Source organism: Streptomyces sp. MK37H (assembly GCF_018035285.1).
Lineage (GTDB): Bacteria > Actinomycetota > Actinomycetes > Streptomycetales > Streptomycetaceae > Streptomyces > Streptomyces endocoffeicus.
Genome location: NZ_JAAAYH010000016.1, coordinates 1 through 52,205, shown reverse-complemented (window position 1 = coordinate 52,205; position 52,205 = coordinate 1). Strand labels below are relative to the sequence as shown.

Annotated in this window: 46 protein-coding genes; 15 read left to right on the top strand and 31 right to left on the bottom strand. The window is 70.9% G+C overall.

Going from position 1 to position 52,205, the window contains the following annotated elements; genetic code table 11:
• From GWI24_RS04540 to GWI24_RS04530, 3 genes are all read left to right on the top strand, one after another.
• Positions 1-548: TerD family protein (locus GWI24_RS04540; protein WP_210944600.1), on the top strand; the 548-nt coding region annotated here is incomplete at its 5' end.
• Between the two features lie 69 nt (positions 549-617).
• The gene (locus GWI24_RS04535) at positions 618-908 is read left to right on the top strand and encodes a hypothetical protein (protein WP_210944599.1); all 291 of its coding nucleotides are present in this window, start codon (positions 618-620) and stop codon (positions 906-908) included.
• Positions 890-1,303 (top strand): PIN domain-containing protein, encoded by a 414-nt coding sequence (locus GWI24_RS04530; RefSeq protein WP_210944598.1) that lies wholly within the window; start codon positions 890-892, stop codon positions 1,301-1,303. The genes GWI24_RS04535 and GWI24_RS04530 overlap by 19 nt, the downstream gene beginning before the upstream one ends.
• A gap of 128 nt (positions 1,304-1,431) precedes the next feature.
• On the opposite strand, the gene GWI24_RS04525 is transcribed toward GWI24_RS04530, so the two are convergent.
• From GWI24_RS04525 to GWI24_RS04515, 3 genes are all read right to left on the bottom strand, one after another.
• The gene (locus GWI24_RS04525; RefSeq protein WP_308343457.1) at positions 1,432-2,562 is read right to left on the bottom strand and encodes an LLM class flavin-dependent oxidoreductase; all 1,131 of its coding nucleotides are present in this window, start codon (positions 2,560-2,562) and stop codon (positions 1,432-1,434) included.
• Positions 2,563-2,613: 51 nt separating this feature from the next.
• On the bottom strand, positions 2,614-4,062 hold the full coding sequence (locus tag GWI24_RS04520; protein WP_210944597.1) for an alkaline phosphatase PhoX: 1,449 nt from the start codon (positions 4,060-4,062) through the stop codon (positions 2,614-2,616).
• A 373-nt stretch (positions 4,063-4,435) separates the two neighbouring features.
• The gene (locus GWI24_RS04515; RefSeq protein ID WP_210944596.1) at positions 4,436-5,953 is read right to left on the bottom strand and encodes a hypothetical protein; all 1,518 of its coding nucleotides are present in this window, start codon (positions 5,951-5,953) and stop codon (positions 4,436-4,438) included.
• Between the two features lie 396 nt (positions 5,954-6,349).
• Between GWI24_RS04515 and GWI24_RS04510 the strand changes: the two genes are divergently transcribed.
• Positions 6,350-8,176, top strand: coding sequence for an endonuclease/exonuclease/phosphatase family protein (locus tag GWI24_RS04510; RefSeq protein WP_210944595.1), 1,827 nt, complete (start codon positions 6,350-6,352; stop codon positions 8,174-8,176).
• Positions 8,177-8,282: 106 nt separating this feature from the next.
• Here the strand turns inward: GWI24_RS04510 and dapD are convergent, their stop codons facing one another.
• From dapD to GWI24_RS04455, 11 genes are all read right to left on the bottom strand, one after another.
• Positions 8,283-9,272 (bottom strand): 2,3,4,5-tetrahydropyridine-2,6-dicarboxylate N-succinyltransferase, encoded by a 990-nt coding sequence (gene dapD / locus GWI24_RS04505; protein WP_210944594.1) that lies wholly within the window; start codon positions 9,270-9,272, stop codon positions 8,283-8,285.
• A gap of 156 nt (positions 9,273-9,428) precedes the next feature.
• Positions 9,429-9,998 (bottom strand): TetR/AcrR family transcriptional regulator, encoded by a 570-nt coding sequence (locus GWI24_RS04500; RefSeq protein ID WP_210944593.1) that lies wholly within the window; start codon positions 9,996-9,998, stop codon positions 9,429-9,431.
• The gene (locus tag GWI24_RS04495; RefSeq protein ID WP_210944592.1) at positions 9,998-10,318 is read right to left on the bottom strand and encodes a multidrug efflux SMR transporter; all 321 of its coding nucleotides are present in this window, start codon (positions 10,316-10,318) and stop codon (positions 9,998-10,000) included. Before GWI24_RS04495 ends, GWI24_RS04500 begins: the two co-directional genes overlap by 1 nt.
• 150 nt (positions 10,319-10,468) lie before the next feature.
• A complete protein-coding gene (locus tag GWI24_RS04490; protein WP_020872231.1) occupies positions 10,469-10,804 on the bottom strand; it encodes a metal-sulfur cluster assembly factor in 336 nt (111 codons plus the stop codon).
• A complete protein-coding gene (sufU, locus tag GWI24_RS04485) occupies positions 10,801-11,265 on the bottom strand; it encodes a Fe-S cluster assembly sulfur transfer protein SufU (RefSeq protein ID WP_210944591.1) in 465 nt (154 codons plus the stop codon). The genes GWI24_RS04490 and sufU overlap by 4 nt, the downstream gene beginning before the upstream one ends.
• Before the next feature lie 11 nt (positions 11,266-11,276).
• Positions 11,277-12,533 (bottom strand): cysteine desulfurase, encoded by a 1,257-nt coding sequence (locus tag GWI24_RS04480; RefSeq protein WP_137977454.1) that lies wholly within the window; start codon positions 12,531-12,533, stop codon positions 11,277-11,279.
• Positions 12,530-13,294 (bottom strand): Fe-S cluster assembly ATPase SufC, encoded by a 765-nt coding sequence (sufC, locus tag GWI24_RS04475; RefSeq protein WP_210944590.1) that lies wholly within the window; start codon positions 13,292-13,294, stop codon positions 12,530-12,532. Before sufC ends, GWI24_RS04480 begins: the two co-directional genes overlap by 4 nt.
• Before the next feature lie 7 nt (positions 13,295-13,301).
• Positions 13,302-13,625 carry a non-heme iron oxygenase ferredoxin subunit gene (locus GWI24_RS04470; protein WP_210944589.1) on the bottom strand — a complete coding sequence of 108 codons (324 nt, stop codon included), beginning with the start codon at positions 13,623-13,625 and terminating at the stop codon, positions 13,302-13,304.
• Positions 13,622-14,791, bottom strand: coding sequence for a Fe-S cluster assembly protein SufD (gene sufD, locus GWI24_RS04465; RefSeq protein ID WP_210944588.1), 1,170 nt, complete (start codon positions 14,789-14,791; stop codon positions 13,622-13,624). Before sufD ends, GWI24_RS04470 begins: the two co-directional genes overlap by 4 nt.
• A 91-nt stretch (positions 14,792-14,882) precedes the next feature.
• The gene (gene sufB, locus GWI24_RS04460) at positions 14,883-16,304 is read right to left on the bottom strand and encodes a Fe-S cluster assembly protein SufB (RefSeq protein ID WP_210944587.1); all 1,422 of its coding nucleotides are present in this window, start codon (positions 16,302-16,304) and stop codon (positions 14,883-14,885) included.
• Positions 16,301-17,101, bottom strand: a complete 801-nt coding sequence (locus GWI24_RS04455; protein WP_210944586.1) for a metalloregulator ArsR/SmtB family transcription factor — start codon at positions 17,099-17,101, stop codon at positions 16,301-16,303. The genes sufB and GWI24_RS04455 overlap by 4 nt, the downstream gene beginning before the upstream one ends.
• A gap of 195 nt (positions 17,102-17,296) precedes the next feature.
• Between GWI24_RS04455 and GWI24_RS04450 the strand changes: the two genes are divergently transcribed.
• The 3 genes from GWI24_RS04450 to GWI24_RS04440 all read left to right on the top strand — a co-directional run bounded on the left by GWI24_RS04450 (position 17,297) and on the right by GWI24_RS04440 (position 20,092).
• Positions 17,297-18,223 (top strand): ABC transporter ATP-binding protein, encoded by a 927-nt coding sequence (locus tag GWI24_RS04450; protein ID WP_210944585.1) that lies wholly within the window; start codon positions 17,297-17,299, stop codon positions 18,221-18,223.
• Positions 18,220-18,993: an ABC transporter permease gene (locus tag GWI24_RS04445; protein ID WP_210944584.1), complete on the top strand. Its 774-nt coding sequence runs from the start codon at positions 18,220-18,222 to the stop codon at positions 18,991-18,993. The genes GWI24_RS04450 and GWI24_RS04445 overlap by 4 nt, the downstream gene beginning before the upstream one ends.
• Before the next feature lie 106 nt (positions 18,994-19,099).
• Entirely contained in the window at positions 19,100-20,092 is a 993-nt protein-coding gene (locus GWI24_RS04440; protein WP_210944583.1) for a heme A synthase, read from the top strand.
• Here GWI24_RS04440 and GWI24_RS04435 read toward each other — a convergent pair.
• The 3 genes from GWI24_RS04435 to GWI24_RS04425 form a co-directional block, all read right to left on the bottom strand.
• Positions 20,062-21,198, bottom strand: coding sequence for an amidohydrolase (locus tag GWI24_RS04435; protein ID WP_247615869.1), 1,137 nt, complete (start codon positions 21,196-21,198; stop codon positions 20,062-20,064). The two genes, GWI24_RS04440 and GWI24_RS04435, sit on opposite strands and share 31 nt — an antisense overlap.
• A gap of 86 nt (positions 21,199-21,284) precedes the next feature.
• The gene (locus tag GWI24_RS04430; protein ID WP_210944582.1) at positions 21,285-21,701 is read right to left on the bottom strand and encodes a hypothetical protein; all 417 of its coding nucleotides are present in this window, start codon (positions 21,699-21,701) and stop codon (positions 21,285-21,287) included.
• A gap of 24 nt (positions 21,702-21,725) precedes the next feature.
• Positions 21,726-22,676, bottom strand: a complete 951-nt coding sequence (locus tag GWI24_RS04425) for a heme o synthase (protein WP_210944581.1) — start codon at positions 22,674-22,676, stop codon at positions 21,726-21,728.
• A gap of 383 nt (positions 22,677-23,059) precedes the next feature.
• Here GWI24_RS04425 and tkt point away from each other — a divergent pair, with 383 nt between their 5' ends.
• Genes tkt through pgl form a run of 5 tightly spaced genes read left to right on the top strand, consistent with a single transcriptional unit; the run spans position 23,060 to position 29,756 of the window.
• Entirely contained in the window at positions 23,060-25,138 is a 2,079-nt protein-coding gene (gene tkt / locus GWI24_RS04420; RefSeq protein ID WP_210944580.1) for a transketolase, read from the top strand.
• 44 nt (positions 25,139-25,182) lie between these two features.
• Positions 25,183-26,301 (top strand): transaldolase, encoded by a 1,119-nt coding sequence (tal, locus tag GWI24_RS04415; protein WP_210944579.1) that lies wholly within the window; start codon positions 25,183-25,185, stop codon positions 26,299-26,301.
• 4 nt (positions 26,302-26,305) lie between these two features.
• Complete coding sequence (zwf, locus tag GWI24_RS04410) at positions 26,306-27,829, top strand: glucose-6-phosphate dehydrogenase (RefSeq protein WP_210944578.1); 1,524 nt, start codon at positions 26,306-26,308, stop codon at positions 27,827-27,829.
• Positions 27,826-28,977 carry a glucose-6-phosphate dehydrogenase assembly protein OpcA gene (gene opcA / locus GWI24_RS04405; protein ID WP_210944577.1) on the top strand — a complete coding sequence of 384 codons (1,152 nt, stop codon included), beginning with the start codon at positions 27,826-27,828 and terminating at the stop codon, positions 28,975-28,977. Before zwf ends, opcA begins: the two co-directional genes overlap by 4 nt.
• Positions 28,974-29,756 carry a 6-phosphogluconolactonase gene (pgl, locus tag GWI24_RS04400; protein ID WP_198276421.1) on the top strand — a complete coding sequence of 261 codons (783 nt, stop codon included), beginning with the start codon at positions 28,974-28,976 and terminating at the stop codon, positions 29,754-29,756. Before opcA ends, pgl begins: the two co-directional genes overlap by 4 nt.
• 75 nt (positions 29,757-29,831) lie before the next feature.
• On the opposite strand, the gene pgi is transcribed toward pgl, so the two are convergent.
• The 13 genes from pgi to GWI24_RS04335 form a co-directional block, all read right to left on the bottom strand.
• Positions 29,832-31,484, bottom strand: a complete 1,653-nt coding sequence (gene pgi / locus GWI24_RS04395) for a glucose-6-phosphate isomerase (protein WP_210944601.1) — start codon at positions 31,482-31,484, stop codon at positions 29,832-29,834.
• A gap of 51 nt (positions 31,485-31,535) precedes the next feature.
• Entirely contained in the window at positions 31,536-32,774 is a 1,239-nt protein-coding gene (locus GWI24_RS04390; RefSeq protein WP_210944576.1) for an MFS transporter, read from the bottom strand.
• A 158-nt stretch (positions 32,775-32,932) separates the two neighbouring features.
• On the bottom strand, positions 32,933-33,268 hold the full coding sequence (locus GWI24_RS04385) for an RNA polymerase-binding protein RbpA (protein WP_009718803.1): 336 nt from the start codon (positions 33,266-33,268) through the stop codon (positions 32,933-32,935).
• Between the two features lie 219 nt (positions 33,269-33,487).
• A complete protein-coding gene (secG, locus tag GWI24_RS04380; protein ID WP_014059875.1) occupies positions 33,488-33,715 on the bottom strand; it encodes a preprotein translocase subunit SecG in 228 nt (75 codons plus the stop codon).
• Between the two features lie 113 nt (positions 33,716-33,828).
• Positions 33,829-34,605 carry a triose-phosphate isomerase gene (gene tpiA, locus GWI24_RS04375; RefSeq protein ID WP_210944575.1) on the bottom strand — a complete coding sequence of 259 codons (777 nt, stop codon included), beginning with the start codon at positions 34,603-34,605 and terminating at the stop codon, positions 33,829-33,831.
• Between the two features lie 5 nt (positions 34,606-34,610).
• Complete coding sequence (pgk, locus tag GWI24_RS04370; RefSeq protein WP_210944574.1) at positions 34,611-35,813, bottom strand: phosphoglycerate kinase; 1,203 nt, start codon at positions 35,811-35,813, stop codon at positions 34,611-34,613.
• 83 nt (positions 35,814-35,896) lie between these two features.
• Positions 35,897-36,901 (bottom strand): type I glyceraldehyde-3-phosphate dehydrogenase, encoded by a 1,005-nt coding sequence (gap, locus tag GWI24_RS04365; RefSeq protein ID WP_198267364.1) that lies wholly within the window; start codon positions 36,899-36,901, stop codon positions 35,897-35,899.
• Between the two features lie 176 nt (positions 36,902-37,077).
• Positions 37,078-40,026: a M14 family metallopeptidase gene (locus GWI24_RS04360; protein WP_247615867.1), complete on the bottom strand. Its 2,949-nt coding sequence runs from the start codon at positions 40,024-40,026 to the stop codon at positions 37,078-37,080.
• A gap of 289 nt (positions 40,027-40,315) precedes the next feature.
• On the bottom strand, positions 40,316-41,305 hold the full coding sequence (gene whiA, locus GWI24_RS04355; protein WP_046085668.1) for a DNA-binding protein WhiA: 990 nt from the start codon (positions 41,303-41,305) through the stop codon (positions 40,316-40,318).
• Positions 41,296-42,315 (bottom strand): uridine diphosphate-N-acetylglucosamine-binding protein YvcK, encoded by a 1,020-nt coding sequence (gene yvcK / locus GWI24_RS04350; protein ID WP_210944572.1) that lies wholly within the window; start codon positions 42,313-42,315, stop codon positions 41,296-41,298. Before yvcK ends, whiA begins: the two co-directional genes overlap by 10 nt.
• A complete protein-coding gene (gene rapZ / locus GWI24_RS04345; protein ID WP_020872202.1) occupies positions 42,312-43,247 on the bottom strand; it encodes an RNase adapter RapZ in 936 nt (311 codons plus the stop codon). The genes yvcK and rapZ overlap by 4 nt, the downstream gene beginning before the upstream one ends.
• Positions 43,244-45,430: an excinuclease ABC subunit UvrC gene (gene uvrC / locus GWI24_RS04340; RefSeq protein ID WP_210944571.1), complete on the bottom strand. Its 2,187-nt coding sequence runs from the start codon at positions 45,428-45,430 to the stop codon at positions 43,244-43,246. The genes rapZ and uvrC overlap by 4 nt, the downstream gene beginning before the upstream one ends.
• Positions 45,431-45,638: 208 nt before the next feature.
• Positions 45,639-46,061 (bottom strand): Rieske (2Fe-2S) protein, encoded by a 423-nt coding sequence (locus GWI24_RS04335; RefSeq protein WP_210944570.1) that lies wholly within the window; start codon positions 46,059-46,061, stop codon positions 45,639-45,641.
• Between the two features lie 251 nt (positions 46,062-46,312).
• Here GWI24_RS04335 and GWI24_RS04330 point away from each other — a divergent pair, with 251 nt between their 5' ends.
• Positions 46,313-47,371: a LacI family DNA-binding transcriptional regulator gene (locus GWI24_RS04330; protein ID WP_210944569.1), complete on the top strand. Its 1,059-nt coding sequence runs from the start codon at positions 46,313-46,315 to the stop codon at positions 47,369-47,371.
• Entirely contained in the window at positions 47,368-48,324 is a 957-nt protein-coding gene (locus tag GWI24_RS04325) for a carbohydrate kinase (protein WP_210944568.1), read from the top strand. The genes GWI24_RS04330 and GWI24_RS04325 overlap by 4 nt, the downstream gene beginning before the upstream one ends.
• Before the next feature lie 72 nt (positions 48,325-48,396).
• On the opposite strand, the gene uvrA is transcribed toward GWI24_RS04325, so the two are convergent.
• Entirely contained in the window at positions 48,397-51,414 is a 3,018-nt protein-coding gene (gene uvrA, locus GWI24_RS04320; protein WP_210944567.1) for an excinuclease ABC subunit UvrA, read from the bottom strand.
• A gap of 229 nt (positions 51,415-51,643) precedes the next feature.
• Here uvrA and GWI24_RS04315 point away from each other — a divergent pair.
• A partial coding sequence (locus tag GWI24_RS04315; RefSeq protein WP_247615866.1) for a maleylpyruvate isomerase N-terminal domain-containing protein occupies positions 51,644-52,205 on the top strand: 562 nt, incomplete at its 3' end.

Below are 52,205 nucleotides of genomic sequence, written 5' to 3'. Positions count from 1 at the left end.
GCCTGCAGAAGAACCAGACGGTGTCCCTGGTCAAGGGCGGCCGCCCGCTGCTCAGCTCGGTGAAGATGGGCCTGGGCTGGGAGCCCGCGTTCCGCGGCAAGGACATCGACCTGGACGCGTCCGTGATCGCCTTCGGTGTCGACCGTAAGAAGATCGACGCCTGCTTCTTCGGCAAGCTGGCCATCCTCAACGGCGCCATCCAGCACTCCGGCGACAACCTCACCGGTGAGGGCGGAGGCGACGACGAGTCCATCACCGTCCACCTCGGCGGCCTCCCGCCCGAGGTCACCGGCCTGGTCTTCACGGTCAACTCGTTCTCCGGCCAGAAGTTCACCGATGTGGCCAAGGCGTACTGCCGCCTGCTCGACGCCCAGACCGGCGAGGAGCTGGTCCGCTTCGACCTCACCCACGCCGAGCCGCGCACGGGCGTGATGATGGCGAAGCTGATCAAGCAGTTCTCGGGTGAGTGGGAGATGACCGCGATGGGCGAGTACGTGGACTCGCGCACCGTCCGAGGCATGGCCAAGCCCGCCGGCAAGGCTCTGTGAACCAATTCGCCCGCCATGCGTCGGGCGTTTCCGGATACGGATTATTAAACCGATTGCTAAACTGGTCGCATGCATAAGGACGCAGTGGAGCCAGGGATCGGGGAGGGACCCGCGAAGGCGCTCAGCGTGTCCCTTCCCGAGGGCACGGTACGGGCATTGCGGGACCGGGCGGGCAACCGCGGCGTCTCCGCCTTGGTCGCCGCGGCCATCGAGGAGCACCTGCGCAACCAGGCCACTCGCGAGAATCTCGCCGAGTTCGAGAAGGAGCACGGTCCCTTCACGGCCGAGGAGCGCCAAGCGGCCGCGGACGTCTGGTCCGCGGCCGAAGGCCGGGAGTCCCGGTGGCGCGAGGCCGGCTGACCGGAGGCGGCAGCTTGGTGCTGGACAGCCAAGGATTGTCGCTCTACCTCGAAGAGGACCGGGCCGTGATGAACATGGTGCGGTCCGCGCTGGACCGCGGCGCCGACCGAGTGGTCAGCGGAGCCACCCTCATCGAAGCCCAGCACAACGGCATCAAACGCACCCGCTGGAACTATGTGCTGTCGCAGCTGCGCGTCGAACCGCTCAGCGTCGACTGGTCCAAGGAAGCCGCCCTGCTCCTGCGGGATACCGGCCTGCACGGGCACAAATACGCCATCGACGCCATGGTGGCCGTCACCGCGCTCCACCAGCCGGGGCCTGTGGTCATGCTCACCTCGGACACGGACGACATGGCAAAGCTGTGTGGCGAGAGGATCACGCTTGTCGCCGTCTGAGATGAGGCCGTACGAACTGACGGACACCGATTGCCACCAGACCGCGCGGCGGCAGATCGAGCGGGACCGCCTTGCCGAGCTGACCGCCCAGTACGAGGCCGAGCACGGGCCGCTGAGCCGAGCGGAGGTCAGCGCGGCGCGGGCGCTTCTGCGCCACTGCGGATGCCGAACTCATGCCCACGGCTCAGCGTGCGCGAACCCGGTGACGTAGCGGCCGGCACAGAACCGGAGGCACGGCCGGAGCCGGAGTCACCGGACAGCCCCGCCACGCGGGCCAGGCGGCGGTAGGAGTCCAGGAGGGCCTCGCGGTCATAGGTGCTCGTCGTGACCAGCACCTCGTCGGCACCGCTGCGCTCGATGAGCTCGTCGAGCGCGGCGGCGACCTCGTCCTCCGTGCCGTACAGCTGGCCGCGCAGGCCGCGCTCGTAGAAGCCGCGCTCCTTCTCGGTCATCTCCCGGGCCTCGATCTCCGGGACCGGGGCCAGCGGCGGGAAGACGCCGTGGGTGCGGGAGTGGGCCATCGACCATGCCTCGGGGAGCAGCAGTCGGCGGGCCTCCTCCGTGGTGTCGGCGACCGCGACATTGCCCGAGACGACGACGTACGGGGCGGAGGACCACGCCGAGGGGCGGAAGCCCGTGCGGTAGCGGTCGATCGCGCGCAGCATCTCGTCCCGGCCGCGCGGATCGCCGATCACCAGGGACAGTCCGGCCCGCGCCGCCAGGTCCGCGCCGGCGCCGGTGGCCAGGACGAAGACGGGCAGCCGCAGCCCCTCGGCCGGGTGGGCGTGGACCTGGGGGTGGGCGTCCTGCTCACCGGTGAACCAGCCGAGCAGCTCGTCCAGTTGGGCGCCGAAGTCCCGCGCGGCGTCCTTCTCGGCGCCCAGGGCGCGGCGGATGCCGTCGGTGAAGCCGACGGAGCGGCCCAGGCCCATGTCGATCCGGCCCGGGAAGAGGGATTCGAGCACCCCGAACTGCTCGGCCACGACCAGCGGGCGGTGGTTCGGGAGCATCACACCGCCCGTGCCCACGCGGATGCGGACCGTCGCCGCCGCGACGGCGGACGCCAGCACCGTGGGCGCCGAACCGGCGACGCCGGGCACGCTGTGGTGCTCGGAGACCCAGAAGCGGTGGTAGCCGAGCGCCTCGGCCTGCTGCGCGAACCGCACTGTGTCGCGCAGCGCCTGCGACCGCTCCCGCCCCTGGCGGGTGCGGGAGCGGTCCAGGATGGAGAAGGGGGTGGTGCGCAGGCGTGAGGTCACACCCGCGTCAACGCGTTCCCCGGCCGGGACGATTCCCCCGGGCCATTGGCCTCAGCGCTGGCGGCGCCAGGGGCCGGTGATCGCGAGCATGATGCCCGGCACCTGGATGTTGGCGTACAGCGTCGATCCGTCGGGCGAGAAGACCACACCGGTGAACTCGCTGAACTCCGGCTCCTCCGCGCTGCCGATGTTCAGGTCGTTGCGCGCGATCGGATACGTCCGGCCGTCCTCGGTGGCGCCGAAGAGGTGCTGGATGCCCTCGCCGTCCTCGGCGATCACCAGACCGCCGTACGGCGAGACGGTGATGTTGTCCGGGCCGTCGAAGGCGCCGTCCTTCGACGGGTCGGGGTTGACGCCCAGCAGCACCTTGAGGGTGAGGGTGCGGCGCTTGGGGTCGTAGAACCAGACCTGGCCGTCGTGCTGGACCGGGCTCTCCTCACGGGCGTACGAGGAGACGATGTACGCGCCGCCGTCCGCCCACCACATGCCCTCCAGCTTGCGGGCCCGGGTGATCTCGCCGTCCTTGAACTGCTTGCGCACCGACACCGACTTCGCGTCGCGGTCCGGCACCGGCTCCCAGTCCACGCCGTAGACCGTGCCGGTCTTGGTGGCGCGGGACAGGTCGTCCACGAAGTTGCCGCCCGAGTCGTAGCACTTGGGCGCCTGGAGCACGCCCGCGTCGTCCTTGAGCGTGCCGAGCTTGCCGCGGCCGTGCTCGAAGCCGTGCGGCGGGACCCACCGGTAGAGGAGGCCGTTCGGGCCGGAGGCGTCCTCGGTGAGGTAGAGGTGGCCGCGCCCCGGGTCCACGACGACGGCCTCGTGGGCGTACCGGCCCAGGGCCTTGATCGGCTTCGGGTCGCGGTTGGCCTTGCGGTCGTGCGGGTCGACCTCGAAGACGTAGCCGTGGTCCTTGGTCATGCCGTTCTGGCCGGCCTTGTCCTCGGTCTCCTCGCAGGTGAGCCAGGTGCCCCAGGGGGTACGGCCACCGGCGCAGTTGGTGGCGGTGCCCGCGATGCCCACCCACTCGGTGACGTGGTCGCCGTGCTTGGAGACCTCGACGACGGTGCAGCCGCCGGAGGCCGCCGGGTCGTAGACCAGGCCCTCGGTCAGCGGGACCGGGTGCGGCCACTTGCTGCGGGGGCCGCCCAGCTCGTGGTTGTTGACCAGCAGCGTCGCACCGCGCGAGCCCTCGAAGGTGGCGGTGCCGTCGTGGTTGGACGGGGTGGACTCGCCGGACTCCAGCTTCGTCTCACCGGTACGGGTGATGATCTTGTAGCTGAAGTCCTTGGGGAGGGCCAGGATGCCCTTGGGGTCCGCGATGAGCGGACCGTAGCCGAGCGACGAGCCGCCGTGGCCCTCGACCCCCGCGACGCCCTCCTCGGTCGCCTCAGCGGCGAGCGCGCCGGGTGCGGTGGCGAGCACCCCCGCACTTCCGACCAGGGCGAACCCGGCCCCGGTGTACGCGGAACGCCTCGCGAAGTCTCTTCGGCTGAGCGGCATGTCTTCTCCCGAACGCAGGGTTGTGTCCTCCGGACTGCGGCCATACGTTCCCGTCTCAGGCCGAACATCAGTTGAACGGCGCGCGACATCAACGGACGAATGACCGCCGATCCCTTATACGGCGGGCGAAGCGTTACGGTTCTACGCGGCGACGACCACTCCCCGCTCGCGGGCGTCACGCCCCGCCTCCCGCGAGCGCACCGCGGGTCACCGGAGGCACCGGCCGCGCACGCTCCGCGCGCGAGCAGGGCCCCGCGCGGATGGCGACGCGAGGCGCCGGGTCGGCGCCCCCGCGCCGGTCCGCACCGCGGCACGCGGGCACGCGGGCACGCGGAAGGCGACACGGGCGGGACTCGGTGGACCCGCGGAGCGGCTACGCCCGGGAGCGGGCCTTGAAGGCGGCCTTGCGGGCCTCCTTGGCGGCCTTCTTGTCCGGGTGCAGGCGGCCCATCGCCTCCAGGACGTCCGCCGTCGCCGGGTGGTCCACCCGCCAGGCCGAGTCGAAGAAGCTGCCGGACTGGTCGACCAGGCCCCGCACCAGATCGCGCAGCTCCGCCGAGTCGCCCTCGGAGGCGAGCTGGGCCGCGAGGGTGTCCACGGTGAGCCAGAAGACCATCTCCTCCGACGGCTCCGGGACACCCACCACCCCGTGCTCGGCCAGCCAGACCCGGGCCAGCCCGCCCAGGTGGCGGTCGTCGAGCACCTCACGCAGGGCGGGCTCGGCCTCGGTCCCGGCCAGCGAGAGGGTCTGCTGGCAGGTGAGGCGGCGCAGCGGCGCGTCCTCGTCGTCGCCACGGGCGGCGGCCAGCAGCTCGCGGGCGGCCTCTTCGGGCGTACGACGGGCCAGCCACTGCTCGGCCTCGGCCCGCGCGGCGGGCTCGGGGTGGCCGGGGAGGGCGTCCAGCAGGATGTCGGCGCCCTGGTCGGCCAGGTCGCCGACGGCCGGGGCGTCGATGCCCGCCTCGAGCATCCGGGCCCGTACGGCGTAGACGCCGAGCGGGGTGAGCCGCACCATGCCGTAGCGGGAGACGTCCTCGTCCTCGAACTCCTGGGCCGTCTCGGGCTCCTGGATCCGGCCCTCGCCGTCGACCTCCTGGATCAGCGCCTCGTCCACCGGCTGGTACTCGACGAGGCCGGTCGGGGCGAGCAGCCGGAACTGGTCGTCCAGCCGCACCATCGCCTCGGAGACCTCTTCGAGGATGTCGTCGGTGGGCTCGTCCATGTCCTCGGGGACGATCATGGAGGCGGCCAGCGCGGGCAGCGGTACGGGGGCCGTGGCGGCCTCCTCGTCCAGGGCGGTCAGCAGATAGAGGTTGCCCAGCACCCCGTCGAGGAACTCGGCCTCCTCCTCCGGGTTCCAGTCGAGCGCGTCGAGGTCGAGCTCGCCGCTCTCGCTGATCTGGGCGGCGATGTCGCTCAGGTCGGGGGCGGCGGCGTCGGCCAGCACCGTCTCGAAACCGTCGAGCCAGATGTCCAGGATGTCGCGCGGGCCGCCCTCGGTGATCAGCCGCAGCTCCTCGCCGCTGGTCGCGACGGCGGAGAACTCGTCCTCGGCCGTCGCCTCACCGTCCGCGCGTTCGCCGCCGTCGTCGCTTTCGCCGTCGCCCCCCGTCGGCTCCCCGATCTCGACCAGCCCGGTGTCCACCGCCAGCTGCCACGCCTGCGCCGCGTACAGCGGCCCGTCCTCGTCCCCCGCGAGTTCCAGCAGCTCGGTCGCCTCCCGCAGCTCGCCCTCCGGCAGCGCCCCGCCCGACGCCGCCGGCTTCCCCTGCTCGGCCCAGCGGGCGAGCCGGACCGCGCGGGCGAGCAGCGGCGCGGCGAGTGCGTCCCGCGCGAGTTCCGCGTCGGTGCGAAGCCGCACGGGCGGCATGGTGGGGCGCTCTTCTGGCATGGGCGGACGTCACTCCTCGAGGGCACGGAAGTCGCGGGCGCGGAGGTCGCGGGCGCGAATGCGGGGCTGTGCGGCTATGCGGCTGTGGGGCCATGGGTCCACGGGACCGTGGAGCCATGGAGGTACGGCGATGCGGGGTGTACCGGCGCGGGTGCGCGGATACGGCCCGGACCCCAGCGTAGACGGAACGGGACGGCACTTTCGTCCCGATGTGGTCTGCGCCCCGTCCCGCGCCCCCTCCCGCACCACATCCCGCGGCCCTCGTTCATGTTTCGATCCCGCTTCCGCCATGCCCGGGCCACCCGTCCTCCCTTGACAACTTCCGTGGCGAGGAAAGAGATTGACGCGCGTAGAGGCACATTCCTCGCCGTTCACTCCTTTCCGGAGGCCACCACCATGTCCCTTCGCGCCCCGCGCGGACCCGTCGCCCTCACCGCCGTCGCCGCCTCCGCCCTCGCGGCCGGGCTGCTCGCCATGCCTTCGTCGGCCTCCGCCGCCGAGCTCCGCATCCATGACATCCAGGGCAGCACCCGGATATCCCCGCTCGCCGGACAGCAGGTGAGCGACGTCCCCGGCACGGTCACGGCGATACGCGCCTTCGGCTCCTCGCGCGGCTTCTGGATCCAGGACACCCGGCCCGACAAGGACGCGGCCACCAGCGAGGCGATCTTCGTCTTCACCGGGTCGACCACGCCCTCGGTCGCCGTGGGCGACTCGGTGCTGGTCTCCGGGACGGTGTCCGAGTACTACCCGGGCGGCAAGGACGCCGGTGGGCAGTCGCTCACCGAGCTCTCCAAGGCGACCTGGTCGGTCCAGTCCTCCGGCAACGCGCTGCCCGCCGCCTACCGGCTCAACCCCTCCACGATCCCCGACCGCTACACCCCGGACGCCGGTGGCGACTCCATCGAGGGGCTGACGCTGCGGCCGCGCTCGTACGCCCTGGACCGCTACGAGTCGCTGGAGGGCATGCGGGTCTCGGTCGAGAACGCCCCCGTGGTCGGCGCGACCAACACCTACAAGGAGCTGTGGGTCACCGCCGAACCCCGCCACCAGCGCACCGCACGCGGCGGCGCCCTCTACAACTCGTACCGCGACCCGAACGCGGGCCGGGTGAAGGTGGTGTCGCTCCTGCCCTACGCCCAGCACCCCTTCCCCGTGGCGGACGTCGGCGACGCGCTGACCGGCACCACGGCCGGGCCGATGGACTACGACAACTTCGGCGGCTACACGATCGCGGCCACCGCGATGGGCGAGCCGGCCGACCACGGCCCGCAGCGGGAGACCACCCGCAAGCAGCAGGCGGACGAACTCTCCATCGCCACCTACAACGTGGAGAACCTCTCCCCCAAGACCGCCCAGTCGAAGTTCGAACGGCTGGCCACCGGTCTTGTGGAGCACCTCGCCTCGCCGGACATCGTCGCCCTGGAGGAGGTCCAGGACGACAACGGCGCGACGAACGACTCCGTGGTCGGCGCCGACGCCACGCTGAAGAAGCTCACCGACGCGATCAAGGCGGCGGGCGGTCCCGCGTACGAGTGGCGGCAGATCAACCCGGTGGACGACCAGGACGGCGGCGAGCCGGGCGGCAACATCCGCGTGGCGTTCCTCTACAACCCCGAGCGGGTCTCCTTCACCGACATCCCGGGCGGCGACTCCACCACCCCCGTGAAGGTCGAGAAGACGGGCGGCAAGGCCACGCTGTCGGCCTCCCCCGGCCGTATCGACCCGGCGAACGGCGTCTGGAAGGCCAGCCGCAAGCCGCTGGTCGGTCAGTTCTCCTTCCGGGGCCGCCCGGTGTTCGTGGTCGCGAACCACTTCAACTCCAAGGGCGGCGACCAGGGCCTGGACAGCCGCTTCCAGCCCCCGGCCCGCTCCTCGGAGACCCAGCGCACCGGGCAGGCCACGGCGGTCAACACCTTCGTCAAGGCGCTGTTGAACGCCGATCCGAAGGCGTCGGTGGTCGTCGCGGGCGACCTCAACGACTACCAGTTCTCGCCCGCGCTGGCCGACCTCACCAAGGGCGGTGTGCTGACGGACCTGGTGACCCGGCTGCCGAAGGACGAGCGCTACGGCTATGTCTACAACGGCAATTCGCAGGTGCTGGACCACATCCTGACCAGCCGCGCGCTGCGCCGTGCCGACTACGACATCGTGCACATCAACGCCGAGTTCTCGGACCAGTCCAGCGACCACGACCCGCAGGTGGTGCGAGTGCGCCCCTGAGTGGAGGTTGTGGGCAATCGTCACGCGGGGCGGGACGGGTGGGCACAACGCCACCCACCGGCCCGCACCCGGCGACGAAACCCAAGGGGGGCGAACCCCGGCCAACTCAGTTGTGGCTGTGCAGCGCCTCGTTCAGACCGCCCCAGGAGCCGGTGCGGGGCAGCGCCTCGACCGTGCCGGTGATGGAGTTGCGGCGGAAGAGGAGGTTGTTGACGCCGGAGAGCTCCAGGGCCTTGGCGATCTTGCCGTCCGGGAGCGTGATGCGAGTGCCCGCCGTCACATACAGCCCCGCCTCGACGATGCAGTCGTCGCCGAGCGAGATGCCCAGACCCGCCTCGGCGCCGAGCAGGCAGCGCTCGCCGATGGTGATCGTCTGCTTGCCGCCGCCGGAGAGGGTGCCCATGATCGAAGCGCCACCGCCGATGTCGGAGCCGTCGCCGACCACGACGCCCGCGCTGATCCGGCCCTCGACCATGGAGGTGCCGAGCGTGCCGGCGTTGAAGTTGACGAAGCCCTCGTGCATGACCGTGGTCCCGGGGGCGAGGTGGGCGCCGAGCCGGACCCGGTCGGCGTCGCCGATGCGGACGCCGGCGGGGACGACGTAGTCGGTCATCCGGGGGAACTTGTCGACACTGGTCACCGACAGCTGCAGCCCCTCGGCGCGGGCGGCGAGCCGGGCCCGCTCCACCTGGTCGGCGGGGACCGGGCCGAGCGAGGTCCAGGCGACGTTGGCCAGCAGGCCGAACTGGCCGTCCAGGCTCAGGCCGTGCGGCTTGACCAGCCGGTGGCTGAGCAGATGCAGCCGCAGATAGACGTCGTGCGCGTCCCTGGGCTTCTCGTCGAGCGAGGCGATGACCGTGCGGACGGCGACGACCTCGACGCCGCGCCGGGGGTCCGGTCCGACCGCCTTGAGGGCGGCCTCGCCCAGCAGCCGCGTGGTGCGCTCCGCGTCGAGCCGCTCGGTCCCGGCCGGGCCGGGCTCGGCGGTCAGCTCGGGGGCCGGGAACCAGGTGTCCAGGACGGTGCCGTCCTCGGTGAGGGTGGCGAGACCGGCGGCGACGGCGCCGGTGGGGGCGGTGGTGGGTGCATCGGTCATGGTCAGAACGCTAACCGGAGCCGGGCCCGGGAGGCGAACCGGTCTCAGCGAGCGGTCCCGGGCAGTCCGTCGTGCGGTCTCGTCGAGCGGTCCGTCGCGCGGTCTCAGCGCGCGGTCGGCCCGTGCGGTCTCAGCGAGCGGGCGGCCCCTGCGGTCTCAGCGCGCGGTCGGCCCGTCGTCGCCGTCCCCGCCCATGATCCGCGCCAGCGCCGCGCGGGTGCCCTCCCGGTCGTACGGGCGGTCCGCCAGCAGCACCTGCAGGGTCAGCCCGTCGATGAGGGCCACCACCGCGCGCGCCGTGGCCGCGTCGGGCACCAGTCGCGTGAGCATCCGGGCCATCTCGTCCAGGCACTCGGCGGCGAGCGGCCGCAGCCCCTCGTGGCGCAGCGCGGCGAAGTACAGCTCGTACTCCAGCTCCATCCGCGCCCGGTCGCCCGTGAGCTGCTCCCCCAGCCACCGGGCCAGCTCGTCCGCGGGCGGTGCGGCCGGATCGACGCCCTCGACCCAGTGCCTCACCTCCGCCAGCCACTCCGCGTTGATCTGGCGGAGCGCCGCGACCAGCAGGTCGTCGAGGGTCGCGAAGTGGTAGGTCGTCGAGCCCAGCGGCACATCGGCCGCGGCGGCCACGGCCCGGTGGCCGAGCCCCGCGATGCCGCGCTCGCGGACCACGGCGGCCGCGGCGTCGATGATCCGCTGCCGCCGCTCGGGGTCGTAGCGGCGGCCCATCAGTGGGCACCGTTCAGATTGAGCACCACCACCCCGGCGATGACCAGCAGCACGCCGAGCACCTTGGCGGCGGTCATCGCCTCCCCCAGGAAGAGCATGCCGATCGCGGCGATCACCGCGGTCCCGGCCCCGGACCATATGGCGTAGGCGGTGCTCACGGAGATGGACTTGAGCGTGTGGGCGAGCAGCACGAAGGACAGCAGATAGCCCACGCCGGTGGCCAATGAGGGCCAGAGTCTGCTGAAGCCTTCGCTGTACTTCATCGAGGTGGTCGCCAGGATCTCGGTCAGGATGGCCCCGGAGAGCGTCACATATGCCATGCGTACGAGCGTACACAACGATGCGTACGGGCGTACACAACTAACCCGCCCCGGGGTTACGAACACGCGAACGGCCCCCGTGCCGAAGCACGGGGGCCGCTCACGAAGCGCAGGAGGCCGTCAGACGTTCGGGCGCCCAGACGTTCGGACTCAGACGTTGAAGCCGAGCGCGCGCAGCTGCTCACGCCCATCGTCGGTGATCTTGTCCGGGCCCCACGGCGGCATCCAGACCCAGTTGATCCGCAGCTCGTTCACGATGCCGTCGGTCGCGGACTTGGCCTGGTCCTCGATGACATCGGTCAGCGGACAGGCCGCCGAGGTGAGCGTCATGTCGATGGTGGCGATATTGCCGTCGTCGACATGGATGCCGTAGACCAGACCGAGGTTGACCACGTCGATGCCCAGCTCGGGGTCCACGACGTCGTACAGGGCCTCGCGGACCTCTTCCTCGCTGGCGGGCTTGGTGGTGGTGGCGTTCTCGGTCATGCGGTCTTCCCTCCGGCGGTCTCGCCCAGTGCCTGCGACGTGGCGTCCTTCCACGCCATCCAGCTCAGCAGGGCGCATTTCACCCGGGCCGGGTACTTGGAGACACCGGCGAACGCGATCGCGTCCTCCAGCACCTCCTCCATGGCGTCGTCCGGCTCGGCCTTGCCCTTGGACTGCATCAGCTCCAGGAAGGTCTCCTGGATCCTGCGCGCCTCGGCCAGCTCCTTGCCCACCAGCAGCTCATTGAGCACCGAGGCGCTGGCCTGGCTGATGGAACAGCCCTGGCCCTCGTAGCTCACGTCCTTGATGGTGTCGCCGTCAAGCCGCACCCGGAGCGTGATCTCGTCACCGCAGGTGGGATTGACGTGGTGTACCTCTGCGTCGCCGTTCCTCAGCCCCCGGCCATGGGGGTTCTTGTAGTGGTCCAGGATCACGTCCTGGTACATCGAATCCAGCTTCACGCGGCACGCCCCTACCCGAAGAAGTTCCGTACGTGCTCCAGGCCCTCCACCAAGGCGTCGACCTCGGCCGGCGTGGAGTACAGATAGAACGACGCTCGGGTGGTCGCCGGAATTCCGTAGCGCAGGCATACGGGGCGGGCGCAGTGGTGACCGACCCGGACCGCGATCCCCTGCTCGTCCAGCACCTGGCCCACATCGTGGGGGTGGATGTCGCCGAGCGTGAAGGAGATCGTGGCACCGCGCTCCTCGGCCGTGGTGGGGCCGATGATGCGCAGGTCCGGCACCTCCAGGAGCCTGCCGACCGCGTAGTGCGTGAGGGCGTGCTCATGGCGGGTGATGTTGTCCATGCCGATCGAGGTGAGGTAGTCCACGGCCGCGCCGAGGCCGACGGCCTGGGCGATCGGGGGCGTACCGGCCTCGAACTTGTGCGGCGCCGGGGCGTAGGTGGACGAGTGCATCGAGACGGTCTCGATCATCTCGCCGCCGCCGAGGAACGGAGGCAGGTCCTCCAGCAGCTCCTGGCGGCCCCACAGCACCCCGATACCGGTCGGACCGCACATCTTGTGGCCGGTGAAGGCCACGAAATCGGCCTGGAGCGCCTGCACGTCCAGCAGCATGTGCGGGGCGGCCTGGGAGGCGTCGATCACCACGAGGGCGCCGACGTCCTGGGCGCGGCGGACGATCGCCTCGACCGGGTTGACCGTGCCGAGGATGTTGGAGACCAGCACGAACGAGACGACCTTGGTCTTCTCGGTGATGATCTGCTCTATCTCCGACAGGTCGAGGCGGCCGTCCTCGGTGAGGCCGAACCACTTCAGCTTCGCGCCGGTGCGCTGCGAGAGCAGCTGCCACGGAACGATGTTGGAGTGGTGCTCCATCTCGGTGATGACGATCTCGGTGTCCTGGTCCACCCGGTAGGGCTCATCGGCCCAGCCGAGCATGTTGGCCACCAGGTTCAGCGACTCCGACGCGTTCTTGGTGAAGATCACCTCGTCGCGGCTGGGAGCGTTGATGAAGGCGGCGACCTTGTCGCGGGCGCCCTCGTACAGCGCCGTGGCCTCCTCGGCGAGCACATGGACGCCCCGGTGCACATTGGCATTGGAGCGCTCGTAGTAGTCGTTCAGCACGTCCAGCACCTGGCGCGGCTTCTGCGAGGTCGCCGCGTTGTCCAGGTAGACGAGCCGCTGGCCGTCGTGGACGACCCGGTCCAGGATCGGGAAGTCCTTACGGATCGCCTCGGTGTCGAGGAGGCCCGGCAACTGTGTCACTCGGACGCGCCTCCCTTCACGTACTCCTCGTAGCCCTCTTCCTCCAGCTTGTCGGCGAGCTCGGGACCGCCGGACTCGGCGATCCGGCCCGCCGCGAAGACGTGGACGTGGTCGGGCTTGATGTACCGCAGGATGCGGGTGTAGTGGGTGATCAGCAGGGTGCCCACCTGGCCGGACTCGCGGACCCGGTTGACGCCCTCGGAGACCACCCGCAGCGCGTCCACGTCGAGCCCGGAGTCGGTCTCGTCGAGGATCGCGATGGCCGGCTTCAGCAGCTCCAGCTGGAGGATCTCGTGGCGCTTCTTCTCACCGCCGGAGAAGCCCTCGTTCACATTCCGCTCGGCGAAGGAGGGGTCGATGTGGAGGCGCTCCATGGCCTCCTTGACCTCCTTCACCCAGGTGCGCAGCTTGGGCGCCTCGCCGCGGATCGCGGTCGCGGAGGTACGCAGGAAGTTGGAGACCGAGACGCCGGGGACCTCGACCGGGTACTGCATGGCGAGGAAGACACCGGCGCGGGCGCGCTCGTCGACGGACATCGCGAGCACGTCCTCGCCGTCCAGCGTCACGGTGCCGCTGGTGACCGTGTACTTCGGGTGTCCGGCGAGCGAGTAGGCGAGGGTGGACTTGCCGGAGCCGTTGGGGCCCATGATGGCGTGCGTCTCGCCCTGCTTCACGGTCAGGTCGACACCGCGCAGGATCTCGCGGGGACCGCCCTCGGCGTCGACGGAAACGTGCAGGTCGTGGATCTCAAGCGTGGCCATGGGTGCCTCAGGACTCCTGGGTGACGGAGACGAGCACATCGTCCCCTTCGATCTTTACGGGGTACACGGGGATCGGGCGCGTCGCGGGGAGGCCGGACGGCTTGCCGGTGCGCAGGTCGAAGCTGGAGCCGTGCAGCCAGCACTCGATCTGGCAGTCCTCCACCTCGCCCTCGGACAGCGAGACGTTCGCATGCGAGCAGATGTCGTTGACCGCGAACACCTCGCCCTCGGTGCGCACCAGTGCGACGGGCACGCCCTCGAGCTCGACCCGCTTGGGGGTGTCGTCCTCGAGTTCGTCCAGGGCACAGGCGCGTACGAAGGTGTTGGTCATCCTACGGACGCCTCCAGCTCGGCCTCGATCTTGGCGATGAGCCGCTCCTCCAGGTCGGGGATCCCGATCTGCTGGACGAGCTCGGCGAAGAAGCCGCGGACCACCAGACGGCGGGCCTCGTCGGCCGGGATGCCGCGCGCCATCAGGTAGAACAGCTGCTCGTCCTCGAAGCGGCCGGTCGCGCTCGCGTGACCGGCGCCGACGATCTCACCGGTCTCGATCTCCAGGTTCGGCACCGAGTCGACGCGGGCGCCGTCGGTGAGGACCAGGTTGCGGTTGAGCTCGTAGGTGTCGGTGCCCTCCGCGGCGGCCCGGATCAGCACATCGCCGATCCACACCGCGTGCGCCTCCGCGCCCTGCAGCGCGCCCTTGTAGGCCACGTTGCTGCGGCAGTGCGGGGTGTCGTGGTCGATGAAGAGCCGGTGCTCCTGGTGCTGGCCGTTGTCGGTGAAGTACAGGCCGTAGAGCTCGGCCTCACCGCCCGGGGCGCCGTAGACGACCCGCGGGTGGAGCCGCACCAGGTCGCCGCCGAAGGTGACGACCACGGACTTGAAGGTGGCGTCCCGGCCGACCAGCGCGGTGTGCTGACCGGCGTGGACCGCGGTGTCGTCCCAGTCCTGGACCGAGACCACGGTGAGCTTGGCGCCGTCGCCGATCAGGTACTCCACATTGGCGGCGACCGTGGCGTCACCGGTGTGGTCGATGACCACGACCGCCTCGGCGAAGGCGCCGATCTCGATCACCTGGTGACCGAAGGCGGTGCCGCCCTCGCCGTGCACGGCGATCCGCACCGGCTCGGTGAGCACCGTCTCCTTGGGCACCGAGACGACCGACGCCTTCTCGAAGGAGCTGTACGCCTGCGCCGCCACCCGGTCCACCGGCTTGCCGGCCTTCCCCAGGCGCGCGTCGTCACGGCCCACGGTCTCGACCGTGACGCCCTCGGGGGCGGTCACCTCGACCTTGACGCCGCCGTCGGCGACGGCCGTGCCGTCGTGGAGACCGCGCAGCCGCTCCAGCGGGGTGAACCGCCAATCCTCCTCGCGGCCATGGGGCACCGGGAAGTCGGCCACGTCGTACGACGCGGGCGCGCTCACCCGGGCATCGGTGGGCTGGCCCACCTGGATGACGCCGTCCGTGGTGGATCCGGCCGGGATGGTTTCAGCCATGGCTGTCGTACTGCTCACTTTCTGCCTGATGGGCCTGAATGGGGTGCCCGGACGGGGACGGTGCCCCGCCGGGGCCGGAAGGGTGGTGGCGTCAGCCGACCGCGCCCTCCATCTGCAGCTCGATCAGCCGGTTGAGCTCCAGCGCGTACTCCATGGGCAGCTCGCGCGCGATCGGCTCGACGAAGCCGCGCACGATCATCGCCATGGCCTCGTCCTCGGACAGACCGCGGCTCATCAGGTAGAAGAGCTGGTCATCGCTGACCTTGGAGACGGTCGCCTCATGGCCCATGGACACGTCGTCCTCGCGGACGTCCACATACGGATAGGTGTCCGAGCGGGAGATCGTGTCGACGAGCAGGGCGTCGCACAGCACATTGGACTTGGAGCCCTCGGCGCCCTCGCCGATCTCGATCAGACCGCGGTAGGAGGTGCGGCCACCGCCGCGCGCCACCGACTTGGAGACGATGTTCGACGAGGTGTGGGGGGCCATGTGGACCATCTTGGCGCCGGCGTCCTGGTGCTGGCCCTCGCCCGCGAAGGCGATGGACAGGGTCTCACCCTTGGCGTGCTCACCCATCAGGTAGACGGCGGGGTACTTCATGGTCACCTTGGAGCCGATGTTGCCGTCGACCCACTCCATGGTCGCGCCCTCGTAGGCCACGGCGCGCTTGGTGACCAGGTTGTAGACGTTGTTCGACCAGTTCTGGATGGTCGTGTAGCGGCAGCGGGCGCCCTTCTTGACGATGATCTCGACGACCGCGGAGTGCAGCGAGTCCGACTTGTAGATCGGCGCGGTGCAGCCCTCGACGTAGTGGACGTAGGCGTCCTCGTCGACGATGATCAGCGTCCGCTCGAACTGGCCCATGTTCTCGGTGTTGATGCGGAAGTACGCCTGCAGCGGGATCTCCACGTGCACGCCCTTCGGCACGTAGATGAACGAGCCGCCGGACCAGACCGCCGTGTTCAGCGAGGCGAACTTGTTGTCGCCCGCCGGGATCACCGAGCCGAAGTACTCCTTGAAGAGCTCGGGGTGCTCCCGCAGACCGGTGTCGGTGTCGAGGAAGATGACGCCCTGCTCCTCGAGGTCCTCACGGATCTTGTGGTAGACGACCTCGGACTCGTACTGGGCGGCGACACCGGCGACCAGGCGCTGCTTCTCGGCCTCCGGGATGCCCAGCTTGTCGTAGGTGTTCTTGATGTCCTCGGGCAGCTCCTCCCAGGAGGCGGCCTGCTGCTCGGTGGAGCGGACGAAGTACTTGATGTTGTCGAAGTCGATACCCGACAGGTCCGAGCCCCAGGTGGGCATGGGCTTCTTACCGAAGAGCCGCAGGCCCTTCAGACGGAGCTTGAGCATCCACTCCGGCTCGGACTTCTTCGCCGAGATGTCGCGTACGACCTCCTCGGAGAGGCCGCGCTTGGCCGAGGCGCCGGCCACGTCGGAGTCGGCCCAGCCGTACTCGTAGTTGCCCAGACCCTCAAGCTCGGGGTGAGCGGTCTCCGTGGGGAGAGTCATTCGGGGTTCCTCCCGGCCGTGCTGGCAGATGCGGTGGTGGTCTTGGTGGTGCTGGTGTCGGTCTTCTCGACCTTGCCGGTCTTCGGAACGAACGTCGTGCACACCCCGTCGCCATGGGCGATGGTGGCCAGACGCTGCACATGGGTTCCGAGCAGCTGGGAGAAGACCTCGGTCTCCGCCTCACACAGCTGCGGATATCGCTCGGCTGCGTGGGCGACCGGGCAGTGGTGCTGGCAGAGCTGTTCGCCGACCGGCGCGCTGCGCGCCGTAGCAGCGTACCCGTCCGCGGAGAGTGCTCCGGCGAGCGCTTCGGTGCGGCCGCCGGGGGCGGCGGCCTCGACGGCGCCGCGGTACTCCTCCGCCTGGGCGGCGAGCCTGGCGCGGGCGAACGCAGCGACCGCGGCACGCCCCGCCTCGCCGCCTCCGGCGCTCTGCTCGATCCAGCGGAGAGCGTCGACGGCGAGCTTGTCGTAGGCCTGGTCGAAGGCGTCGCGACCGCAGTCGGTGAGCGCGAAGACCTTGGCCGGGCGGCCGCGCCCCCGCGCCCCGTACACCCTCTTCTCTCGGGGCTCGACGACGCCGTCGGCGACGAGGGTGTCCAGGTGGCGGCGGACGGCCGCCTGGGTCAGCTCCAGCCGCAGGGCGAGTTCCGCCGCGGTGGAGGGACCGTGGTCGAGGATGGAGCGCGCCACCCGGTTGCGGGTGCCGTGCTGCTCTTCCGGCGCGGACGCGGGCGTGCCGGACCGCGCGGCCGCTTCGGCCGCGCGTTCGTTCGGAGCCTCGCTCGCGTATTTCACAACGCCATTGTTGCGTAATTCTCCGGCGATCCACAAGCGGGGAGTTCGCCGGTTCCGGTGGGGTACGTCACTTAGGTCTGCCTAAGTCCGGGACCGGGGCCCAGCTGCGGCGACGCGTCCGGGCCCGCATGGCGGGCGCCGCGGCTTTCGGCCCTGCCGCCCACGGACGGCCCCGGGATTCGTAGACTGCCGGACATGCGAGAAGAGCCCGCGGTCGACATCGTCGGCCTGGTCAAGCGGTACGGCCCGAAGACCGCGGTCGACGGGCTCGATCTGTCCGTCGGCCGGGGCACCGTGACCGCCGTTCTGGGCCCCAACGGAGCCGGTAAGACCACCACCGTCGAGACCTGCGAGGGGTACCGCCGCCCCGACGCCGGGACGGTCCGGATATTCGGGCTCGACCCGGTCGCGGACTCCTCCGCGCTGCGCCCCCGGGTCGGGGTGATGCTCCAGTCCGGAGGCGTTTATTCCGGCGCGCGCGCAGAAGAGATGCTGCGCCACACCGCCTCCCTCCACGCGCATCCGGTGGAGGTGAATCTGCTGATCGAGCGGCTCGGTCTCGGCTCCTGCGGCCGGACCACCTACCGGCGGCTCTCCGGGGGCCAGCAGCAGCGGCTCGCGCTCGCCATGGCCGTCGTCGGCCGCCCCGAGCTGGTCTTCCTCGACGAGCCGACCGCCGGACTCGACCCACAGGCCCGCCGCGCCACCTGGGACCTCATCCGCGATCTGCGGGACGACGGGGTCACCGTGATGCTGACGACCCACTACATGGACGAGGCCGAGCAGCTCGCCGACGATGTGGCGATCATCGACGGCGGCAAGGTGATCGCCCGGGGCACCCCGGAGGAGCTGTGCCGGGGCGGCGCCGAGAACACCCTGCGCTTCATCGGCCGCCCCGCGCTCGACCTGGCCTCGCTGCTCAAGGCGCTGCCCGCCGACTCCACGGCCGCCGAGCTGACGCCCGGCTCGTACCGCGTCACCGGCAAGGTCAACCCCCAGATGCTGGCCACCGTCACCTCCTGGTGCGCACAGAACGGTGTGATGCCGGACCGGATCTCGGTCGAGCGGCACACCCTCGAGGACGTCTTCCTGGAGCTCACCGGTAAGGAGCTGCGAACGTGACCGCCACGGGCACTTTTCTCCCCAAGCCGGGGGCGGCCCCGCTGCCGCGGATGATCCGGGCGCAGGCCGCGCTGGAGACCCGGATGCTGCTGCGCAACGGCGAGCAGCTGCTGCTGACCGTCGTCATCCCGTCCCTGGTGCTGGTGCTCTTCAGCACCGTCGACATCGTCGACACCGCCGCCGACGGCAGCACCGTGGACTTCCTGGCGCCCGGTGTACTGGCGCTCGCCGTGCTGTCCACGGCGTTCACCGGACAGGCCATCGCCACCGGCTTCGAACGGCGCTACGGCGTGCTCAAGCGGCTCGCCGTCTCACCGCTGCCGCGGTGGGGGCTGATGGCCGCCAAGACCTGCGCGGTGCTGGTCACCGAGTTGCTGCAGATCGTGCTGCTGACCGCGATCGCGCTGGCCCTCGGCTGGTCGCCGCACGGCGACCCGCTCTCCGTGGCGCTGCTGCTGATCCTGGGCACCGCGACGTTCTCCGGCCTCGGGCTGCTGATGGCGGGCACCCTGAAGGCCGAGGCGACCCTGGCCGCCGCCAATCTGGTCTTCCTGCTGCTGCTCGTGGCCGGCGGCGTCATCGTGTCGCTGGACAAGTTCCCGGGCGCCGTACGGAGCGCGCTGGAGCTGCTGCCGATCTCGGCGCTCTCGGGCGGGCTGCGGGACGTCCTCCAGGACGGGGCCGGGATGCCGTGGCGGGATCTGGGAATTCTGGCGGTCTGGGCGGTGCTGGGGCTGGGCGCGGCGGCCCGCTTCTTCCGCTGGGAGTAGCCCGGGTCCCGCTGGGAGTAGCCCGAGACGGCCCTTACAGCCTGCGGCTTTACCGGAACACAGCCCCTCGTGAAAAGCTGCACAAGCGGCCGCCTACGATGGGCGGGTGCCGAATTCGCTGAATCCCTTCGAGCTGATCGCCCGGCGCTGGCAGCCCTCCGCGCGCTTCGTGGAGCGGGCCGCGCTGGCCACCGTGGTGATGGCCGTGGTCATCGTGGTGACCGGGGGCGCGGTCCGGCTCACCCAGTCCGGCCTGGGCTGTGACACCTGGCCCAAGTGCACCCCGTCCAGCCTGACGCCCACCGCCGACATGGGCATCAACGGCGTCATCGAGTTCACCAACCGCATGCTGACGTACGTCCTGTGCGTCTTCGTCGGTGTGCTGATCATCGCCGCCCGGGCCCGCACGCCGGTGCGCCGCTCCCTCACCCGGCTGGGCTGGACCCAGTTCTGGATCGTGATGGGCAACGCCGTCGTCGGCGGCATCGTGGTCCTCACCGGACTCAACCCGTACATCGTCAGCTCGCACTTCCTGCTGTCCTCCGCGCTCCTCACGGTCGCGATGGTGGTCTGGCAGCGGGCTCGCGAGGGTGACGGCGAGCCACGCGACCTCATCGCCCGCCCGGTGCGCCAGCTGACCTGGCTGTTGGTCGGCGCGACCCTCGCGCTGATCCTGATCGGCACGGTGGTCACCGGCGCGGGCCCGCACGCCGGTGACGCCCGTAAGGTGCACCGCATCCCGCTGAACTGGCAGGAGATCACCCAGCTGCACGTGGACTTCGTCTACATCGTGCTGGGCCTCACCGTCGCCCTGTGGTTCACGCTGCGGGCCGTGAAGGCCCCCGCCGCCCAGCGCCGTACGGTCCTGGAGCTCCTCGTCGTGCTGCTCGCGCAGGGTGTGATCGGGTACGTGCAGTACTTCACCCATCTGCCCGAGGTCGTCGTCGGTATCCACATGCTCGGCTCCTGCCTGGTGTGGATCGCGGTGCTGCGGGTGCTGCTCGCCCAGCGCGAGCGCGCCGCGCTCCCGGCGGCCGTGCCCGCCCCCACCGGCGACCACGAGGCCGTTCAGCCCGAGCCTGCCGCGTCCAGCCGGTAGACCCGGCGCGCGGTCCCGGCCGCGACCAGCCCGGCGATCCGCTGGGCCTCGGCCCGGGTGCAGATCCCCTCGCCGACCCACTCCTCCGCCAGCCGGGCCATGGCCTGGCCGAACAGCCGGGACGCGGTCACATACAGCTCGGGCAGCGCCCGCGCGCCCGTCGAGAACAGCAGCTTGCCGAACGGCGCCTCGCCCAGGGTCTCCCCGGGGCGCGGCCCGGCGTCCGCGTAGACGTGCGGGAAGGCGGCGGCGAGCTGGGCCGCCCGCCGGTGGTGCGGCCGGTCGGGCAGCAGCACCAGATCGGTGCCGAAGCCCGCCGTGGCGCGCAGGAAGCCGATGAGCGACTGCGGATCGGCACAGTGCAGCTGCACCGGAAGACCGGTCGCCACGGCGCTCCACAGCAGATGCTGGGCGAGCGCGGGGTCGGGGGCACGGCCTGGGGCCGGGCGGACGGTGAGCGCGAGCCAGCGGGCGGCGGCGCGCCGCACCTCGCGCGGATCGGGCGGGATCTCGTCGCAGAAGGCGATCCCCATGGCGAAGGCGGTCGCGTGCTGGGCCGCCGCGTACAGCGCCTCGGCGGTGTTGCCGATGAAGGCGTCGACCGTGCCGGAGGTGTCGGCGACCTGCTCGGCCAGCGGCTCCAGGCGGACCACCTCGAGGACCGTGCGGTCGGCGGCCGCGGCCAGTTCGTCGGGCGCGCTGAGGTCGTCCCGGGCACCGGACTCCAGCAGGAAGGTGCCGATGCCGGCGCCGCGCAGCAGCAGCCGCGCGGCACGGTAGGCGCCCAGCTCACGGCGGCGGGCGAGATAGCTGACGGGCGCGCAGTGGGGCTCCATGCCCAGCAGCGGGGGGCACCAGCGGCGCACCGCGAGGCCGGTCCAGCTGTCGAAGAAGGTGGTGCCGGCCGGGGCCGCGCCGGACCCGGCGGCGGCCGCCAGATGGGTCTCGAACGAGCCGACTCCGAGCTCGCCGTCGACCGTGCCGTGGCTGTGCTGGTCGACCAGCGGCGGCAGGGTGATCGGCCCCGCCGCCGGACCCGGCCCGTCGCGGGGGACCGGGCCGGTCGGCGGGCCCACGGTGTCCGGGGAGTCCGTCGCCTCGTGCATCGCCGCCCGCCTCCTCGCCCTCCGGCATCGATGGGCTTAACGGACGGAAGGGGCGCGAGGTGTCGCCGGACCCGTTCTCAGGCGTTCTACGAGGCGGCTGCCGGAGGGTTGCCGGGTCCGCCGAGCTGGATGCCCGCCATGCGCGTCCACTCGTACGGACCGGTGCGGACCTTGGCGGCGAGCTCACCGTCGAAGTCCTCCCTGAGGGTCAGCCCGGCGATCTCCGCGGCGCGCCGCGCGCTGTCCCGGGAGGGGGCCACGAGGACGCCCCATTCGCCGTCGGCACCGACGAGGGCGATCCGGACGGCGCCGCGCCCGATGTGCGCGATCTGCCCCTCGGCGCCGCCGTGGCTCCCGGCGAAGGCCGTGATCTGGCGGGCGAGCCGCTCGGCCCGCTTCTCGTCCTTGGACGGCTTGGGCGGCTTGGCCGGTGCTTCCGGCGCGGAGGGCTGGGCGGCCGACTCGCCGCTCTCGGGTGTCTCCGGCTGGGTGGTGTCTGCCATACAGGCGATGCTACCCGCCGGTAATCACCGCAGGAAAGGGTCCACGGCCACGGCGACGAACAGCAGCGACACATAGGTGATCGACCAGTGGAACAGCCGCATCTCCTTGAGCTTCGCGCCCGTGATCCCGGCCCTGGCGCGCGCCTGGAGACCGTGCGCCTCCTTGAGCCAGAACCCGCCGAGCACAGCCGCGACGGCCGGGTAGAACCAGCCGGTGTAGCCCAGCGGCCACAGCAGCAGCGAGACGCCGACCATGGCCCAGCTGTAGAGGACGATCTGGCGCGCGACCGCCTTGTTGCCCGCGATCACCGGCAGCATCGGCACGCTGGCCCGCTCGTAGTCGTCCTTGACCTTCATCGACAGCGGCCAGTAGTGCGGCGGCGTCCAGAAGAAGATGACGAGGAAGAGGATGACGGCGGCCCAGGAGACCTCGTTGGTCACCGAGGACCAGCCGATGAGAACGGGCATACAGCCGGCGATGCCGCCCCAGACGATGTTCTGCGAGGTACGGCGCTTGAGCCACATCGTGTAGACGACGACGTAGAAGGCCAGCGCACCGAGCGATAGCATCGCGGACAGCGGGTTGACCAGCGCCCAGAACCAGGCCGTCGACCCCGCCGCGAGCGCGAAGGCGAAGACGAGGCATTCGCGCGGCGAGACCATGCCGGTCACGAGCGGGCGCTGCGCGGTCCGCTCCATGAGCGCGTCGATGTCCCGGTCGTAATACATGTTGAACGCGGCGGCGCCGCCGGCCGACAGATAGCCGCCGACGCAGGTGGCGACCACCAGCCACAGGTCCGGGACGCCCTGGGCGGCCAGGAACATGACCGGCACCGTCGTCATCAGCAGCAGTTCGATGACGCGCGGCTTCGTCAGCGCCACGAACGCCTTGACACGGGCCCCGAACGGCCGGTGACCGGAGCTCGTTTCGCTCGTCTCGAGCACCCCCGCAGGACGGGATTCGACGGCCGTCACGCACACCCCTGGTGGAAGCAAGAACAAGCAAGCACCGGACATGAAGAGCCGGTAAAGACTTGCGCGTACCACGCCACTCTAGACGTAGCGGATGCGCCGCCCGCCGCCGGGGTCCCTCGTGTTGTAGGGGCACGGCAAGGCGCCCGTGAGGCGGCCACGCCCGGGGGCAGGAGGGCCCCCGCGGGGCCCTGAACGCCGCCTTCCGTAGGGCTCGGGACGCCCTTCGGACGGGCCCCGAGGGAATGCGGCAACCTCGGAATTCGTTCCCTATCCCGTTGAGTGGAACTCGAAAAGATGACCGTTGTTCCAGGGGTAGGCTCGACATCGCCGGTGTACATACGGTCACCGGATTTCGACATTGTGGAGAGGAGCCCTGACTCAGGGTGAGCACCAAGCCGACTACCACAGACCTCGAGTGGACCGATCTGGACCAGCGAGCCGTCGACACGGCCCGGGTCCTGGCCATGGACTCCGTACAGAAGGTCGGTAACGGCCACCCTGGCACGGCCATGAGCCTCGCGCCCGCCGCGTACCTGCTCTTCCAGAAGCTCATGCGGCACGACCCCTCCGACGCGGGCTGGGCGGGCCGGGACCGCTTCGTCCTCTCCCCCGGGCACACCAGCCTGACCCTCTACGTCCAGCTGTACCTGGCGGGCTTCGGTCTTGAGCTCGACGATCTGCGGTCGTTCCGCACCTGGGGCAGCAAGACCCCGGGCCACCCCGAGTTCGGCCACACCACCGGTGTCGAGACCACCACCGGCCCGCTGGGCCAGGGCATCGCCAACGCGGTGGGCATGGCGATGGCCGCCCGCTACGAGCGTGGCCTGTTCGACCCGGAGGCGCCCGAGGGCGCCTCTCCGTTCGACCACACCATCTGGGCGATCGTCTCCGACGGCGACCTGGAGGAGGGCATCTCCGCCGAGGCGTCCTCGCTGGCCGGCCACCAGAAGCTGGGCAACATCGTCGCCCTGTACGACGACAACCACATCTCGATCGAGGGCGACACCGCGACCGCGCTCTCCGAGGACGTGCTGAAGCGCTACGAGGCGTACGGCTGGCACGTCCAGCGCATCGAGCAGGCCGAGAGCGGCGACTTCGACATCCACGCGCTGCACGCGGCGCTCAAGGCGGCGCAGGCCGAGACCGAGCGCCCCTCGATCATCGCGGCCCGCACGATCATCGCCTGGCCCGCCCCGAACGCGCAGAACACCGAGGCGTCCCACGGCTCGGCGCTCGGCGCCGACGAGGTCGCCGCCACCAAGCGCGTCCTCGGCTTCGACCCCGAGCAGCACTTCGCGGTCGACACGGACGTCATCAACCACACCCGCGCCCTGGTCGAGCGCGGCCGCGAGGCCCACGCCGCCTGGGACAAGAAGCTCCAGGAGTGGCGGAACGCCAACTCCGAGCGGGCCGCCCTGTTCGACCGGATCACCGCGGGCGAGCTGCCCGAGGGCTGGGAGAGCGCGCTGCCGGTCTTCGAGCCGGGCAAGGACGTCGCCACCCGTAAGGCGTCCGGCCAGGTGCTCAAGGCGCTCGGCGGGGTGCTCCCCGAGCTGTGGGGCGGCTCCGCCGACCTCGCGGGCTCCAACAACACCACGATCGACGCGTCCTCGTCCTTCCTCCCGAAGGGCAACCCGCTGCCGGAGGCCGACCCGTACGGCCGCACCATCCACTTCGGCATCCGCGAGCACGCCATGGGCTCGACCATGAACGGCATCGCGCTGCACGGCAACACCCGTGTCTACGGCGGTACCTTCCTGGTCTTCTCCGACTACATGCGCCCGGCCGTCCGGCTCGCCGCGCTGATGAAGCTGCCGGTCACCTACGTGTGGACGCACGACTCCATCGGCCTCGGCGAGGACGGCCCGACCCACCAGCCGGTGGAGCACCTCTCCGCGCTGCGCGCCATCCCGGGCCTGAACGTGGTCCGCCCGGCCGACGCCAACGAGACGGCCATCGCGTGGCGGGAGATCACCCGCCGCCACACCGCGAACCCGGCTCCGCACGGCCTGGCGCTGACCCGGCAGAACGTGCCGACCTACGAGGCCGACGAGGACGCCGCCAAGGGCGGTTACGTCCTCTTCGAGGCCGAGGGCGGCGAGCCGCGGGTCATCCTCATCGGCACCGGTTCCGAGGTGCAGCTCGCCGTGGAGGCGCGCGAGCAGCTCCAGGCCGCCGGGATTCCCACCCGCGTTGTGTCGATGCCCTCGGTCGAGTGGTTCGAGGAGCAGGACAAGGGGTACCGGGAGACAGTGCTGCCGCCGTCCGTCAAGGCTCGCGTGGCCGTCGAGGCGGGTATCGGCCTGACCTGGTACCGCTTCGTCGGCGAGGCCGGCCGCATCGTCTCGCTGGAGCACTTCGGCGCCTCGGCCGACTACAAGGTGCTCTTCCGGGAGTTCGGCCTCACCGCCGAGGCCGTGGTCACCGCCGCCCGCGAGTCCCTCGACGCCGCCGGGCGCTGACCCCCACAGACGACGTAAGTGCGACGAGTAGGAGAACACACCCCATGACAGACGCACTCAAGCGGCTGGCCGACGAAGGCGTCGCGATCTGGCTCGACGACCTCTCCCGCAAGAGGATCACCTCCGGCAATCTGGCCGAGCTGATCGACCAGCAGCATGTCGTAGGCGTCACCACCAACCCGTCGATCTTCCAGAAGGCGATCTCCGGCGGCGACGGCTACCAGCAGCAGGTGGCCGACCTCGCGGTCCGCCGGGTCACCGTCGAGGAAGCCGTCCGCATGATCACCACGGCGGACGTCCGCGACGCGGCCGACATCCTCCGGCCGGTGTACGACGCGACGGGCGGCCAGGACGGCCGGGTCTCCATCGAGGTCGACCCGCGCCTGGCCCACAACACGGCCGCCACCATCGCCGAGGCCAAGCAGCTGGCCTGGCTGGTGGACCGGCCCAACACCTTCATCAAGATCCCGGCGACCGAGGCGGGGCTGCCCGCGATCACCGAGGTGATCGGCCTGGGCATCAGCGTCAATGTCACGCTGATCTTCTCCCTGGAGCGGTACCGCGCGGTCATGGACGCCTTCCTGGCCGGTCTGGAGAAGGCCAAGGCCGCGGGCCTTGACCTGCAGAAGATCCACTCGGTGGCGTCCTTCTTCGTCTCCCGCGTGGACACCGAGATCGACAAGCGCATCGACAAGATCGGCACCGATGAGGCCAAGGCGCTGCGCGGCAAGGCCGCCGTCGCCAACGCCCGCCTCGCGTACCAGGCCTATGAGGAGGTCTTCAGCTCCGACCGCTGGGCCGCCCTGGACCGGGCGAACGCCAACAAGCAGCGTCCGCTGTGGGCCTCGACCGGCGTCAAGGACCCGGCGTACAAGGACACCATGTACGTCGTGGACCTGGTCGCCCCCGGCACCGTCAACACCATGCCGGAGGCCACCCTGGAGGCAGTCGCCGACCACGGTGAGATCCGCGGTGACACCGTGCGCGGCACGTACGAGCAGGCCAAGGCCGACCTCGACGCGCTGGCCGGGATCGGGATCTCCTACGACGACGTCGTCCAGGTGCTGGAGGACGAGGGCGTCGAGAAGTTCGAGTCCTCGTGGAACGACCTGCTGAAGTCCACCGAGGCGGAGCTCAAGCGCCTCGCACCCTCGGAGGCGTGAAAACGTGAGCAGCAGCAATCCGCTGCGTGACCCACGGGACCGGCGGCTCCCGCGCATCGCGGGGCCGTCCGGCCTCGTGATCTTCGGCGTCACGGGCGACCTGTCCCGTAAGAAGCTGATGCCGGCCATCTACGACCTGGCCAACCGCGGGCTGCTGCCCCCGGGCTTCTCACTCGTCGGCTTCGCCCGCCGCGACTGGGAGAACGAGGACTTCGCCCAGGTCGTGCACGACGCGGTCAAGGAGCACGCGCGGACCCCGTTCCGCGAGGAGGTCTGGCAGCAGCTGGCCGAGGGGTTCCGCTTCGTCCCCGGCGTGTTCGACGACGACGAGGCGTTCGTCCAGCTGCGGGCGACCATAGAGGAGCTCGACAAGGCGCGCGGCACCGGCGGCAACTTCGCCTTCTATCTGTCGGTCCCGCCGAAGTTCTTCCCCACCGTCGTCCAGCAGCTCAAGAAGCACGGGCTGTCGCACGGGCAGGGCGACTCCTGGCGGCGCGCGGTCATCGAGAAGCCCTTCGGCCACGACCTGAAGAGCGCGCAGGAGCTCAACCAGGTCGTCCACGAGGTCTTCCGGCCCAGTGACGTCTTCCGGATCGACCACTACCTGGGCAAGGAGACGGTCCAGAACATCCTGGCGCTGCGCTTCGCCAACACGATGTTCGAGCCGATCTGGAACCGCTCGTACGTCGATCATGTACAGATCACCATGGCCGAGGACATCGGCATCGGCGGGCGCGCGGGCTACTACGACGGCATCGGCGCGGCCCGCGACGTCATCCAGAACCACCTGCTGCAGCTGCTCGCGCTGACCGCCATGGAGGAGCCCGCCTCCTTCGACGCGTCCTCCCTGGTCACCGAGAAGCTGAAGGCGCTCAGGGCGGTCAAGCTGCCCAAGGACCTGGGCAAGCACACGGTGCGCGCCCAGTACGCCCCCGGCTGGCAGGGCGGCGAGGAGGTGCGCGGCTACCTCGAGGAGGAGGGCATCGACCCCAACTCGAAGACCGACACCTACGCCGCGATCAAGCTGGAGATCGACAACCGCCGCTGGGCGGGTGTCCCCTTCTACCTGCGCACCGGCAAGCGGCTGGGGCGGCGGGTCACCGAGATCGCGGTGGTCTTCCAGCGCGCCCCGCACTCCCCCTTCGACGCCACCGACACCCAGGAGCTCGGGCAGAACGCCCTGGTCATCCGGGTGCAGCCGGACGAGGGCGTCACCATCCGGTTCGGCTCCAAGGTGCCCGGCACCTCCATGGAGATCCGGGACGTGACGATGGACTTCCAGTACGGCGAGTCCTTCACCGAGTCCAGCCCCGAGGCGTACGAGCGGCTGCTGCTCGACGTCCTGCTCGGCGAGGCGAACCTCTTCCCCCGCCATGAGGAGGTCGAGCAGTCCTGGCGGATCCTGGACCCGGTCGAGGATTACTGGGACAAGCACGGCAGGCCCGAGCAGTACACCTCCGGGACCTGGGGGCCGAAAGCCGCGGACGAGATGCTCGCACGAGACGGACGGAGCTGGCGGCGGCCATGAACATCGATCTCACGGACACCACGTCCAGCCGGATCAACTCCGCTCTGGTCCAGGCACGCCGGGCCACCGGCACCCCGGCCGTGGGCATGGTGCTCACCCTCGTCATCGTCACCGACGAGGGCAACCACTACGACGCGCTGCGGGCGGCGAGCGAGGCGTCCAAGGAGCACCCCTCGCGCACCCTGGTCGTCATCAAGCGGCCGGGCCGGTCGCCGCGCGACCGCAAGATGGCCCGGATGGACGCCGAGGTGCGGGTCGGCGGCGAGACCGGCACCGGCGAGACGGTGCTGCTGCGGCTGCACGGCGAACTCGCCAACCACGCCTACTCGGTGGTCCTGCCGCTGCTGCTGCCGGACGCCCCGGTGGTGGTGTGGTGGCCGGAGGACGCCCCGGAGCACCCCGCCGAGGATCTGCTCGGGCAGCTGGCCCAGCGCCGGATCACCGACGCCCAGGCCACCGAGGACCCGGTCGCGGCCCTCGGGCTGCGGGCCGCCACCTACACCCCGGGCGACACCGATCTGGCCTGGACCCGGATCACCCCGTGGCGCAGCGTCCTGGCCGCGGCCCTGGACCAGCGGCACTCCCCGATCACCTCCGCGGTCGTCGAGGGCGAGGCGTACAACCCGAGCAGCGAGCTGCTCGCGCTGTGGCTCGCCCAGCGGCTGGGGGTCCCGGTGGACCGGCAGGTCTCGGAGGGCCCCGGGCTGACCGCGGTGCGGCTGGAGACGGCCGACGGCGTGATCTGCCTGGACCGGGCGAACGGCTCGCTGGCCGAGCTGGCCATGCCGGGCCAGCCCGACCGGCATGTGGCGCTGCAGCGGCGTGAGATGTCGGAGCTGATCGCCGAGGAGCTGCGCCGGCTGGACCCCGACGAGATCTACGAGTCGTCGGTGAAGTTCGGCGTGAGCAAGCTGGGCAGGGGCGGCGTGGGGACGCTGGAGCGGGACGCCAAGGCCGCCCCGGCGACCCAGGTGGCGCCGCCCGGGGCGGACCTGCCGCCGCTGCCGACCCGGGACCCGGAGACGCCGTCGGAGCACGCTCCGGGCTCGCCGAAGAACCCGCCGCAGGCACCGGCACAGCCGCCGGTTCCCAAGCCCCACCCCCCGAAGTCCCAGGAGCAGAAGGCGGACGGGAAGGCGGACAAATGACCGCACCACAGGTGGTCGTCCACCGCGACAAGGAGCTGATGGCCCAGGCCGCGGCGGCACGGCTGATCACGAAGATCGTGGACGCCCAGGCCGCCCGTGGCTCGGCCTCTGTCGTCCTGACCGGCGGGCGCAACGGCAACGGCCTGCTGGCCGCGCTCGGCGCCTCCCCGGCGCGCGACGCGGTCGACTGGTCGCGGCTGGACCTGTGGTGGGGCGATGAGCGATTCCTGCCCGAGGGCCATGCGGACCGCAATGTCACGCAGGCCCGCGAGGCGCTGCTGGACGCGGTGGAGCTGGACCCGGCGCGGGTGCACGCGATGCCCGCGTCCGACGGGCCCCAAGGCGGCGATGTGGACGCGGCGGCCGAGGCGTACGCGGCCGAGCTGGCCCGGGCCGCGCGGCCGGAGAACCACGGCGCGGTGCCGTCGTTCGACGTGTTGCTGCTCGGCGTCGGCCCGGACACCCATGTGGCCTCGCTCTTCCCCGAGCTGCCCGCCGTCCGGGAGACCGAGCGGATGGTGGTCGGGGTGCGCGGCGCGCCCAAGCCGCCGCCGGTACGGATCTCGCTGACCCTGCCCGCGATCCGCGCGGCACGGGAGGTGTGGCTGCTGGCGGCCGGTGAGGACAAGGCGAAGGCGGTCACGATAGCGCTGTCGGGCGCCGGGGAGCTGCAGGCTCCGGCGGCGGGCGCGCGCGGCCGCCGCCGGACGCTGTGGCTGCTGGACCGGGCCGCGGCGGCGGGGCTACCGCGCGAACTGTACCCCCCGGCCTCGCCCTAACCCTCGTATCGCACAGAGACGATCCCCCGGGCGCTTCGAGCGCCCGGGGGATCGTTCATATGTGCGTTGAGGACCTCAGCGGCCGCGCAGCGAGCGGTAGGTGGCGACCAGATGCTCGGTCGAGGCGTCCAGACCGGGCACCTCGGCGCCCTCGGTCAGGGCGGGCTCGACGCGCTTGGCGAGCACCTTGCCCAGCTCCACTCCCCACTGGTCGAAGGAGTCGATGTTCCACACCGCGCCCTGGACGAAGACCTTGTGCTCATAGAGGGCGACCAGCTGGCCCAGCACCGACGGGGTCAGCTCGGAGGCGAGGATCGTGGTGGTGGGGCGGTTGCCCTCGAAGGTCTTGTGCGGCACCAGCTCCTCGGCCACCCCCTCGGCGGCGACCTCCTCGGCGGTCTTGCCGAAGGCCAGCGCCTGGCCCTGGGCGAAGAGGTTGGCCATCAGCAGGTCGTGGTGGGACTCCAGCCCGGGCGGCAGGTCCTTCACCGGCCGCGCGAAGCCGATCAGATCGGCCGGGACCAGCTTGGTGCCCTGGTGGAGCAGCTGGTAGTAGGCGTGCTGGCCATTGGTGCCGGGGGTGCCCCAGACGATGGGGCCGGTCTGCCAGCCGACGCGGTTGCCGTCCCGGTCCACGGACTTGCCGTTGGACTCCATGTCCAGCTGCTGCAGATAATCGGTGAACCGCGACAGATAGTGGCTGTACGGCAGGACGGCATGCGCCTGGGCGCCGTGGAAGTTGTCGTACCAGATGCCCAACAGGCCCATCAGCAGGGGGACGTTCTCCTCCGGCGGGGCGGTGGCGAAGTGCTCGTCGACCAGATGGAAGCCGGCCAGCATCTCGCGGAAGCAGTCCGGGCCGATGGCGACCATCAGGGAAAGGCCGATGGCCGAGTCGTAGGAATAGCGCCCGCCGACCCAGTCCCAGAACCCGAACATGTTGTCCGTGTCGATGCCGAACTCGGCGACCTTCTCGGCATTGGTCGACACCGCGACGAAGTGCTTGGCGACGGCCTCCTGACCGGCCCGGAGCCCGGTCAGCAACCAGTCGCGTGCGGAGACGGCGTTGGTGATGGTCTCGATGGTGGTGAACGTCTTGGAGGCGACGATGAACAGCGTCTCGGCCGGGTCCAGGTCGCGCACCGCCTCGTGCAGATCCGCACCGTCCACATTGGAGACGAACCGGAATGTCATCGAGCGGTCGGAATAGGCGCGCAGCGCCTCGTACGCCATCTTCGGGCCGAGATCGGAGCCGCCGATGCCGATGTTGACGACGTTCTTGATCCGCTTGCCGGTGTGGCCGGTCCAGTCGCCGGACCGGACGCGGTCGGCGAAGACGGCCATCTTGGCGAGCACGGCGTGCACTTCGCCGACGACATCCTCGCCGTTCAGCTTGATCTCCGCGGAGTGCGGTGCGCGCAGCGCGATATGCAGCACCGAGCGGTCCTCGGTGGTGTTGATCCGCTCGCCGCGGAACATGGCGTCCCGCAGCTCGGCCACCTTGGTGGCGCTCGCCAGCTCGCGCAGCAGCCGCAGGGTCTCGTCGGTCACCAGGTGCTTGGAGTAGTCGACGTGGAGATCGCCGACCTGAAGGGTGAGGCGGCGCCCGCGCTCCGGGTCGCCCGCGAACAGGTCGCGCAGATGAGCGTCGCCCAGCTCCTTGCGGTGTGCGGCCAGCGCGTGCCATTCCGGCAGCTGGTCCAGCCTGGTGCGGCCTTCCATGTTCATCTCGGACATCAGCCCACTTCTCGTCGGTACCTGGCCCCCGTGGCCACCAACCTAATTGATGACGGACCGCATTCCCGGAACGAGGGCCGCCACCCCGCAGACGAAGAGCGCGGCGGCCCCCAGCGCGGGGGTGTTCAGCCCCCATGCCTCGGCCATCACCCCGCCCAGCAGCGCGCCGAGCGGGGCGCCCGCGGTCGACAGGGTGCGGAAGGCGGAGCTCACCCGCCCGAGTGCCCCGTCGGGGCTGCGCTGCTGCATCATCGTCACCTCGGTGACGTTCCACACGATCCCCGCGAAACCGAAGAGGCCCATGGCGGCGACCGCGACCGGCAGGCTCCGTATCGCCCCCAGGGCGACCAGGGCGCCGATCTGCGCGGTGCCGCACACCACGAGGGCACGGACGCGCCCCAGCTTCTCGGTGAGCCGGGCGGCCACCAGTCCCCCGGCCACGCTGCCGATCCCGTAGACGGTGATGACGGCCGCGTACCCGGTGTTCCCGGCGTCCAGCCAGCCGGTGATGTGCAGCACCAGGGTGGCGATGAGCGCGCCGATGCCGATGTTGCACAGCGTGGTGGAGGCACACAGCGACCGCAGCGTGCGGTCCCGCCACAGCACGGCCAGGCCCTCGGCGATATCGCGCCGCAGCGACCCGCCCGGCGGGCGCGGGGCCCGCTCGGGGGGTGCCGCCCCCAGCGAGGCGACCAGCGCGGCGGCGGCGAGATAGGTGGCCGCGTCCGCCGCGTACGGCATCGCGGCGCCGAGGCCGAGCAGCACCGGCACCAGCGGGGCGCCCACGAACCGGCCCATGACCTCCTGCCCGGTCATCAGCCGGGCGTTGGCCCGGCCCAGCGCCTGCTGCCCCACCACGGACGGCAGCAGCGCCGTGGCCGCGTTGTCGAACAGGGTCTGCAGCGTGGTGAGGGCGAAGGCGAGGGCGAGCAGCAGCCCGATGGTGGCCCGGTCCAGCCACACCGCGACGGCGAACCCCGCCATCAGGACGGCCCGCACGCCGTCCACCGCCCACATCGCCCGCCGCTGGTCCACCCGGTCCGCGATCGCCCCGCCGATCAGCCCGAACAGCAGCCAGGGCAGAAAGCCGCAGGCGGTCACGAGCGAGACCAGCACCGGCGAATCGGTCAGCGAGACGGCCAGCAGCGGCAGCGCCGCACCCCGCAGCGCGTCCCCGAACCGGGAGACGACCGCGGCCGCCCACAGCCGGCCGAACCCCCCGCGCCACGCGGGCCCCGCCGGTTTCCCGGCACCCAGCTCACCGGTGTCCACCGCGGCCATGACGATCCCCCTCCGCCCCATGCGCCGGCCCCCACCCGGCGGGACGGCTCCCCCGGTGATCCAGCACCCCACGACCGTAGCCCGCACCACTGACAACGGCCCGGCCGCGCACCCCTCGCAGGAGGTGCCCGGCCGGGCCGTCGTACCGCGTTGTGTGTCTAGATCTCGCCCCGGAGCTTGGCGAGTGCCTCGGCGAGGATCGCCTCGCCGTCGGCGTCGCTGCGCCGCTCCCGTACGTACGCCAGATGCGTCTTGTACGGCTCGGTGCGCGGCGGGTCCGGCGGGTTGTCCCGGTCCTTGCCGGCCGGGAAGCCGCAGCGGGGGCAGTCCCACGTGTCAGGGATCTGCGCGTCGCTGGCGAAGCTCGGCACGGTCTCATGCCCGTTCGAGCACCAGAAGGAGATGCGCAGGCGCGGCGCCGATTCGCCTCGCTCGGCTTCTCCCATCGGCCCCGCCCCGACCCGACTTCCACGGATCGCGTTGCCACTTGCCACGGTCGTAACTCCCTGCGTGATGGTGCCGCGAAGCCTCGATTGGCAGCCTCGCCGCCCGGCGCCCCAGTCTACGTAAGGCCCAACGCGCGTCCAGTGAGAGGAGTTACACCCGTCACCGAGGACGCCATGCCATCATAGGCCGCATATGGGCCCCGCTGACGACGGTACGTCAGTTATCGGGCGTCAGCCGGGCCCCGGACGGGCCCCGCCGGCGGACCCTCAGTCGAGCTTCATCAGCAGCCCGAGCACGACGATGCAGACGAACCACAGCAGCCCGACCACCACGGTGATGCGGTCCAGGTTGCGCTCGGCGACCGAGGAGCCGCCCACCGAGGACTGCATGCCGCCACCGAACATGTCGGACAGGCCGCCGCCTTTCCCCTTGTGCATGAGCACCAACATCATCAACAGCAGGCTGAAGATGATGAGGGCGATCGAGAACCCCATGATCACGGCTGGACCAACCTTCTCGGGCTTGTACGGACGTCGGGGGCCGGACGGTGCGATTTCCACCGCCTCGACCCCCGACAGGGTACGACGACGCGCGCGCTACGGCCTACTCACTGGTCGCGGAAACGAACGATCTTGACGAATTCGTCCGCGTCCAGCGACGCGCCGCCGATCAGCGCGCCGTCCACATCCGGCTTGGCCATGATCGCGGCGACGTTCCCGGACTTCACCGAGCCGCCGTACTGGATCCTGACCTTGTCGGCGACCTCCTGGCCGTAGAGCTCGGCGAGCCGGCCGCGGATGGCCCCGCAGACCTCCTGGGCGTCCTCGGGGGTCGCGACCTCGCCGGTGCCGATCGCCCAGACCGGCTCGTAGGCGATCACGATGGTCTCGGCCTGCTCGGCCGGGACGTCCTTCAGGCCGCCGTCCACCTGGGCGAGGGTGTGCGCGACCTGGTTGCCCGCCTTACGGACGTCGAGGCCCTCACCGACGCACAGGATCGGGGTGAGGTCGTTACGGAAGGCCGCCTTGACCTTGGCGTTGCACAGCTCGTCGGTCTCGTTGTGGTACTGGCGCCGCTCCGAGTGCCCGACGACGGCGTAGGCGCACCTGAGCTTGGCCAGCATCGGGCCGGAGATCTCGCCGGTGTAGGCGCCGGAGTCATGCGCCGAGATGTCCTGGGCACCGTACTTGATCTTCAGCTTGTCGCCGTCGACCAGGGTCTGCACCGACCGCAGATCGGTGAAGGGCGGCAGCACCGCGACCTCCACGGCCTCGTAGTCCTTGTCGGCGAGCCCGAAGGCGAGCTTCTGGACGTGGGCGATGGCCTCGAGGTGGTTGAGGTTCATCTTCCAGTTGCCCGCCATCAGCGGAATACGGTCACTCACGGTGTTCAGTCCTCCAGTGCGGCGAGGCCGGGGAGCGTCTTGCCCTCGAGGTATTCGAGGCTCGCTCCACCGCCGGTCGAGATGTGGCCGAAAGCGTTCTCGTCGAAGCCCAGGATGCGTACGGCCGCGGCGGAGTCGCCGCCGCCGACCACGGTGAAGGCCGGGCTGTCCACGAGCGCCTGGGCCACGGCCCGGGTGCCCTCGGCGTAGTCGGGGTGCTCGAAGACGCCCATGGGGCCGTTCCAGAAGACGGTGGCCGCGTCGGCCAGCTTCGAGGCGTAGAGCTTGCGGGTCTCCGGGCCGATGTCCAGGCCCTGGAGGTCGGCCGGGATCGCGTCCGCGGCGACGAGCCGCGGGTTCGCGGGGGCCTTGGTCTTCAGGTCCGGGAATTCGGGCGCGGCCGTGACATCGACCGGGAGCACGAACTCCACACCGCGCTCCTTGGCCCGGCGCAGATAGTCCTGGACCGCCGGGACCTGGTCCTCCTGCAGCAGCGAGCCGCCGACCTCGTGGCCCTGGGCCTTGAGGAAGGTGTAGGCCATGCCGCCGCCGATCAGGATGCGGTCGGCCTTCTCCAGGAGGTGGTCGATCACACCGAGCTTGTCGGAGACCTTGGCGCCGCCGAGGACCACCGCGTAGGGCCGCTTGACGTCCTCGGTGAGCTTCTTCAGGACGGTGAGCTCGGCGGCGATCAGGTCGCCCGCGGCGTGCGGCAGCCGCGCCGGGAGGTCGTACACGGAGGCGTGCTTGCGGTGGACCGCGCCGAAGCCGTCGCCCACGTACAGGTCGGCCAGGGCGGCGAGCCGGTCGGCGAAGGCGCCGCGCTCGGTGTCGTCCTTACTGGTCTCACCGGCGTTGAAGCGCAGGTTCTCCAGCAGGGCGATCTCGCCGTCGCCGAGCCCCGCCACGGTGGCCTGGGCGCTCTCGTCCACGGTGTCGGTCGCGAAGGCGACCTGCTTGCCGAGGAGTTCACCGAGCCGCCGGGCGACCGGGGCGAGCGAGTACTGGGGGTCCGGGGCGCCCTTGGGGCGGCCCAGATGCGAGGCGACGATCACCTTGGCGCCCCGGTCCAGGAGCTTGGTGATCGTCGGGACGGCGGCGCGGATCCGGCCGTCGTCGGTGATCGTCTCGCCGTCGAGCGGGACGTTCAGATCGGCGCGGACGAAGACCCGCTGCCCGGCGACCTGAAGATCGTCAATCGTCTTCACAGGGATGACTCCTTGATCATGGATCGGGGCCCGTTACGACGGCGTCGTAGCGGGCCCCGTTTCCTAGCTCATCGGGACAGCGGTCAGAGCCGGCCGCCGACGAAGACGGTCAGGTCGACGAGGCGGTTGGAGTAGCCCCACTCGTTGTCGTACCAGCCGACGACCTTGACCTGCTTGCCCTGGACCATGGTCAGGGAGGAGTCGAAGGTGCAGGACGCGGGCCAGTTGACGATGTCCGAGGAGACGATCGGGTCCTCGGTGTACTCGAGAATGCCCTTGAGCTGACCCTCGGCGGCCTTCTGGAAGGCGGTGTTGATCTCGTCCTTGGTGACCTCGCGGTCGAGCTCCAGGACGAGGTCGGTGACCGAGCCGGTCGGGACCGGGACGCGCATCGCGATGCCGTCCAGCTTGCCCTTGAGCTGCGGGAGGACCAGCGCGGTGGCCTTGGCGGCACCGGTGGAGGTCGGGATGATGTTCTCGGCCGCCGCGCGGGCGCGACGCAGGTCCTTGTGCGGGAAGTCCAGGATGCGCTGGTCGTTGGTGTACGCGTGGACCGTCGTCATCATGCCCTTGACGATGCCGAAGTTCTCGTCGAGGACCTTGGCCATCGGCGCCACACAGTTGGTGGTGCAGGAGGCGTTGGAGATGACGTGGTGGTTCGCCGGGTCGTACTTGTCCTGGTTGACGCCCATCACGATGGTGATGTCCTCGTTCTTGGCGGGCGCGGAGATCAGGACCTTCTTGGCGCCGGCGGCGAGGTGCTTGGCGGCGTCCTCGCGCTTGGTGAAGATGCCGGTGGACTCCACCACGATGTCGGCGCCGAGCTCGCCCCACGGAAGGGCGGCCGGGTCGCGCTCGGCCATCGTCTTGAAGGTCTGGTTGCCCACCGTGATGGTGTCCTCGGTGTGGCTGACCTCGTGCTTCAGCCGGCCGAGGATGGAGTCGTACTTGAGCAGGTGGACCAGGGTGGCGTTGTCGGTCAGGTCGTTGACACCGACGATCTCGATGTCCGCGCCCTGCTCAAGGAGCGCGCGGAAGTAGTTGCGACCGATGCGGCCGAAGCCATTGATGCCTACGCGGATCGTCACGAACCGATCTCCTCGTTGGTGTGCCGGTCTGGACGCCGGCGAACGTGTAATGGGATGTCCCCGACCGCCTCCGACCCTACCGCTATCACGGGACGTACGTGACATTGGCATCGGCGGCCCATGACCACCGGAAAGTGGTACGGACCGCCGATTCAGTCACGATGTGTCACGTGCTGTCAACGACGCAGCGCACGTAGCGCGTCGCCCACCAGCCGGGCCCTCTGGGCGGCGTCGGGGACGTGCTCCAGGCCGAATCCCAGCAGCACGGTGTCCCGCGTGGTGACGCCCGCGACGGTGTGGAAGAGCTCCTGGGAGCGGGACCAGTCCCCGGCGTTCGCCGGGCTGCCCTCCGGCGCCCCCGGCACGGTCCACGGACCGAGCGCGGTCTCGAAGCCCTCGGAGTCCTTGGCGGTGCCGCCGACGGTGAGCTCGGTGCCGTCCACGAAGGCGCCCCGGCCGCCGGTGCCCGGGTCCGTGACGTACGAGAGCGCCAGCTCGACCTTCTTGCCCGCGTAGCCGCTCAGGTCCAGCGAGACCGGCCGCCACCCCTCGGAGGAGCCCGTCAGGCTGTTCCAGGAGCCCGTGCTGCCCTTCGCGGTGCAGCCGTCGTCGCCGGGGGTCAGGTAGTGCTTGAGGAACGGGTGCAGATTGAGCAGGAAGCCCGCCTCGCACTCGGCGGGCACCTTGGTGGAGGAACCGCCGTTGGCGTCGGGGAGGGTGGTCCAGTCGTCCTGGCCCGCGGTGCGCGCCTCGATGATCACATGGTCGTAGCCGGGCTCGGTGTCGTAGCTGAGCCGGAAGTCCAGGGCCGGTTTGTCGGCGGCGGACACACCGCTGAGGTCCACCGTGCGGGACAGCCGCATCCAGGAGTTGTCACGGTGGCCCGCGGCAGCCATCCAGTCGCCCTCATAAGGCTGGTACGGGGTGCGCGTGTTCGGGTACTCCCCCGCGCCCGCGCTGCGGAACTGGGGGAAGTCCTTGGGCGGCAGCACATCGGAGGTGACGGTGTAGGCGCCCGCCGCGTCCAGGGGGTTGCCGGGGGCGTCGCCGAGGTTCGCGCCGGTGCCCGCGAGCGCGCCGGCACCCTGGAAGGCGGTGGGCGACTTCAGGGTGAGCCGGCTGTCGGCGCCCAGATAATACTGGCTGAAGTCGTCGGTGTCGGCCGGTCCCACCTCGGAGCTGCCACCCGCCCGTTCACCGGTGGTGATCAGCTTGCCGCCCTCGTTGAGGAAGTCGCGCACCGCGAGCAGGGTCGGGCCGCCGGGCCGCTCGGCGCCGGTGTACCAGAGCACCGTCTTGAAATGGCTCAGCACTCCGAGCGCGGACGGCGCCCCCTGGGTGGCCACGTCCCAGACGGCCGCCTTACGGCCGTTGTCGGCCAGCGCCCGGGTGTACGCGGCGGTGTGCCGGGCCGGGGAGGTGCCGCCCTCCTCGGCGATCACCAGCGTGTCGGCGCGGGGCCGCTTCGCCACGGTGTAGGTGAACGGCTCACTGGCGGTCCGCTTGCCGTTCTTCGTACGGCCGGTGAACCAGACCTTGACCTTCTGCCCGGGGTCCGCGCCCTTGACGGCGGCGCGGTACTGGTCGAAGCGGATGTTGTCCTCGCCGCCGTAGGTCTCACCGCCCCGCCACGCCTTCAGCGGGGCGGTGTGGGTACGGCCGCCGTCCACGCGGTAGTCGAGCTTCTTGTCACGAACGCTCTTGCGGACGGTCACCGAGACATCCTGATCGCCGCCGCGCGCGTACGACGTGGTGAAGGAGTCCGGGGTGAAGTCCCGCGCGGTCATACCGACCGACGACGAGGGCCGGTCGGGGTGTTCGGCGGTCTCGGCGACGGAGAGCGCGAAGGGGATGTTCTTGGTGAACTCCTGAGCGATCAGCTTCTCGTCGTCCGGGAAGGTGAAGACGGACGCGCAGTCGCGCGGCTGCCAGGCGTCGTTGGGGTCGACGTTGGAGGCGGTCTGACACGTCGACATCTCCGGGGTGAACATCATCATCCCGTTGACGTTCGCCGCGTGGCCGTCGGCCTCACCGTTGGTGGTGTACAGCTCGGAGGAGACCTGCGGGTGGTAGCCGGGGATCGCGGAGTGCTCCGGGGTGCCGGCGAGAGACTTGTAGAGGACGTCGTCGGGGGTCGGGGTGGCGACCTGCCAGCCGACGCCGTAGAGCAGCAGTTCGGCGGCCGAGTGGTAGTTGATGCCGTAGGCGAAGCCGATGCGCTTCTCGAAGGCGTCCAGCGCCTTGGTCTCGGGCTCGGAGGCGGGGGCCGGGCCCCGGTAGGTCTCATCGGCCGGGTCGGCGGACGAACCCTCGTTGTCGTAGCCCCACTTGTAGCGGAAGTTGCGGTTGAGGTCGACGCCGTCGCCCGAGGTGATCTTGCCGTCGCCGTTGTTGTCGCGCAGGTTCTTGCGCCACTGCCGGTTGGCCGGGCTCTGATGCGTGTAGTCGTAGCCGTCCGGGTTGGCGGACAGCACGAACCACAGCTCCGTACGGTCCACGATCCTGGTGACGCGGTCGTCCTTGCCGTAGTTGTCGAGGTAGTAGTGCATCAGCCGGCGGGTCATCTCCGGCGTGATCCACTCACGGGCGTGCTGGTTGGACATGTACAGCACCGACGGCTTGCTGCCGTCGCGGGTCTTCGCGGCGCCCTTGCTCAGCTTGAGGGCGAGGATGTCCTTGCCCTGACCGGTCTTGCCGATGCTGACGACCTTGGTGAGACCGGGATGCGCCCGGCCGGTCTCGACGATCTCCTGCTTCAGCCCGCCCTCGCCGCTGTAGGGGCGGAAGACTCCGTCGCCCGCGGCCTTCAGTCGGTCGCGGCTCTGCGCGGAGACCTTCTTCTCCGTGAGCCGCACGCCCTTGCCGCGCAGCTCGGCGGCCTGCTGGGCGGTGAGGTAGAGCTCGACCGGCCCGGTGCCCTTCTCGGGCACCCGCCGCCCCAGCTCGGTGCCGTCCGCTCCGGCGCGGAGCAGCAGCGGAATCTGATCCTTCGTGACCTGGGCGGTCCATACGGACAACCCGTCGCCGACGGAGTCCGCCGACTGTTGTGCGGTGGCCGCGGGTGCCGCGGCCAGTCCCCCCAGGAGCAGCGCGGCAAGTGCCACCACCGCGCCGCTCGATCTCATCGTGCGTCTGAATCTCACCGTGCGTCTGAGCTTCATGAGCCCCCCTGGCTGTCGTGTGAAGACACGCGAGTGCGCAGCGCTCCAGACTTGTCACGACACATGGTCATGTCAACAGCGGCACGCGGAACCGCCGTCACATGCCCCGGGACGCACCACGCCCCCGGATCGCCCGTGTGATCCGGGGGCGTGGGGTGCGGCTCTCGTACGGCTTGTCGGGCCGTCAGCTGAGGGGGGCGCCGGCTCGTAGGGCTCGCTGTAACTGATGGGGCCCATCAGCTCGGAGGACCGGTCAGCCGACCATGCCCTCGGCCATCTCCTCGGTCAGGCTGGACTCGGTGCCGGGGATGCCCAGGTCCTGGGCGCGCTTGTCGGCCATGGCCAGCAGCCGGCGGATACGGCCCGCGACGGCGTCCTTGGTCAGCGGCGGGTCGGCGAGGGCGCCCAGCTCCTCCAGGGACGCCTGCTTGTGCTCCATGCGCAGCCGCCCGGCCGCGGCGAGGTGCTCGGGCACCTCGTCGCCCAGGATCTCCAGGGCGCGCTGCACCCGGGCCCCGGCGGCGACGGCGGCGCGGGCCGAGCGGCGCAGATTGGCGTCGTCGAAGTTGGCGAGGCGGTTGGCGGTGGCCCGCACCTCGCGGCGCATCCGCCGCTCCTCCCAGGCGAGGACCGACTCATGGGCCCCCAGCCGCGTCAACAGCGCGCCGATGGCATCACCGTCCCGGACGACCACCCGGTCCACCCCGCGCACCTCGCGCGCCTTGGCGGCGATCTGCAGCCGGCGGGCGGCGCCGACCAGGGCGAGCGCGGCCTCGGGGCCGGGGCAGGTCACCTCCAGGGAGGACGAGCGGCCGGGCTCGGTGAGCGAGCCATGGGCGAGGAAGGCCCCGCGCCAGGCGGCCTCGGCGTCGCAGGTGGCGCCGGAGACGACCTGCGGCGGCAGTCCGCGGATCGGCCGGCCGCGGCCGTCGACCAGGCCGGTCTGCCGCGCCAGCTGGTCACCGCCCGCCACCACCCGCACCACGTACCGGCTGCCGCGGCGCAGCCCGCCGGGGGCCATCACCACCAGATCCGAGGAGTGGCCGAAGATCTCCAGGATGTCCTTGCGGACCCTGCGGGCCGCGATCCCGGTGTCCAGCTCCGCCTCGATCACGATGCGCCCGCTGACCAGGTGCAGCCCGCCCGCGAACCGCAGGATCGCCGAGACCTCCGCTTTCCGGCAGCAGGTCCGGGTGACGGGGAGCCGGGAGATTTCGTCCTTCACCGCTGCCGTCATCGCCATGGGCCGATCCTTCCATGCATCCGAAAAATACGGTCGTACGCGGCCGCCAGAAGCTCCGGGTCATGCTTCGGGGCACCGTCGGTCGCGGCCACCGGCGCCAGCTCGACTGTGCCACCCAGCCGCTTGGCGGCGTCGCACAGACTGCTCTGGTCGGGGACGGCGGCCTCGTCGGCCAGCACCACGTCGAAGGCGAGTTTAGGGGCGTGTCGGGCCAAAACCTCCAAATGACGCTGCGGAGAGAAGCCTTCGGTTTCTCCCGGCTGAGGGGCGAGGTTCAGCGAGAGCACCCGCCGGGCCTTGGTCTCGGTGAGCGCCTTGAGCAGATCGGGGACCAGCAGATGCGGGATCACGGAGGAGAACCAGGAGCCGGGCCCCAGCACCACCCAGTCGGCGTCCATGACCGCCTCGACGGCCTCCGGGACGGCCGGCGGATCGTGCGGCACCAGATGGACCGACTGCACCTCGCCGGGGGTGAGCGCCACGGTGGCCTGCCCCGCGACGGTGGAGACCTCGTCCGGGCGCGCCGGGTCATGGCCCCGGACGTACGCCTGGAGCTCCAGGGGGACGGCCGACATGGGCAGCACCCGGCCGTGGGCGCCCAGCAGCTTGCCGACCAGGTCGAGCGCCTTCACATGGTCGCCCAGCTGCTCCCACAGGGCGACGATCAGCACATTGCCCACCGCGTGGCCGTGCAGATCGCCCTCGCTGGCGAAGCGGTGCTGGATGACCCGCGCCCAGGTCTGGCCCCAGTCGTCGTCGCCGCACAGCGCGGCCAGGGCCTTGCGCAGATCGCCGGGCGGCAGCACGCCCAGCTCGTCGCGGAGGCGTCCGCTGGAGCCCCCGTCGTCGGCCACGGTGACGACGGCGGTCAGATCGCCGGTGATCCGGCGCAGCGCGGCGAGCGACGCCGACAGGCCCATGCCGCCGCCCAGGGCGACGACCTTGGGCTGTGCGCTCCGGTTCGTCCGCGCCCCGACCAGCCGTCGCAGCCGATTGGTACGAATGGTCACTCGCGCCCCATGTCCCGGTGGACGATGACGGTCTCCACTCCCTCGGCGGCCAGCCGCGGGGCGAGCCGCTCGGACATCGCGACGCTGCGGTGCTTGCCGCCGGTGCAGCCGACGGCGATGGTCACATAGCGCTTGCCCTCGCGGCGGTAGCCCGCGGCGATGAGCTGGAGCAGCTCCGCGTAGCGGTCCAGGAACTCCTTGGCGCCGGGCTGGTTGAAGACATAGCTGGAGACCTCCTCGTTGAGCCCGGTGAAGGGGCGCAGCTCGGGGACCCAGTGCGGATTGGGCAGGAAGCGGCAGTCCACCACCAGATCGGCGTCGACCGGAAGGCCGTACTTGTAGCCGAACGACATCACGGTGGCCCGCAGCTCGGGCTCCTCCTCGCCCGCGAACTGGGCGTCCATCTTGGCCCGCAGCTCATGGACGTTGAGGCTGGAGGTGTCGATCACCAGATCGGCGTCCCCGCGCAGCTCGCGCAGCAGATCGCGCTCGGCGGCGATGCCGTCCACGATCCGGCCGTCCCCCTGGAGGGGGTGCGGGCGGCGCACCGACTCGAAGCGGCGCACCAGGGCCTCGTCGGACGCCTCCAGGAACAGCACGCGCCGCTTGACGTTCTTGGCGGCGAGGTCGGCGAGGGACTCGCGGAGGTTGTCGAAGAAGCGGCGGCCGCGGACGTCCACCACCACGGCGATCCGGGCCACATTGCCCTGGGAGCGGGCGCCCAGGTCGACCATGGTGGGGATCAGCGCGGGCGGCAGGTTGTCCACGACGAACCAGCCGAGGTCCTCCAGACACTTGGCGGCGGTGCTGCGGCCCGCGCCCGACATTCCAGAGATGATCACCAGCTCGGGGATGGCCGCCGCCTCGGCGGGCTCGCCCGACGTGCCCGTATTCACCTGCGCTCCGTCTCCATGGTTCTCGTGCTCGGTCATGGTCTGGTCCCCCCGTTCGACGACGCCGCGCCGGCGGCCTCGTCCTCAATGATCTCTCCTGTGGCGGTGTTCACGGCGGGCGCCGCCGGGGCGGACCCGGCGAGCGCCGCGGCGACCGCCTCGGCCGTCTTACGGCCGACGCCGGGCACCGCGCAGATCTGCTCGACGGTGGCGGCGCGCAGCCGCTTGACCGAGCCGAAGTGCTTCAGCAGTGCCTGCTTACGGCTGTCACCGAGACCTGGAACGGTGTCCAGCGGCCCGGCCTTCAGCGACTTCGCGCGCTTGCTGCGCTGGTAGGTGATGGCGAAGCGGTGGGCCTCGTCGCGGACCCGCTGGAGGAGGTAGAGCCCCTCGCTGCTGCGGGGCAGCACCACCGGGTCCTCCTCGTCCGGCAGCCACACCTCCTCGAGCCGCTTGGCGAGGCCGCAGACGGCGACATCGTCGACGCCGAGCTCGTCCAGGGCCCGTTTGGCGGCCGCCACCTGCGGCTTGCCGCCGTCGACCACGACGAGCTGGGGCGGGTAGGCGAACCGCTTGGGCCGGCCCTCCTCGTCGATCGGGCCGGAGGGCCCCTGGTCGGGTCCATCGGGTCCATGGGGTCCATCGGGTCCATCGGGTCCATGGGGTCCGTCGATGGGCTGCCCGGCGATACCGGTGGCCCCGGGAGTCTCGACGGCCCCAGATGCCTCGGTGGCCTCGGGAGCCCCGGCGATCCCGGAAGCCTCGGTGGCCCCGGGAAACCCGGAAGCCCCGATGGCTTCCTCCTGCCACTCCCCCGTCTTCTGCTTTTCCTGCAGATAGCGGCGGAAGCGGCGGCTCACGACCTCGTGCATGGAGCGGACATCGTCCTGCCCGGCGAAGCTCTTGATCTGGAAGCGGCGGTACTCACTCTTCCGGGGGAGCCCGTCCTCGAAGACCACCATGGAGGCCACCACGTCATCGCCCTGGAGATGGGAGATGTCGAAGCACTCCACGCGCAGCGGAGCGGAGTCCAGCCCCAGGGCCTCGGCGATCTCCTCCAGCGCCCGGGAGCGGGTGGTGAGGTCGGAGGCGCGCTTGGTCTTGTGCAGCGCGAGCGCCTGCTGGGCGTTGCGCTGGACGGTCTCCATGAGGTCCTTCTTGTCGCCGCGCTGCGGGATGCGCAGATCGACCCGGGAGCCGCGGCGCCCGGCGAGCCACTGGGTGACCGGCTCGGCCGGTTCCGGCACGGCGGGCACCAGGACCTCCTTGGGGACCGCGTCGCCGCGCTCCTCCCCGTACAGCTGCTGGAGGGCGTGCTCGACCAGCCCGGCGGTGTCGACGGCCTCGACCTTGTCGGTGACCCAGCCGCGCTGACCGCGCACCCGGCCGCCGCGCACATGGAAGATCTGGACGGCCGCCTCCAGCTCGTCCTCGGCGACCGCTATCAGGTCGGCGTCGGTGGCGTCGGCGAGCACCACCGCGTTCTTCTCCATGGCGCGCTTGAGCGCCCCTATGTCGTCGCGGAGCCGGGCCGCCTTCTCGTACTCCATATCCTCGGCGGCCTCGTGCATCTGCTGCTCCAGGCGGCGCAGATAGGTGCCGGTGCGGCCGGCCATGAAGTCGCAGAACTCCTCGGCCAGTTGGCGGTGCTCCTCGGCGGTGACACGGCCGACGCAGGGGGCCGAGCACTTGCCGATATAGCCGAGCAGACAGGGGCGGCCGATCTGGGCGGAGCGCTTGAACACCCCGGCGGAGCAGGTCCGGACGGGGAACACGCGCAGCATCAGGTCGACGGTCTCGCGGATGGCCCAGGCGTGGGCGTACGGGCCGAAGTAGCGCACGCCCTTCTTCTTGGCGCCGCGCATCACCTGGACCCGGGGGAACTCCTCGTTGAGGGTCACGGCGAGGGAGGGGTAGCTCTTGTCGTCGCGGTACTTGACGTTGAACCGGGGGTCGAACTCCTTGATCCAGGAGTACTCGAGCTGCAGGGCCTCGACCTCGGTGGAGACCACGGTCCATTCCACGGCGGCGGCCGTGGTGACCATGGTGCGGGTCCGCGGGTGGAGGTTCGCCAGGTCCTGGAAGTACGACGAGAGCCGCTGGCGCAGGCTCTTCGCCTTTCCGACGTAGATCACCCGGCCGTGCTCGTCACGGAACTTGTAGACCCCCGGCGAGTCGGGGATCTGTCCCGGCTTGGGGCGGTAGCTGCTCGGGTCGGCCATGGTCACCACCCTACTTGCGGGGAGTGACACATCCGGTGCCCTCGGGACGCGGTTCGGTGAGGTCCAGGGGATTTGGGGATTCCGCGGCCCGCCCGGGCACGCGCCGGGCGGCCGGACGGGCATCGTCCGCCCAGGCGTCGCCGACGTCGTCCGCTCAGGTGCCGCCCGCTCAGGAGCCGCCGACCTCGCCCGCCCAGATGCCGCCCGCTCAGGCGTCGGGGCCCGCGACGAGCCGTCCGCCCTTCGCGGTGACCGGGACCGACGGCAGCGGCTTCTCCGCGGGCCCCTGGACGACCTTGCCGGTGCGGGCGTCGAACTGGCTGCCGTGGCAGGGGCAGGTGATCTTGCCGTCCTCGACGGTGTCGACGACGCACCCGGCGTGGGTGCACACCGCGCTGAACGCCGTGAACTCCCCCTTGGCGGGCTGGGCGACCACCACCCGCTGCTCGCGGTAGATCTTGGCGCCACCGACCGGCACGACACCGGCCGAGCCGAGCTCGACGGGGGCGGTGGGCGTCGGGGACGCCTTCTTGCCCGATCCCGGGGAGCAGGCCGCCGCCCCGAGCCCGGCGGCCCCGGCCAGCGCGGCGCAGCACAGCACGGTTCGACGGGAGGCGGGCTGGCTGGACATCTGCGGCTCCTGGGGAGGTGAGGGCCCTCCGACCATACCGGCACAGATCCTTCCGTTCGCCGCCACCCCCGGGGGGGGACGTAAGCGCTTGCGCAAACGTTTACGCCGGACGCCCGATGCGATACGTTACGTGCCCCCAGCGCGGCTCGGCAGCCCGACGGCCCCGACTCCCCCTTGGACCGACTCCCCCTTGGACCGACTCCCCCTTGGACCGACTCCCCCGACGATCTCGACGTTAAGGACAGCAGCGGATGGCAACCATGGTCGATGTCGCCCGGCGCGCCGGGGTGTCCGTGGCCACCGTCTCGCATGTGCTCAACGAGACCCGGCCGGTCCGCCCCGGCACCCGTAAGGCCGTGCTGGACGCCATCGACGACCTCGGATACAGCCCCAATTCGCTGGCGCGCTCCCTGGTGACCGCGCGCACCCGTTCGATCGGCCTGGCCGTCTCGGCGATCAGCAATCCGTACTTCACCGAGATCCTCCAGGGCGTCGAGTCCAGCGCCCTGGAGCGGAGCTACGGTCTGCTGATCGCCGATCCGCATGACGACCCCGAGCATGAGCTGACCGTCGTCCGGCTGCTCCATGAGCGACGGGTGGACGGCGTGATCGTCGCCCCGTCGGCCGCGCCCGCCGGGCTGCTGGAGTATCTGGCCCGCCGTAAGATCCCCGCCGTCTTCCTCGACCGGCTGGTCGGCGACGCCCATGACCAGGTGTGCGCTGAGAACGCCCGCCCCACCGAACAGCTGGTCGGCCATCTCGCCGACCTCGGCCACATCCACATCGGACTGGTCGCCGGGCTGCCGGGGCTGAGCACCACCACCGAGCGGATCGCGGGTTACCGGGCCGGGCTGGAGCGGCACGGGCTGCCGTTCCGCCCCGGGCTGCTGGCCGAGGGCCACTCCGAGGCGCGGGGCGCGGAGGACGCCGTCCACCGGCTGCTGGCCTCCCCCGGACCGCCCACCGCGATCATCACCGCGAACAACGCGATGACCATCGGCGCGCTGCGCGCCCTGCGGACGGCGGGCCTGAGCGTGCCGGACGATCTCGCGCTGGTCTGCTTCGACGACTTCTCCTGGGCGGATGTCTTCTCCCCCGGGCTCACCGCGATCTCCCAGCCCAGCCGGGAGGTCGGCGCCACCGCCGTCCGGCTGCTGCTCGAGCGGCTGGAGAATCCGGGGCGGCCGCCGCGCACCGTACGGCTGCCCTGCGCCTTCGTCCACCGCACCTCATGCGGCTGTGTGGCCGAAGCCCTCGACCGACCGCTCCCCGGAACCCCCGGACTCGCCGGAAAGGACCCCGTCTCGTGATCGTCGTCGCCGGAGAAGCCCTGATCGACCTCGTGCCCGAGCGCACGTCGAGCCCCGCGGCGGGTGACCGGCTGCCCGCGCTGCGCCCCGCGCGCGGCGGCGGCCCGTACAACACCGCGCTGGCGCTGGGGCGGCTCGGCTCGCCCACCGCGTTCTGCTCGCGGGTCTCCACGGACGGCTTCGGGGAGGCGCTGCTGGAGGGCCTGCGGAAGGACGGCGTGGACACCGCGCTGGTGCAGCGCGGCGAGGAGCCCACGACGCTGGCCGTCGCCTGCCGAGCCATCGGGGCCGATGGCTCGGCCGGGTACGGCTTCTATGTACAGGGCACCGCGGACCGGCTCTTCAGCCTGCCGCCGTCCCTTCCCGAGGGGGTGAGCGCGCTGTCGCTGGGCACCTGCTCGCTGGTGCTGGAGCCGGGCGCGAGCGCCTACGAGGAGCTGCTGCGGCGCGAGGCCGCGCGCGGGGTCTTCACCACGCTGGACCCCAATATCCGCACCGGTCTGATCCCCGACGCCGACGCCTACCGGGCCCGCTTCCACGGCTGGCTGCCCCATATCGGCCTGCTGAAGCTGTCCATAGAGGACGCGAGGTGGCTGGCCGACTCGGAGGACGCGGGGGACGTCGAGAGGGCCGTGGGCGCGTGGCTGGCGGCGGGCCCGGCGGCCGTGGTGCTCACCCATGGCGGGGAGGGTCTGAGCGTACGGCGGCAGGACGGCTCGGTGATCTCGGTGCCGGGCGAGCGGGTGGACATCGTGGACACCATCGGGGCGGGCGACACCGTGAACGCCGCGCTGCTGCACCGGCTGGCGGGGCACCAGGCGCTGTCGGCGCCCGCGCTGGCCAAGCTGGACGAGGCGGCCTGGCGGGATGTGCTGGGCTTCGCCGCCCGCGCCGCCGCGATCACCTGCTCCCGCGCGGGCGCGGAGCCGCCCTACGCGTCCGAGCTGGCCTGAGCCCAACCGTTACGCCCGCGCTCGCGCCGCGCCCGGGTCGGTCCGGGCGCGGCGCGGGCAGAGCGGCTTGGGCTACTTCGCGGCCGCCCGCTTGGAGGCGGCCGTGGTCTTGGCCGCCGCCTTCTTGGCCACGGTCTTCTTCGCCGCGGTCTTCTTGGCCGCCGTGGAGTTCGTGGCGGCCTTCTTGGCTGGCGCCTTCTTGGCGGTCACGCCGCCCTTGCGCGCGCCGGGCACCGTGGCGTCGCTCACCCGGTCGCCCAGCATGTCCCGCAGGAACTTCCCGGTGTGGCTGACCGGGATCGAGGCCACATCCTCCGGGGTGCCCTCGGCGATCACCAGACCGCCGCCGCTGCCGCCCTCGGGGCCCATGTCCACGACCCAGTCGGCCGTCTTGATCACATCGAGGTTGTGCTCGATGACGATCACCGTGTTGCCCTTGTCGACCAGGCCGGAGAGCACGCTGATCAGCTTGCTGATGTCCTCGAAGTGCAGACCGGTGGTCGGCTCGTCCAGCACATACACCGTGCGGCCGGTCGACCGCTTCTGGAGTTCGCTCGCCAGCTTGACGCGCTGGGCCTCACCGCCGGAGAGGGTCGGCGCGGGCTGCCCGAGCCGGACATAGCCCAGCCCGACCTCGTTGAGGGTGCGCAGATGGCGGGCGATGGTGGGCACCGCCTCGAAGAAGTCCAGGGCCTCCTCGATGGGCATGTCCAGCACCTCGGCGATGGACTTGCCCTTGTAGTGCACCTCCAGGGTCTCCCGGTTGTAGCGCGCGCCGTGGCAGACCTCGCACGGCACATACACATCCGGCAGGAAGTTCATCTCGATCTTGATGGTGCCGTCACCGGAGCAGTTCTCGCAGCGGCCGCCCTTGACGTTGAAGGAGAACCGCCCGGGCTGGTACCCGCGGACCTTGGCCTCCATCGTCTCCGCGAACAGCTTGCGCACATGGTCGAAGACGCCGGTGTACGTGGCCGGGTTCGAGCGCGGGGTGCGGCCGATGGGCGACTGGTCGACATGCACCACCTTGTCGACGAGATCGTCGCCGGCGACCCGGGTGTGCCGCCCGGGAACCGCCCGCGCACCGTTCAGCTCGCGGGCCAGATGGGTGTAGAGGATGTCGTTGACCAGCGTGGACTTACCCGATCCGGAGACACCGGTGACGGCGGTGAGCACGCCGAGCGGGAAGGACACGTCGATGTCCTGGAGGTTGTTCTCCCGGGCGCCGTGGACCGTAAGGCGCCGCTTGGGGTCCATGGGTCGGCGCGCCGCCGGCAGCGGGATGGCCTTCTTGCCGGACAGATAGTGCCCGGTCACCGACTCCTGGTTGACCAGCAGCTCGCTCAGCGGCCCGCTGTGCACCACCTTGCCGCCGTGCTCGCCCGCGCCCGGGCCGATGTCCACCACCCAGTCCGAGGTCTTGATGGTGTCCTCGTCGTGCTCCACGACGATCAGGGTGTTGCCGAGGTCGCGCAGCCGCACCAGCGTCTCGATCAGCCGGTGGTTGTCGCGCTGGTGCAGGCCGATGGAGGGCTCGTCCAGCACGTAGAGCACGCCGACCAGACCGGAACCGATCTGAGTGGCCAGCCGGATGCGCTGGGCCTCGCCGCCGGAGAGGGTGCCCGCGGCTCGGTTGAGCGAGAGGTAGTCCAGGCCGACGTCGACCAGGAACCGCAGCCGCTCGTTGACCTCCTTGAGGACCCGCTCGGCGATGGTCTTCTCGCGCGCGCTCAGCTCCATGCCGCGCAGGAACTCGGCGCATTCGCTGATCGACATCGCCGAGACATCCGCGATGGACTTGTCCTGGACGGTGACGGCCAGGACGATCGGCTTCAGGCGGGTGCCCTCACAGGTGGGACAGGGCACCTCGCGCATATAGCCCTCGAACCGCTCCCGGCTGGCGTCGCTCTCCGCCTCCGAGTGGCGCCGCTTCACAAAGGGCAGCGCGCCCTCGAAGGCCGTGGTGTACGCCCGCTGGCGGCCGTAGCGATTGCGGTAGCGGACCTCGATCTGGGTCCGGTGCCCGTTGAGCAGCGCCTTCTTGGCGCGCTGCGGAAGCCCGGCCCAGGGGACGTCGGTACGGAAGCCGAGCGCGTCGGCGAGCGCGCCGACCAGGCGGCCGAAGTAGTCCTTGGTGTGGCCGTGGGACCAGGGGTGGATGGCGCCCTCGTCCAGCGACTTCTCCTCGTCCGGGACGATCAGCTCCGGGTCGACCTCCATCCGGGTGCCGATGCCGGTGCACTCCGGGCAGGCGCCGAAGGGCGAGTTGAAGGAGAAGGTGCGCGGCTCCAGCTCCTCGAAGGACAGGTCGTCGTACGGGCAGTAGAGATGCTCGGAGAACATCCGCTCCCGCTGCGGGTCGTCCGCCTCCAGGTCGACGAAGTCGAGGATCACCATGCCGCCGGAGAGGCCGAGCGCGGTCTCCACCGAGTCCGTCAGCCGGCGCTTGGCGCTGTCCTTGACGGTGAGGCGGTCCACGACCACCTCGATGGTGTGCTTCTCCTGCTTCTTCAGCTTCGGCGGGTCGGACAGCTGGATGGTGACGCCGTCCACCCGGGCGCGGCTGTAGCCCTTGGTCTGGAGATCGGAGAAGAGGTCGACGAACTCTCCCTTCCGCTCGCGCACCAGCGGGGAGAGCACCTGGAAGCGGCTGCCCTCGGGGAGCTCCAGCACCCGGTCCACGATCGCCTGCGGCGACTGGCGGGCGATCGGACGGCCGCACTCGGGGCAGTGCGGCTTGCCGATACGGGCGAACAGCAGCCGGAGGTAGTCATAGACCTCGGTGATGGTGCCGACCGTCGAGCGCGGATTCCGCGAGGTCGACTTCTGGTCGATCGACACCGCGGGGGACAGGCCCTCGATGAAGTCCACATCGGGCTTGTCCATCTGCCCCAGGAACTGGCGGGCGTAGGAGGAGAGCGACTCGACGTACCGGCGCTGCCCCTCGGCGAAGATCGTGTCGAACGCGAGGGACGACTTGCCCGACCCGGACAGCCCGGTGAAGACGATGAGCGAGTCGCGAGGAAGGTCGAGTGAGACGTTCTTGAGGTTGTGCTCGCGAGCGCCACGAACGATGAGACGGTCGGCCACGCCGGTCGGCACCTTTCTTGAGAGAGTCGGGGTGCGCCGAGCCCGCTCGCGGGGCGGCCCTGCCGGTCGGAGCAGAGGCGGAGCGGAGCGAAGCCCCCAACCCAGGGTATGGGGGCACGACGACGATGTCTTAAGGATGCAGCACACCGAGCCTATAGCACGCACATTCGATTTGCGGGACGCGGGAGCCGACTTCACCCGATCGTGTGGTGCGCACTACGGTCGGGTCATGACCGACTACGCCGGGGCCGACTACGCCCGGGACGCCGCCGCCGTACAGGAGGCGACGGACCGGCTGCTGACCGCGGTCGCCGCCCTCGACGAGGCCTCCCTCGCCCGTCCATCGGAGCTCCCGGGCTGGACCCGCGGCCATGTCCTGGCCCACCTGGCCCGCAACGCGGACGCTCTGGTGAACCTCCTCACCTGGGCCCGGACCGGCGAAGAGACTCCGATGTACCCCGACGCGGAGACCCGCGACGCCGACATCCGGCGGGATGCCGCCCGGCCGCTCGCCGTCCACCTGGACGACCTGCGCACCAGCGCCACCCGCTTCGACGCGGCGGTCGCCGCGCTGCCCCCGGAGCGCCTGCCGTACGAGGTGATCCTGCCCGGCGGTGTCCGGGAGCCGGCCGCCGGGCTGCCGCTGCGCCGCCTCACCGAGGTCGAGCTGCACCATGTCGATCTCGGCATCGGCCGCACCGTGGCGGATCTGCCCGCCACGTTCGTCGAGAGCCAGCTCACCGTGGTCATCAGTAGAAGGTTCGCCGGGCGCCCGGATATTCCCCCGCTGC

Bases quoted from the DNA above. Each gene is read 5' to 3' on its own strand.
- GWI24_RS04535 (WP_210944599.1), top strand. From the start codon at position 618: ATGCATAAGGACGCAGTGGAGCCAGGGATCGGGGAGGGACCCGCGAAG.
- GWI24_RS04520 (WP_210944597.1), bottom strand. From the start codon at position 4,062: ATGCCGCTCAGCCGAAGAGACTTCGCGAGGCGTTCCGCGTACACCGGG.
- GWI24_RS04515 (WP_210944596.1), bottom strand. From the start codon at position 5,953: ATGCCAGAAGAGCGCCCCACCATGCCGCCCGTGCGGCTTCGCACCGAC.
- GWI24_RS04510 (WP_210944595.1), top strand. From the start codon at position 6,350: ATGTCCCTTCGCGCCCCGCGCGGACCCGTCGCCCTCACCGCCGTCGCC.
- dapD (WP_210944594.1), bottom strand. From the start codon at position 9,272: ATGACCGATGCACCCACCACCGCCCCCACCGGCGCCGTCGCCGCCGGT.
- GWI24_RS04500 (WP_210944593.1), bottom strand. From the start codon at position 9,998: ATGGGCCGCCGCTACGACCCCGAGCGGCGGCAGCGGATCATCGACGCC.
- GWI24_RS04495 (WP_210944592.1), bottom strand. From the start codon at position 10,318: ATGGCATATGTGACGCTCTCCGGGGCCATCCTGACCGAGATCCTGGCG.
- GWI24_RS04490 (WP_020872231.1), bottom strand. From the start codon at position 10,804: ATGACCGAGAACGCCACCACCACCAAGCCCGCCAGCGAGGAAGAGGTC.
- sufC (WP_210944590.1), bottom strand. From the start codon at position 13,294: ATGGCCACGCTTGAGATCCACGACCTGCACGTTTCCGTCGACGCCGAG.
- GWI24_RS04470 (WP_210944589.1), bottom strand. From the start codon at position 13,625: ATGACCAACACCTTCGTACGCGCCTGTGCCCTGGACGAACTCGAGGAC.
- sufD (WP_210944588.1), bottom strand. From the start codon at position 14,791: ATGGCTGAAACCATCCCGGCCGGATCCACCACGGACGGCGTCATCCAG.
- sufB (WP_210944587.1), bottom strand. From the start codon at position 16,304: ATGACTCTCCCCACGGAGACCGCTCACCCCGAGCTTGAGGGTCTGGGC.
- GWI24_RS04450 (WP_210944585.1), top strand. From the start codon at position 17,297: ATGCGAGAAGAGCCCGCGGTCGACATCGTCGGCCTGGTCAAGCGGTAC.
- GWI24_RS04435 (WP_247615869.1), bottom strand. From the start codon at position 21,198: ATGCACGAGGCGACGGACTCCCCGGACACCGTGGGCCCGCCGACCGGC.
- GWI24_RS04430 (WP_210944582.1), bottom strand. From the start codon at position 21,701: ATGGCAGACACCACCCAGCCGGAGACACCCGAGAGCGGCGAGTCGGCC.
- tal (WP_210944579.1), top strand. From the start codon at position 25,183: ATGACAGACGCACTCAAGCGGCTGGCCGACGAAGGCGTCGCGATCTGG.
- opcA (WP_210944577.1), top strand. From the start codon at position 27,826: ATGAACATCGATCTCACGGACACCACGTCCAGCCGGATCAACTCCGCT.
- pgl (WP_198276421.1), top strand. From the start codon at position 28,974: ATGACCGCACCACAGGTGGTCGTCCACCGCGACAAGGAGCTGATGGCC.
- pgi (WP_210944601.1), bottom strand. From the start codon at position 31,484: ATGAACATGGAAGGCCGCACCAGGCTGGACCAGCTGCCGGAATGGCAC.
- GWI24_RS04390 (WP_210944576.1), bottom strand. From the start codon at position 32,774: ATGGCCGCGGTGGACACCGGTGAGCTGGGTGCCGGGAAACCGGCGGGG.
- secG (WP_014059875.1), bottom strand. From the start codon at position 33,715: ATGGGGTTCTCGATCGCCCTCATCATCTTCAGCCTGCTGTTGATGATG.
- GWI24_RS04360 (WP_247615867.1), bottom strand. From the start codon at position 40,026: ATGAGATCGAGCGGCGCGGTGGTGGCACTTGCCGCGCTGCTCCTGGGG.
- whiA (WP_046085668.1), bottom strand. From the start codon at position 41,305: ATGGCGATGACGGCAGCGGTGAAGGACGAAATCTCCCGGCTCCCCGTC.
- rapZ (WP_020872202.1), bottom strand. From the start codon at position 43,247: ATGACCGAGCACGAGAACCATGGAGACGGAGCGCAGGTGAATACGGGC.
- uvrC (WP_210944571.1), bottom strand. From the start codon at position 45,430: ATGGCCGACCCGAGCAGCTACCGCCCCAAGCCGGGACAGATCCCCGAC.
- GWI24_RS04335 (WP_210944570.1), bottom strand. From the start codon at position 46,061: ATGTCCAGCCAGCCCGCCTCCCGTCGAACCGTGCTGTGCTGCGCCGCG.
- GWI24_RS04330 (WP_210944569.1), top strand. From the start codon at position 46,313: ATGGCAACCATGGTCGATGTCGCCCGGCGCGCCGGGGTGTCCGTGGCC.